This window comes from Bradyrhizobium sp. SZCCHNS1022, assembly GCF_032484835.1.
Classification (GTDB): Bacteria; Pseudomonadota; Alphaproteobacteria; order Rhizobiales; family Xanthobacteraceae; genus Bradyrhizobium.
Window position 1 is genome coordinate 341556 of record NZ_JAUETT010000005.1, and the last position, 56978, is coordinate 398533.

The 56978-nt window shown below is 62.8% G+C and carries 52 protein-coding genes and 3 tRNA genes; 21 read left to right on the forward strand and 34 right to left on the reverse strand.

The genetic code is table 11. From position 1 onward, the window contains the following. Positions 1–336 precede the first annotated feature (336 nt). From QX071_RS26985 to QX071_RS26995, 3 genes are all read left to right on the forward strand, one after another. Positions 337–762 carry a DUF2267 domain-containing protein gene (locus QX071_RS26985; protein WP_315705178.1) on the forward strand — a complete coding sequence of 142 codons (426 nt, stop codon included), beginning with the start codon at positions 337–339 and terminating at the stop codon, positions 760–762. Between the two features lie 18 nt (positions 763–780). After that, positions 781–1446: a dienelactone hydrolase family protein gene (locus QX071_RS26990; RefSeq protein WP_315705177.1), complete on the forward strand. Its 666-nt coding sequence runs from the start codon at positions 781–783 to the stop codon at positions 1444–1446. Positions 1447–1761: 315 nt separating this feature from the next. Further along, positions 1762–2100, forward strand: coding sequence for a hypothetical protein (locus QX071_RS26995; protein WP_315705176.1), 339 nt, complete (start codon positions 1762–1764; stop codon positions 2098–2100). A gap of 375 nt (positions 2101–2475) precedes the next feature. Here QX071_RS26995 and QX071_RS27000 read toward each other — a convergent pair whose 3' ends face one another. From QX071_RS27000 to QX071_RS27010, 3 genes are all read right to left on the reverse strand, one after another. Then, on the reverse strand, positions 2476–3429 hold the full coding sequence (locus QX071_RS27000; protein WP_315705175.1) for an alpha/beta fold hydrolase: 954 nt from the start codon (positions 3427–3429) through the stop codon (positions 2476–2478). A gap of 248 nt (positions 3430–3677) precedes the next feature. Next, the gene (locus QX071_RS27005) at positions 3678–5054 is read right to left on the reverse strand and encodes a nicotinate phosphoribosyltransferase (RefSeq protein ID WP_315747826.1); all 1377 of its coding nucleotides are present in this window, start codon (positions 5052–5054) and stop codon (positions 3678–3680) included. Beyond that, positions 5051–5722, reverse strand: a complete 672-nt coding sequence (locus QX071_RS27010; protein WP_315705173.1) for a phosphoribosyltransferase — start codon at positions 5720–5722, stop codon at positions 5051–5053. The genes QX071_RS27005 and QX071_RS27010 overlap by 4 nt, the downstream gene beginning before the upstream one ends. A gap of 185 nt (positions 5723–5907) precedes the next feature. On the opposite strand from QX071_RS27010, the gene QX071_RS27015 reads away from it, so the two are divergent. Then, positions 5908–6921: a hypothetical protein gene (locus tag QX071_RS27015; RefSeq protein WP_315728629.1), complete on the forward strand. Its 1014-nt coding sequence runs from the start codon at positions 5908–5910 to the stop codon at positions 6919–6921. On the opposite strand, the gene QX071_RS27020 is transcribed toward QX071_RS27015, so the two are convergent. Then, the gene (locus tag QX071_RS27020) at positions 6922–7950 is read right to left on the reverse strand and encodes a ribose-phosphate diphosphokinase (protein WP_315705171.1); all 1029 of its coding nucleotides are present in this window, start codon (positions 7948–7950) and stop codon (positions 6922–6924) included. Positions 7951–7965: 15 nt separating this feature from the next. After that, a complete protein-coding gene (locus QX071_RS27025; protein WP_315705170.1) occupies positions 7966–8529 on the reverse strand; it encodes an HPF/RaiA family ribosome-associated protein in 564 nt (187 codons plus the stop codon). A gap of 124 nt (positions 8530–8653) precedes the next feature. On the opposite strand from QX071_RS27025, the gene QX071_RS27030 reads away from it, so the two are divergent. Further along, entirely contained in the window at positions 8654–9094 is a 441-nt protein-coding gene (locus QX071_RS27030) for a universal stress protein (protein ID WP_315705169.1), read from the forward strand. Positions 9095–9224: 130 nt separating this feature from the next. Here the strand turns inward: QX071_RS27030 and QX071_RS27035 are convergent, their stop codons facing one another. Both QX071_RS27035 and polX read right to left on the reverse strand, forming a co-directional pair. After that, a complete protein-coding gene (locus QX071_RS27035; protein WP_315705168.1) occupies positions 9225–9713 on the reverse strand; it encodes a host attachment protein in 489 nt (162 codons plus the stop codon). An 8-nt stretch (positions 9714–9721) separates the two neighbouring features. Then, positions 9722–11443, reverse strand: coding sequence for a DNA polymerase/3'-5' exonuclease PolX (gene polX / locus QX071_RS27040; protein ID WP_315705167.1), 1722 nt, complete (start codon positions 11441–11443; stop codon positions 9722–9724). A gap of 175 nt (positions 11444–11618) precedes the next feature. Between polX and QX071_RS27045 the strand changes: the two genes are divergently transcribed. After that, a complete protein-coding gene (locus QX071_RS27045) occupies positions 11619–14450 on the forward strand; it encodes an AMP-binding protein (protein WP_315705166.1) in 2832 nt (943 codons plus the stop codon). A gap of 12 nt (positions 14451–14462) precedes the next feature. Next, positions 14463–14912 carry a YbhB/YbcL family Raf kinase inhibitor-like protein gene (locus QX071_RS27050; RefSeq protein WP_315705165.1) on the forward strand — a complete coding sequence of 150 codons (450 nt, stop codon included), beginning with the start codon at positions 14463–14465 and terminating at the stop codon, positions 14910–14912. A 65-nt stretch (positions 14913–14977) separates the two neighbouring features. Here the strand turns inward: QX071_RS27050 and QX071_RS27055 are convergent, their stop codons facing one another. The 10 genes from QX071_RS27055 to QX071_RS27100 all read right to left on the reverse strand — a co-directional run bounded on the left by QX071_RS27055 (position 14978) and on the right by QX071_RS27100 (position 25128). Then, entirely contained in the window at positions 14978–15739 is a 762-nt protein-coding gene (locus QX071_RS27055; protein ID WP_315705164.1) for an SDR family NAD(P)-dependent oxidoreductase, read from the reverse strand. A gap of 39 nt (positions 15740–15778) precedes the next feature. Further along, positions 15779–17518, reverse strand: coding sequence for a nitrilase-related carbon-nitrogen hydrolase (locus QX071_RS27060; RefSeq protein WP_315705163.1), 1740 nt, complete (start codon positions 17516–17518; stop codon positions 15779–15781). 13 nt (positions 17519–17531) lie between these two features. Further along, positions 17532–18521: an acetamidase/formamidase family protein gene (locus tag QX071_RS27065; RefSeq protein ID WP_315705162.1), complete on the reverse strand. Its 990-nt coding sequence runs from the start codon at positions 18519–18521 to the stop codon at positions 17532–17534. A gap of 37 nt (positions 18522–18558) precedes the next feature. Then, on the reverse strand, positions 18559–19284 hold the full coding sequence (locus QX071_RS27070) for an ABC transporter ATP-binding protein (protein ID WP_315705161.1): 726 nt from the start codon (positions 19282–19284) through the stop codon (positions 18559–18561). Beyond that, entirely contained in the window at positions 19277–19993 is a 717-nt protein-coding gene (locus QX071_RS27075) for an ABC transporter ATP-binding protein (protein ID WP_315705160.1), read from the reverse strand. The genes QX071_RS27070 and QX071_RS27075 overlap by 8 nt, the downstream gene beginning before the upstream one ends. Beyond that, a complete protein-coding gene (locus QX071_RS27080; protein WP_315705159.1) occupies positions 19993–21057 on the reverse strand; it encodes a branched-chain amino acid ABC transporter permease in 1065 nt (354 codons plus the stop codon). The genes QX071_RS27075 and QX071_RS27080 overlap by 1 nt, the downstream gene beginning before the upstream one ends. A gap of 12 nt (positions 21058–21069) precedes the next feature. Continuing rightward, entirely contained in the window at positions 21070–21942 is an 873-nt protein-coding gene (locus QX071_RS27085) for an ABC transporter permease subunit (protein WP_315705158.1), read from the reverse strand. Positions 21943–22053: 111 nt separating this feature from the next. After that, on the reverse strand, positions 22054–23295 hold the full coding sequence (locus QX071_RS27090) for an urea ABC transporter substrate-binding protein (protein WP_315705157.1): 1242 nt from the start codon (positions 23293–23295) through the stop codon (positions 22054–22056). Positions 23296–23305: 10 nt separating this feature from the next. After that, the gene (locus QX071_RS27095) at positions 23306–23971 is read right to left on the reverse strand and encodes an ANTAR domain-containing response regulator (RefSeq protein ID WP_315705156.1); all 666 of its coding nucleotides are present in this window, start codon (positions 23969–23971) and stop codon (positions 23306–23308) included. After that, the gene (locus QX071_RS27100) at positions 23968–25128 is read right to left on the reverse strand and encodes a transporter substrate-binding domain-containing protein (RefSeq protein ID WP_315705155.1); all 1161 of its coding nucleotides are present in this window, start codon (positions 25126–25128) and stop codon (positions 23968–23970) included. Before QX071_RS27100 ends, QX071_RS27095 begins: the two co-directional genes overlap by 4 nt. Before the next feature lie 446 nt (positions 25129–25574). Here QX071_RS27100 and QX071_RS27105 point away from each other — a divergent pair, with 446 nt between their 5' ends. Then, positions 25575–26105 (forward strand): nucleoside deaminase, encoded by a 531-nt coding sequence (locus QX071_RS27105; protein WP_315705154.1) that lies wholly within the window; start codon positions 25575–25577, stop codon positions 26103–26105. 73 nt (positions 26106–26178) lie between these two features. Here QX071_RS27105 and QX071_RS27110 read toward each other — a convergent pair whose 3' ends face one another. After that, positions 26179–27285 carry a hypothetical protein gene (locus QX071_RS27110; protein ID WP_315705153.1) on the reverse strand — a complete coding sequence of 369 codons (1107 nt, stop codon included), beginning with the start codon at positions 27283–27285 and terminating at the stop codon, positions 26179–26181. A gap of 561 nt (positions 27286–27846) precedes the next feature. Between QX071_RS27110 and QX071_RS27115 the strand changes: the two genes are divergently transcribed. The 4 genes from QX071_RS27115 (at position 27847) to QX071_RS27130 (ending at position 32553) form a co-directional block, all read left to right on the forward strand. Then, on the forward strand, positions 27847–29418 hold the full coding sequence (locus tag QX071_RS27115) for an ABC transporter ATP-binding protein (protein ID WP_315705152.1): 1572 nt from the start codon (positions 27847–27849) through the stop codon (positions 29416–29418). Then, positions 29402–30493, forward strand: a complete 1092-nt coding sequence (locus QX071_RS27120) for an ABC transporter permease (protein WP_315705151.1) — start codon at positions 29402–29404, stop codon at positions 30491–30493. Before QX071_RS27115 ends, QX071_RS27120 begins: the two co-directional genes overlap by 17 nt. Further along, the gene (locus QX071_RS27125) at positions 30480–31397 is read left to right on the forward strand and encodes an ABC transporter permease (protein ID WP_315705150.1); all 918 of its coding nucleotides are present in this window, start codon (positions 30480–30482) and stop codon (positions 31395–31397) included. The genes QX071_RS27120 and QX071_RS27125 overlap by 14 nt, the downstream gene beginning before the upstream one ends. Before the next feature lie 76 nt (positions 31398–31473). Further along, positions 31474–32553 carry a BMP family ABC transporter substrate-binding protein gene (locus QX071_RS27130; protein ID WP_315705149.1) on the forward strand — a complete coding sequence of 360 codons (1080 nt, stop codon included), beginning with the start codon at positions 31474–31476 and terminating at the stop codon, positions 32551–32553. 90 nt (positions 32554–32643) lie between these two features. Here QX071_RS27130 and QX071_RS27135 read toward each other — a convergent pair whose 3' ends face one another. Then, on the reverse strand, positions 32644–33993 hold the full coding sequence (locus QX071_RS27135) for an 8-oxoguanine deaminase (protein ID WP_315705148.1): 1350 nt from the start codon (positions 33991–33993) through the stop codon (positions 32644–32646). A 163-nt stretch (positions 33994–34156) separates the two neighbouring features. On the opposite strand from QX071_RS27135, the gene QX071_RS27140 reads away from it, so the two are divergent. Both QX071_RS27140 and QX071_RS27145 read left to right on the forward strand, forming a co-directional pair. Continuing rightward, the gene (locus QX071_RS27140; protein WP_315705147.1) at positions 34157–34984 is read left to right on the forward strand and encodes an FAD binding domain-containing protein; all 828 of its coding nucleotides are present in this window, start codon (positions 34157–34159) and stop codon (positions 34982–34984) included. Then, a complete protein-coding gene (locus tag QX071_RS27145; protein ID WP_315705146.1) occupies positions 34981–37704 on the forward strand; it encodes a molybdopterin-dependent oxidoreductase in 2724 nt (907 codons plus the stop codon). Before QX071_RS27140 ends, QX071_RS27145 begins: the two co-directional genes overlap by 4 nt. Positions 37705–37739: 35 nt before the next feature. Here the strand turns inward: QX071_RS27145 and QX071_RS27150 are convergent, their stop codons facing one another. Next, the gene (locus tag QX071_RS27150; protein ID WP_315705145.1) at positions 37740–38012 is read right to left on the reverse strand and encodes a hypothetical protein; all 273 of its coding nucleotides are present in this window, start codon (positions 38010–38012) and stop codon (positions 37740–37742) included. An 89-nt stretch (positions 38013–38101) separates the two neighbouring features. On the opposite strand from QX071_RS27150, the gene QX071_RS27155 reads away from it, so the two are divergent. After that, positions 38102–39295, forward strand: coding sequence for a urate hydroxylase PuuD (locus tag QX071_RS27155; protein WP_315705144.1), 1194 nt, complete (start codon positions 38102–38104; stop codon positions 39293–39295). 177 nt (positions 39296–39472) lie between these two features. Here QX071_RS27155 and QX071_RS27160 read toward each other — a convergent pair whose 3' ends face one another. From QX071_RS27160 to QX071_RS27180, 5 genes are all read right to left on the reverse strand, one after another. After that, on the reverse strand, positions 39473–39913 hold the full coding sequence (locus tag QX071_RS27160; RefSeq protein ID WP_315705143.1) for a hypothetical protein: 441 nt from the start codon (positions 39911–39913) through the stop codon (positions 39473–39475). 123 nt (positions 39914–40036) lie between these two features. Beyond that, positions 40037–42019 carry an autotransporter domain-containing protein gene (locus tag QX071_RS27165; protein ID WP_315705142.1) on the reverse strand — a complete coding sequence of 661 codons (1983 nt, stop codon included), beginning with the start codon at positions 42017–42019 and terminating at the stop codon, positions 40037–40039. A gap of 307 nt (positions 42020–42326) precedes the next feature. Beyond that, positions 42327–42400 (reverse strand) — tRNA-Gly (locus tag QX071_RS27170). 354 nt (positions 42401–42754) lie between these two features. Then, a complete protein-coding gene (locus tag QX071_RS27175; RefSeq protein ID WP_315705141.1) occupies positions 42755–43357 on the reverse strand; it encodes a TMEM175 family protein in 603 nt (200 codons plus the stop codon). 184 nt (positions 43358–43541) lie between these two features. Continuing rightward, positions 43542–44333: a hypothetical protein gene (locus tag QX071_RS27180; protein WP_315705140.1), complete on the reverse strand. Its 792-nt coding sequence runs from the start codon at positions 44331–44333 to the stop codon at positions 43542–43544. A gap of 234 nt (positions 44334–44567) precedes the next feature. Here QX071_RS27180 and QX071_RS27185 point away from each other — a divergent pair, with 234 nt between their 5' ends. Continuing rightward, the gene (locus QX071_RS27185; RefSeq protein ID WP_315705139.1) at positions 44568–46463 is read left to right on the forward strand and encodes an acyltransferase family protein; all 1896 of its coding nucleotides are present in this window, start codon (positions 44568–44570) and stop codon (positions 46461–46463) included. Between the two features lie 2 nt (positions 46464–46465). Here QX071_RS27185 and QX071_RS27190 read toward each other — a convergent pair whose 3' ends face one another. Together QX071_RS27190 and QX071_RS27195 are read right to left on the reverse strand one after the other, a co-directional pair. Next, positions 46466–48364 carry an acyltransferase family protein gene (locus QX071_RS27190; RefSeq protein WP_315705138.1) on the reverse strand — a complete coding sequence of 633 codons (1899 nt, stop codon included), beginning with the start codon at positions 48362–48364 and terminating at the stop codon, positions 46466–46468. A 196-nt stretch (positions 48365–48560) separates the two neighbouring features. Next, positions 48561–48646: transfer RNA gene (locus QX071_RS27195), tRNA-Tyr, on the reverse strand. Positions 48647–48859: 213 nt separating this feature from the next. Between QX071_RS27195 and rlmB the strand changes: the two genes are divergently transcribed. Then, positions 48860–49699: a 23S rRNA (guanosine(2251)-2'-O)-methyltransferase RlmB gene (rlmB, locus tag QX071_RS27200; RefSeq protein WP_315705137.1), complete on the forward strand. Its 840-nt coding sequence runs from the start codon at positions 48860–48862 to the stop codon at positions 49697–49699. A 46-nt stretch (positions 49700–49745) separates the two neighbouring features. Here rlmB and QX071_RS27205 read toward each other — a convergent pair whose 3' ends face one another. Continuing rightward, entirely contained in the window at positions 49746–50207 is a 462-nt protein-coding gene (locus tag QX071_RS27205; RefSeq protein ID WP_315705136.1) for a hypothetical protein, read from the reverse strand. A gap of 61 nt (positions 50208–50268) precedes the next feature. After that, on the reverse strand, positions 50269–50727 hold the full coding sequence (locus QX071_RS27210; RefSeq protein ID WP_315705469.1) for a hypothetical protein: 459 nt from the start codon (positions 50725–50727) through the stop codon (positions 50269–50271). Positions 50728–51116: 389 nt separating this feature from the next. Here QX071_RS27210 and QX071_RS27215 point away from each other — a divergent pair, with 389 nt between their 5' ends. Both QX071_RS27215 and QX071_RS27220 read left to right on the forward strand, forming a co-directional pair. Beyond that, positions 51117–51566, forward strand: coding sequence for a hypothetical protein (locus tag QX071_RS27215; RefSeq protein ID WP_315705135.1), 450 nt, complete (start codon positions 51117–51119; stop codon positions 51564–51566). Positions 51567–51757: 191 nt separating this feature from the next. Beyond that, positions 51758–51832 (forward strand) — tRNA-Thr (locus QX071_RS27220). A gap of 491 nt (positions 51833–52323) precedes the next feature. On the opposite strand, the gene QX071_RS27225 is transcribed toward QX071_RS27220, so the two are convergent. Beyond that, positions 52324–52653 (reverse strand): hypothetical protein, encoded by a 330-nt coding sequence (locus QX071_RS27225; protein ID WP_315705134.1) that lies wholly within the window; start codon positions 52651–52653, stop codon positions 52324–52326. Positions 52654–52774: 121 nt separating this feature from the next. On the opposite strand from QX071_RS27225, the gene QX071_RS27230 reads away from it, so the two are divergent. Next, on the forward strand, positions 52775–52993 hold the full coding sequence (locus tag QX071_RS27230; RefSeq protein ID WP_315705468.1) for a helix-turn-helix transcriptional regulator: 219 nt from the start codon (positions 52775–52777) through the stop codon (positions 52991–52993). A 477-nt stretch (positions 52994–53470) separates the two neighbouring features. Here QX071_RS27230 and QX071_RS27235 read toward each other — a convergent pair whose 3' ends face one another. From QX071_RS27235 to QX071_RS27250, 4 genes are all read right to left on the reverse strand, one after another. Then, a complete protein-coding gene (locus QX071_RS27235; RefSeq protein WP_315705133.1) occupies positions 53471–53734 on the reverse strand; it encodes a hypothetical protein in 264 nt (87 codons plus the stop codon). A gap of 109 nt (positions 53735–53843) precedes the next feature. Then, the gene (locus QX071_RS27240; protein ID WP_315705467.1) at positions 53844–54419 is read right to left on the reverse strand and encodes a DUF2147 domain-containing protein; all 576 of its coding nucleotides are present in this window, start codon (positions 54417–54419) and stop codon (positions 53844–53846) included. A gap of 61 nt (positions 54420–54480) precedes the next feature. Then, the gene (locus tag QX071_RS27245) at positions 54481–55143 is read right to left on the reverse strand and encodes a DUF3313 domain-containing protein (protein WP_315705132.1); all 663 of its coding nucleotides are present in this window, start codon (positions 55141–55143) and stop codon (positions 54481–54483) included. A gap of 168 nt (positions 55144–55311) precedes the next feature. Continuing rightward, complete coding sequence (locus tag QX071_RS27250; RefSeq protein WP_315705131.1) at positions 55312–55890, reverse strand: TetR/AcrR family transcriptional regulator; 579 nt, start codon at positions 55888–55890, stop codon at positions 55312–55314. Positions 55891–56196: 306 nt separating this feature from the next. Here QX071_RS27250 and QX071_RS27255 point away from each other — a divergent pair, with 306 nt between their 5' ends. After that, entirely contained in the window at positions 56197–56778 is a 582-nt protein-coding gene (locus QX071_RS27255; protein ID WP_315705130.1) for a hypothetical protein, read from the forward strand. The last annotated feature ends 200 nt before the right edge of the window (positions 56779–56978 follow it).

The following is a 56978-nucleotide window of genomic DNA, read 5'->3' on the forward strand; positions in this document are numbered from 1 at the left end:
CGATGATGGGGATAGACCCAGTGCGGACCCCAGCACGACCGATACCAGTGGTAGCCGGTCTCGCCCAGCCGATAGCAGCCGGCCTGGGCGCTACTGGGCGCCACAGCCGCGACCGAGAGGACCATCGCAGCGGCAGTAAGCAACGCGAACTTGCGCATCTCATCCTCCAACGAAGGCAGATATCGCACGCAATATTGCCGACGAGAGGACAGCCATCCTTGCGCGAGATCAACCTCTGCTGCACCGACGTCGCATGAATTCGGTTTGATGCAGCTCAAGCTGGACTCGACGGATGCATGCAAGACGTGAGCTTCCTTCACCTCAAAGGAGCTCGTCATGAGTGTCACAGGGGTCACCGCTCTGGACCATACGATTCAAGAGGCGAACGTTTGGCTCAAAGGTCTGGAGGAAGAGCTCAGGCTCGACAATCGCCAGCAAGCGTATAGTGCGTTGCGAGCGGTGCTGCATATCCTGCGCGACCGCTTGCCTCCGGAGGTCGCAATCAAGCTGGGAGCTCAGCTGCCGATCCTGGTACGCGGCATCTACTACGAAAACTGGCACGTCGCGGGCACGCCCACCAAGGAGCGTCATGTCGATGATTTCGTCGAACACGTGGCTGCGCAACTGCCGCAGCAATTTCCCGCCCATCCACTGATGGTCGCGCGCGGCGTGTTCGAACTGCTCTGGCAGAAGCTCGATCCGGGCGAATTCGAAAAAGCAATGCACCATCTGCCCGAACAGATCAGGGCTCTCAAGGCCTAGCCCCGGCACTTGCTTACGATGACCGGGTCGATCAGATCATCCGATCTCACCATCCTGCCGTTGGGCCTGGCTGGTACCCTGAACGTACCGAAGAGCCCCGCGGGACTGATCGTCTTCGTCCATGGCAGCGGGTCAAGCCACCTCTCGCCGCGTAACGTCGCGGTTGCCAAAGCCCTGAACTCACGCGGCTTCGCCACCCTGCTGTTCGACCTGCTCACCCCGGAGGAGGAGGCCAACCGCGCCAACACATTCGACATCGCTCTGCTCGCCGAGCGGCTGATCGAGGTTCTGCATTGGCTTGACGAGCAGCCTCTCCCGGTTACCGGCCTCATGACCGGCCTATTCGGCGCCAGCACCGGCGCCGCAGCCGCGCTCGTTGCTGCGGCGCGTGATCCGGAACGGGTCAAGGCGGTGGTCTCTCGCGGTGGACGGCCGGACCTCGCTGGCGATGCACTGTCCCAGGTACTTGCGCCGACCCTCCTCATCGTCGGTGGCGCCGACGTCGGGGTCATCGAGTTGAACGAAGATGTACTCCAACGTCTGCGCGCGCCGAAGGCGCTGGAGATCGTTCCGGGCGCAACGCATCTCTTTCCTGAACCCGGAGCCATGGACACCGTGATCGAATACGCCGCGCACTGGTTCGAGCGATATCTCGCCATGCCGTCCCACACTCACGCAGGCTAAACCTCATGAGTGGACGGCAGCGGCGCCCTTAACCTTTCGGCTCGGCCCGCGCAGGCCCCCAGTGAACGTCATGTTTTGTGCATCGCGGCACATTTAACCATGCCTGCTGCCACATCGGCGTGTGTCACGCTTACGTGGCTATGTCCATATTGCAAGATCGGCCGCCCTGCAATATAGATTCAAGCATAGGTTGTTTTTCGGCCTTCGCTGTTGGGTTTCGTCGCTATAGACCGTTCAAGAGAGGCTACTGTTCTCTGCTCTTCTTAGGTGATCCAAACGGTACTTCTTGCCCACTCCAGGGTATCGGAGGGCGTCATGAGTGATTTCGTGGTCAAAGCCAATATCGATCACTACCTTGACTTACTCGATAACCACAATATTGCGCACGAGACGAGAAGCATTGTCACCAAGCTGTTGATCTTCGAAGAGGACAAGCTCAGCTACGATCTGGAGCAGCTCGAATTCGCGGAAAGCCGAGCGGCCAGCGGACGCGAAAGGGTGAGCCATGTCCGTCGGATACGAGACGCCCTTGCCGTCGGTACGGCCGAACACGGCCAGGCGGACGCGCTGCTGATAAACTTCGAGAATCGGCAAACCCTGCTGGAGGATCTTTGTCATCGCTTACGCAACAGCGCAAAGCAGCGGAGCATCTAAAGCTGCGCTTGCGGGCCGCGACAATCGGCGCCAGCACCATTGATTTCCGTCAATGTGTGACCTTGCCGTCCCTTTTCTAATGCACCGTCTCGCAAAGGGGGTGAACATGGCGGACTTCGCAATTACTCTTGTCCAGGCGCGCAGACGCAATATTGAGCGCTATAGCAGGTTGCTCCAGACATCCTTGACGGATGTCGAGCGCGCCTACATCGAGAGGCGACTATTGGAAGAGAGAGCCGCTCTCCGATCCGTCGATCTGCCATACACGAATGCGGCAACATCATCGCAGCGTTCCGAATGCTGATTGCGCACGGGCGACGCATCGTGGCTGCCTAGACAGCCAATTCAGCGTGCTGCAGATCACGCGGATACCGCCTACAACGACCTCCCGTCCATGCTCCGAAGCCAATCGGCGATGCGCGCCCAGAACACGCCAATCGTTTCGCGGCCCATGAAAAGGCCGAGATGACTGGATGGCGCGACGGCGGTCTCGATCTCTGCGTCGGGCGTCCCCAGCAACGACGCGGTCGCCAGAGCCTGCTCGGCCGGCACGACCTCGTCATTGGCGCCAGCGAGCAGGAAGACCGGCACACTCACCCGGTTCAGTTGGACCGCGTGCCCGAGTGCAACGAACTCTCCGGCCGCAAGCCGGTTCTCCCTGAAGATCCAGTTCACTGTTTGGAGAAAGAACGTACCGGGTAAATCGAGCGTCTGCCTTTGCCAACGATCGAACCGCTCGACGAATTGACGGTCACTGAGAATGTCCGGTGACAACGTTCTCTGCAAAGCGGTCGTCGGATCCGGAGAGGCCCCCCAGAACCGCCGCATCTGTTCGCCTCTTACCAAGCCGCTCGTACTGTCCACCAAGACTTTGAAGGCATCCGACGACATGGACGCCACTGCACGAGACAGCGCCGAGCCGACCGACATATCGACCGGAACGCCCGCGAGCACCAAGCAGCGTACCTTACTCGGAAAACGTGCCGCATAGATCAGCGAGAGCCACCCGCCCTGGCACAATCCGACGAGATCGACCGGATGGCCGATGTCATCCACTGCGACATTCAGATCAGAGAGGTAGCTGTCGATGGACCGCGAGCTCATGTCGGGAGATGCCGAGCGCCACTCCGCAAGGTAAAGACGAGCAACGCCGCCGTTCCGAAGCGCCTCGACGATACTATGCCCGGCAGCAAAATCCGCAATCGAAGCCCCATGAAGCGCGTAAGGAGCACAAATCAAAACAGGCGCGCCCGTGCGGGCGAGTGAAAAGTCCCGCAGCCGCAAATCGGCAATTTCAAGCGCGATCGTATTGGGCGTGGTCCACTGCAAGTCAGGCTCCGGCCTGCCCTCTCCAAGCTCACCACCTTGGAGCCACCACTGCCAGGCATCGATTGCGATCTTTGCCGCAAGAAAGGACCAGGAGAAGGGGTCATGCGGCCCCCCTCCTCCAGTCTCGCCCACCCGGCTCCCGTATCTCCCCTCTACCACGCCATCCTCACTGATCCGTGCAAACCGGCTTCGTCCTGGAAACTATCTCCCCCGCTGAGCTCGCCTCCGACCCGAACAGCGCTCGGCGGTCATGCCAGGAATTCCGCGAGCTTGATTCTTTCATCCGCGGCAACGGCAAGATGCTGAAGGCGTTCCGATATACACACCGGATAATTCGCGGCCAGCGCCGGCGTTCTCAGTTCCTGAGGCAATTGTCTCAGTTGCTGTTCGGCGCGGGCACGGCTCTCCTGGAGCGAGACGAGCGGACCGACACGACGTCCAGCCTGCATGACCTGCTGCACGAGGGTCTCGCCTTCTATGCAATCGTCTTCCGTCGACACCACGTCACCACACATGAAGCCGTCGCCATCGAAACATCGCCAGACCTGCTTGCGCCCGGGCCATGTCGCCTTCCCCATCGAGCGCTTACGGCGCGGCAGGCCGGCATATTCCTGGAGCTTGTAGGCGCAATCGAGCCCAGGAACGTCCGATGAGGTCGTCAGGTTGGTGCCGATGCCGATACCGTCAACCGGTGCTTGCTGGCGCGAGAAGCCCAGCAGGACCTCCTCGTCGATCCCGCCGCTTACAAAAATGCCGGTGTCCTTCAATCCGCCCGCGTCCAGAATGTGACGGACACTTCTTGCAAGTGCAGCCAGATCGCCGCTGTCGATTCGAACCGCGCGAATGGGAATTCCGAGCGCCGTGAGCCGGGGCGCCAACGCGACCACCTTGTGCGCAGCTGCTTCGGTATCATACGTATCTATCAGGAGCACCAAGTCGCGCGGCCGGGCGCGCGCAAACACCTCGAAGGCCTTCGCTTCGTCGTCGAACGATTGAATGAACGAATGCGCCATCGTGCCATAGGCGGGAACACCGAATGTCTTCTCAGCCAAAAGTGTAGCGGTGCCGGAAAATCCGGCGAGATAGCTCGCTCGCGCCGCCAGCAGCCCGGCCTCGGCACCATGGGCACGGCGGAGGCCGAAATCGACCAGCAGCTTGTCCGGAGCCAACAGCTTCAATCGGGCGGCCTTGGAGGCGATCAAGCTCTGAAAGTGCAGGATATTGACGAGACGCGTTTCAACAAGCTGGGCTTCCGGCAAAGGTGCGGTAACCCGGAGAATGGGCTCGTTCTCGAAGAACGCTGTTCCTTCCGGCATCGCATGAACATCGCCGCTGAAGCGAAACGTGGCGAGATAGTCCAGGAGCTGCTGATTGAACTTCCGGGACTGGGCGAGCCAGTTCAGCTCCTCGTCTGAGAATCTCAGATTTTCCAGGAACTGAAGTGCCTGTTCCAAACCCGCAGCAAGCAGAAAATGTCGCTCTCTCGGCAATTTACGTACGAAGAACTCGAAGACAGCCGTATCCGTCTGACCCGAGACCAAATAGGCCTCGATCATGCTCAACTGATAGAGATCCGTCAGCAATGCACTCGGCAGCACTTCGATCGCCCTGTCATTGCAAATCACGGGTTTGCCGATCGCTTTACGGGCTCTTTAGACCCGTACTGCTCTAGCAGGGCGATGACCTCCTCATCGCTGACCTGGTGAAAGTCGCGATAGAAATAGCCGATTGCCCCAAGCTCCACCGGCGTATCCAGACAGACGATGACATCGACCTCCGGTCGGAGCTTTTCAAGTGTCTCCAACGGAGCTACCGGAACCGCCAGAACGATCTCTTCCGGCCCCTGCTTCCGGACTGCCTTGATAGCCGCGTGGATGGTCGCGCCGGTGGCGATACCGTCGTCGATGACGATCGCCAACCTGCCCTTGATTTGCGCCCGATGCCGGCCCTTCAGATAGCGTTTGCTGCGGCGTTCGATCTCGGCCTGTTCGTCGCGGCAGACGGAATCGAACTCCGCCGCAGAAACCTGGCAAAGCTCGATCACATCGGCGTTGCGGACGACCGTTGCCTCCGCTCCCTCCGCGACAGCTCCCATGGCCAGTTCGGGCTGGGTCGGTACGCCGATCTTCCGCACGATCAGCAAATCGAGGGGAGCGTCGAGCAGCGCCGCCACCTCGGCAGCAACCGGAACGCCGCCCCTCGGCAATGCAAGGATCACCGGATCTCTATCCTTGTAATTGAGCAGCCTCCCGGCGAGTTGCCGGCCGGCATCCGTTCGGTTCTCAAACGACATGGCGCAATCTCCAGCTTTCAAAATCCTACCGACGCCCATTGCGCACATGGTTGATCCGCGTCAAGTTCACGACGGATCGCAATCGATCAAGGGCCACGGCATGCCGGGCGACAGCACGGACTATGACTAGCGACATAGACCAGAACGATATCGACCAAGACGATCCGGCCTCGCTCAGGCGCAAAGTGAGCTTTCTCAGCCGTCCCGAGGCCTATGTGCCGGCTCCGGAGAGCGTCGTTGTCCGCGAAACTCATATGTCGTGGGTCTTCATGGCTGGCCACCGCGTCTACAAACTCAAGAAGCCGGTCCGCTTTCCTTATCTCGACTTCTCTACGCTCGAACGCCGCGCCGCGGCAGCGAATGCTGAAGTGACCCTCAATCGCAGGCTGGCACCGGATGTCTACCTCGGGGTCGCGCCCCTCACGATCACCCCGCAAGGCTACACGATCGGCGCTAGCGGAACCGTGGTCGACTGGCTCGTTGTCATGCGCCGCCTGGACGAAAGCCAGACCCTCGAGGCTGCGCTTGGCCGCCGAGAAATCCCGCGAGCCCGGATTCGTCAGCTCGGGGAGATACTGACGTGCTTTTACTCGCGCGCACCACGCCTCCTGCTCGGCGCCGATAGCTATCTGTCCGGACTGAATAAGGCGATCCTGGCCGACCGCCGCCTTCTCCTGGGCGGCACGTTTGACCTGCGACCGGGCCAAATCCAACGGATCGTCAATATTCAGCACCGTTTCCTGCAGCAGCGCCGGCCGGTCCTGGCATCCCGAATCCATCGCCGGCTCATTCTTGACGGGCACGGCGATTTGAGACCTGAGCACATATGGCTCGGCGGCTCCTATCCCATCATCGACTGCCTGGAATTCAATGCGGCGCTGCGTGCCGGAGACGCCCTCGACGAATTCGCCTTCCTTCATCTTGAATGCGAACGGCTCGGAGGGGTCGCGGTCGGCGACACCCTACGGCGACAGTTGGCAGTCGTTCTGAACGACGATCCGGCTTCCGGACTGTTCCTATTCTATCGGATCGGACGTGCCATGTTGCGAGCTCGCCTGTCCATTGCGCATCTTGCCGACACCCATGTACGAACGCCGGACAAATGGCCAAGACTTGCGCAGACCTATCTGAAGCTCGTCGGCACCGATGTTATGGCGCTCGAACGATTATTGGATCGCGACGGAGACCCGTTCCGCTGATCAGGCCTGGTAAGGCAGCAGATCATCCAGTCGCTCGTCCAGATGCAGCCGACCAATGACGGCCGCGAACAATGGCGCCGCCGAGACAACATCGAGCTTGGCTTGAACGGGTCCTGATGGCAACCTGAAGGGCGGAACCGAGTTCGTGATCACGATGCGATCGATCGCACCGTCCGAAAGCTTAGTCTCGGCCCCAGGCATGAATAGACCGTGGGCGACGCAGGCCACCACCTCGGCGGCACCGCGAGCCCGTGCCGCCTTGGCGGCGCGAACCAACGTTCCTCCCGTGCTGATCAGATCGTCAAAAACCACGCAGAACGCGTCTGCGACGTCGCCGGCGAACAGATCGCCAGCGACCTTTCCGGAGCTCCGATGCTTCTCGACGAAGGCCTTGCCGATCGGCTGCCCCAATGACCTCTCGAGGGTCTCGCGGAGCAGATCGGCCCGCTTGCCGCCGCCTAGATCGGGCGAGACCACGCAGATCGGCCGCACCCCGGCCATGTCCCTAACCTTCTCGGTGAGCAAGGGCACCGCACTCAACGCGACCGTGGGGCAGCGAAAGGCATTTTCGAACGCTGCTTGGTTATGAACCTCAAGCGTAACGACACGACCGACGCCAACCGCCTCGAACAGACTGGCAAGATACCGGATCGTCACGGGATCGTTGGTCTTGGTCCGGCGGTCCTTACGGGCGTAACACAGATAGGGAATAACTGCCGTCACGCGCGCCGCGCCCGCATCCCTGAGTGCACCGATGAAGAACAACAACCGGCACAGCTTGTCATTTGGGCTCTCTTGCGGTCCCCCATGCAAACTATGCACGACGTACACGTCGCAACCCGCGACATTGTCCAGTGGACGGATCTTGTGTTCACCGTCTTCGAAGCTGCGCTCCTCGGCCGTGGCAAGTCGGCAACCCAGCGCGTCGGCGATATCCTGACCGATTTCGACCGAGCCCCTCAGCGCGAACAGACGTAACCGGTCGCTGCCATTCAATGGCCGTCGGGACAAAGACGTGCCGTTGGCCACGTTGGGCTCCACCGGTCAGATCTTAAGGGCGTGCTTGCCGAGCACCCTGACCGAGCTCGCCTGCGGCCCCTTTTGGCCCTGCTCCTCGACATAGGTCACGCGCATCCCGACGGAAACCTCGGCGGTGCCGAGAACGCTATTGCGATGAAAGTACACTTCGTGCCCGTCGGCAGCTGCGAGGAAACCAAAACCGCCGTCCTTGTCGAAGCGTACCACCGTTCCGATCGGCTGCGCTTCGTGCTCCTTGACATCGCCACGCATGACGCGCGCCTGGTCCTGCAATTGGCGGCGGGCGCGATTGAATCCGTCGTCGACTGCAAATGTGAGGTCGGCGTAGCGCTCGTCCTGACTCGGCGTGCGTCCGACATTGACCTCGCGTCCATCCGGCAGCGCAAGCCGAATGTTGACGTGATATTGACCGCCGGTGCGGTGGTGCTCACCCGGCCCTTTTACCACGACGCGCCCCGAGGTCACGCGGCCGTAACGGCTTTCGAGTTCCGCGAGATGCTTTTCGATAGCCGCTTGCAGTTCGTTCGAAGCCTCAAATCCCTCGAACTCGATCCGAGCTGACGTTTGCATCGCAATTCTCCACCTCAGTTATGAGACATTTGAGCACGCCAACATCTGTTGACTTTGAGCGAAATCAACCTGCCGCTCGTGTCATCAAACAGACTGGACCGCCAATTGTTGCGCGGAGAGCATCATGCCTATCCGGATCAAGACCTTTATAGCGACAGTGGACGGGTCCGAGTCTGCCACGCGCGCGCTGGATGTTGCCATCGCCATGACGAAGGCTGCGTCCGGAACATTGTCCCTGCTGGCGGTCGCCGTTCCCCTGACGCAGGCAGAGCAGACCGCGTTCGAACGAGCCGAGGGCAACGTTGCGGATGCGTCCGACATGATGGCCCAACAGATTCTCAAGGCAGCCGAACACCGCCTGGATCTGGCCGGCCTTACAGCCGCAAGAACGCTGCTCAAATGGGGTGACCCGGCCGAGGCCATCCTGGATGCGATCGCAGATCTAGGACCGGACGCCATTGTCGTCGGGCGCAGAGGCCGCGGACGCCTTACCGGGCTACTGCTCGGCAGCGTATCTCAGAAGCTTGTCAGCCTCGCCCCCTGCGTTGTGGTCGTCGTGCCTTAGGACGGCGAACTTGACGCTTCCGATCAAGTTCTTCGTGCGCTCTATCGTTGGGAACGTCAAGCTAACGTCGCGCCAATTCATTCGCTTGCCAGCGCTCCTAGAATTCCGATCCGCGCTCCACGTCGGTCGTTCACTCCCCGAGAAGATGTTTCTCGATTTCGCCGACCGAATGCTTCGTTAGATCCTTGTGCAATTCAGCAATGATGCGCGCCTTGACGTCGTCGTGGAACGCGTCACGCAGATCGGCGAGCGCTCGTGGAGGCGCCACAACGATCAGTGCTTTCGCCTTTTGCGATCGGACCATCTGCTCCATCGCAGCCGCAACGTTGTGCACGAACCGATGCTCTTCAAGTTCATGCCAGTCCACCGCATCCACGGCGCTCCGATGCCCCGACTGATGCGCCTTGCTGACCCGTCCAGGCCGTTCGCTGCCCTGCTCGTGAGTCGGCCGGTTTTCATCCTCGAAGACCTTCTCAGCCTTCAAATTTGGGAATTTCTCGTCTCCCTCGTTGCGGAGGAATAATGCCTTTCGGCCGTCGCCAACAAAGATCAGCGCATCATGTGGGATCTTGAGTTTACTCACCTCTTCCTCCGTCTTGCTGCCGGTCCATCGTGGCAAGAAACCGGCTAGTGCCGTCGCTTCAGCAGCATGCGTAACTCGGCGATTGGACGCGTATTGATCACCTCCCCAGCCTCAAGCCACCCGCGGCGAGCCTGATCCACGCCAAAGCGCATATTGCCGAGGCCGCCAATGGCATGGGCGTCGGACGAAATCGCCAGCCTGACACCGTTCAGCTTCGCCGCATGGGCATGAATATCGTCAAGATCTAGGCGATCCGGATCTCCATTCAACTCCAGACAACAGCCATGTTCAGCCGCCGCGGCAATGATCTCTTCCATGTCTACCTCGTACGGCACTCGCTCATTGATCAGTCTGCCGGTCGGATGCGCGATCACAGATACGTAGGGATTGGTTATCGCCCGAATGATGCGCTCGGTCTGGGCCTTGCGGGAGAGATCGAATTTGTAGTGCACCGCAGCAACAATGAGGTCGAGACGCACGAGCACCTTATCCGGCAGATCCAGCTTCCCATCAGCCAGGATATCGACCTCCGCTCCCTTGAGCACGGTGAAGCCTGAGAGCTTTTCATTCACGCGATCGATCTCGTCGAGCTGCCGGGCAAGATGCGCGGAATCGAGACCGTGAGCAATCGTGACGTGCTTGCTGTGATCGGTGATCGCGATATAGGCGTAGCCGCGCGCCTTCGCAGCAATGGCCATCTCCTCGATCGACGCGGTTCCATCGCTCCAGCGCGAATGAACATGAAGATCGCCGCGAATATCACCAAGCGTGATCAATTTCGGCAGATCTCCTGTGGCCGCCAACGCAACCTCTCCGCGGTCCTCGCGCATTTCGGGTGGAACCATGGCCAGACCGAGCTTGCGATAGATTTCATTCTCCGTGGCACCTGCAATCCGACGCCTATCGTCGAACAGCCCATATTCGTTGAGCTTCCAGCCATGGTCGTTGGCGAGGCCGCGCAACGCAATATTGTGCGCCTTCGATCCGGTAAAGTACATCAATGCCGCGCCATAGCTTGCTTTTGGGACCACCCTGAGATCGACCTGCAGGCCGGACCGGAGGATGATAGTCGTCCGCGTCGGACCGTGCGCGACCACATGAGCCACATTTTCATAGCGGACAAGTCGGTTGCCGACCGCCGCACCATTGCGCGCGATGGCGAGAACATCGAGGTCGCCCACCGTGTCGCGCCTGCGACGAAAGCTCCCGGCGACCACGGCCTCGGCGAGCCCCTTTGTTTTGCGGAGATAGGCGAGCAGCGCCTCCGCTTCGGCCTCAGCCTCCACCAGCTTGAAGCGCCTTTCGGCCGGGGGCTTCGCCAGCGCAGCGACCAGCTTCTGCTCGCTCTTGAGGCCAAATCCCTTCAGATCACGCAAGCGTCCCGATTGGATCACTCGCCGCAGATCGTCGAGCGTCCGCACTCCCAGGCTATCGTAGAGCAACTTGACGCGCTTGGGACCGAGACCCGGCAAAGCGGCAATCTCGCCGAGATCACCGGGCAACTCGCGCTTGAGTCGCTCGAGCACGTCGAATTTGTGCGTGGTCACAATAGCGGCGATCTTGCCGGCCAGGTCCTTGCCGATGCCGGGGAGTTCCGAGAGGTCTTCGCCCGCCTTCAGCAGGCCCGTGATGCTCTTCGGCAACCGCTCGATCACCCGCGCGGCATTACGATAGGCACGCGATCTGAATGGATTATCGCCCTTGATCTCGAGCAGCTCGGCGGTGTGGTCGAACATCTCGGCGATCTCGGCATTTTGGACCGGCATCGTCGTGTCTCCGTCCCTCGCCCAAGCCTAGCGACAAGCCGGAGCCAGACTTTGACGTAGATCAGGCCTGCCAGAGCCACCTTCGATGTCGCATCCACCGGGAGCCAGAGGAGCCGACATCCTCCGGATTGATACGGGTCAACGCCAGGCCGCCTCGGCGGCTTAGAGAGACACCATGGATGACGCACTGGGACCATCTCAGCGGGAACATCTGATTTCGCTCGTGCGCGAGTTCGTCCGCGAGCTGCATCCGCAGCGCAGCCGATTTATCCAGATTACTCCCTCCAGCCGCATCGAGCGCGATCTCGGGATCGATAGTCTGGCGCGCATCGAGCTGGTGCTCCGCATCGAACGCGCGCTTCATCTGCATCTGCCGGCGCAAGCGGTCGGCGAAGCGGAAACGGTCGAGGATGTCATTCGCTGCGTCCAACGCGGCGGGCCGGCGGGTGATGTCGCCGCTCTCAAGGTCCTCACCACGACCGCGCTTCCGAGCGTCCCTGCACCGGATGAAGCCGTCACCTTGACGGCCGTTCTGGACTGGCATGCGGCCCGACATGCGGACCGGTTACATCTGACCGTCCTGCAGGACGAAACGGTCTCGCTGGGAACGCTGACCTACGGCGAGCTTGCAGCCCGCGCGCGTAGCGTCGCTTACGGACTGCTCGAGCGGGATATCTCTCCCGGAGACCGCGTGGCGCTGATGCTTCCGACCAGCGTCGATTTCTTCGTGGCGTTCTTCGGCATTCTCTATGCGGGTGCTATCCCGGTGCCGCTCTACCCGCCAATGCGTCTATCCCAGGTCGAAGACCATCTTCGTCGACAGACGACCATATTGCAGAATGCAGGAGCACGCGTGCTGATAGCCGTGCCGGAAGCCCTGCGTGTGGGGAATCTGCTTCGGGCCATGGCAGGCGATCTCGATCACGTTGTCAGCGTCGCCGATATCGAGTCTACTGTATCGGCGGCGCTCCCGCATGTGGACGATCCGGCTGCGGTCGCGCTGATTCAGTACACCTCGGGCAGCACCGGCGATCCAAAAGGCGTGGTCCTGTCACACGCCAATCTCCTGGCCAACATCCGCGCAATGGGAACCGTCATCGGCGCGAACTCATCCGACATCTTCGTCAGTTGGCTGCCGCTCTATCACGACATGGGCCTGATCGGCGCCTGGCTCGGATGCCTGCATTACGCCGCCCGGCTCTATGTCATGTCGCCGCTCAGCTTTTTGATCCGGCCACAAAGCTGGCTATGGGCGATGCATCGCTTTCGCGCGACGTTCTCGGCATCGCCCAATTTCGGCTTCGAGCTCTGCCTTACCAAGATCGCCGACCAGGAGCTTGAGGGCCTGGACCTGGGTTCGCTGCGAATGGTCGCCAACGGCGCCGAGCCGGTCAGCGTCCAAACGCTACGCAAGTTCACCGAACGGTTTGCCAAGTACGGCTTTCCCGCGAACGCGATGGCGCCAGTCTATGGATTGGCGGAATGTTCGGTCGGACTGGCTTTCCGGCCTGCGCGACGCCTTCCGCCGGTCGACCGCATCGACCGGGATCAGCTCAGCCTCCATGGTGTTGCGGTCCCGGCCAAGCCAGAAGATCCGCGACCGTTCGAACTCGTCGGCTGCGGCCAGCCGCTCCCTGGCCACGAAATCCGGATCGTCGATCAGGCCGGGCGAGAACTCGGCGACCGGCGGGAAGGACGCATCGAATTTCGCGGTCCGTCCGCAACCAGCGGCTACTTCCACAATGAGGCAAAGACGCGTGAATTGGTCCGCGGCGACTGGCGCGACACGGGAGACCGCGGCTACGTGGCCGATGGAGACATCTTCATCACCGGCCGCATCAAGGACATCATCATTCGGGCCGGCCGCCATCTCTATCCGCAGGAGATCGAGGAGGCCGTCGCAGCCTTGCCAGGTGTGCACAAAGGCGGGGTTGCAGTGTTTGGCGTTGCCGATCGCGCAACCGGGACCGAACGCGTAGTGATTCTGCTCGAAACGCGAGAGTCCGATCCAGGCATGCGGGCCGCTTTGCAGGCCCGCGCACATGAGATTGTCACCGATGTCGCGGGAACGCCGCCGGACGAGATCGTGCTTGCGCCTCCCCGCACGGTACCGAAGACCTCCAGCGGGAAAATCCGGCGAAGCGCCGCCAAGGAACTCTATCAGAGCGGCCATATCGGCCCAATCCAGCGGGTCCTCTGGTGGCAATTGCTCCGGCTCACGTTCGCCGGCATCGGCCCGCAACTCCGGCGCGTGGCGCGTCGCATCTCCGAAACATCTTATGCGGCGTGGTGGTGGAGCGTACTAGGCTGTTCGGCCCTGGCCGGATGCCTGGCCGTCCTGGTGCTGCCGAGCGTATCCGCCCGTTGGTCGGCGCTTCGATGCATCGGCCGCGGCGCGCTCCGCACCATGGGCGTGCCACTCACGACTCTGGGCTTCGAAAAGATCCCCCGCCATGCAGCCGCGCTCGTGTTCAATCATTCGAGCTACATGGATGCCTTTGTGCTGGCCGCGACGCTACCGTCGGAACCCGCTATCGTCGCCAAGCGCGAATTGGCTCAACAAGTCATCGCCGGACTGATGTTACGACGGCTCGCCATCCCGTTCGTGGAGCGCTACGATGTTGCAGGCAGCCTGACGGACACGGCGACGTTGACCGCTCTCGCACAACAAGGACGCATTCTGGTGTTCTTCCCCGAAGGCACCTTCACCCGACGCGCGGGGCTTTCGGGCTTTTTCCTGGGCGCATTCAAGATCGCAGCCGAGCTCAACGTTCCGGTTCTGCCGGGCATCATCAAGGGCACGCGAACCATGCTGCGCAGCGATCAGTGGTTTCCGCGTCACAGCGCAATCAGCGTTGCGATCTGCGATCCGATAATGCCATCCGGCTCCGACTTTCAGGCCGTCATTCGTTTGAGGGACCAAGTGCGCCGCGTGATGCTCGCCCATGTCGGCGAGCCGGATCTGGACGAATTGGTGAAGCCGGAGGCGACTTCACTCGCAAGCTGATGGAGAGGCCGCATGAAACTCGCATCCAGCGCCTTCGCGGACGGATCGTCCTTGCCGCAACGCTTCACCTGCGACGGCGAAAATATCTCACCGCCTCTGCAATGGTCAGGCGTGCCGAGCACCGCACGCAGCTTGGTCCTGCTTTGCAGTGATCCGGATGCGCCGGCTGGTACGTGGCATCATTGGGCCGTCTACGATCTTCTGCCCGATCAGGCCGGGCTTGCCGAGGGGGCGGCCCAAGCCGGCAACCTGAAACAGGCGCTCAACGATTTCAAAACGATCGGGTATGGAGGTCCATGCCCTCCTCGAGGCCATGGAGTTCACCACTATCATTTCCAGCTCCTGGCTCTTTCGACCGACCACCTCAAGGTCCATCCAGGGACGTCTTGCCGGGAGGTCGCGCACAAGGCTCGCCAGTTCACGCTCGCCGAAACGACCCTCATCGGCACTTATCGTCGGTGATGGGGACCGCCTGCCGACGCCCGATCAACATCACCGCGTTGCTGCCTCTCGCCCAGTGTCCACGCTCAGAACTGAACACCTCTCGTCAGAGCTCCGTCGACGACCAGGTTCGTGCCGGAAATGAAGCTCGCGACGGGGCTCGCCAAGAACACGACCGCATTGGCCATCTCATGAGGTGTCCCCATCCGTCCGGTCGGGTTGAGCGCAAGCGCCGCCTTATAGAGATCAGGATTGCCATCCTTGATCGTGTTCCATACGCCGCCCTCGAAATAGGTGTTGCCCGGTGAAACCGTATTGGCACGGATGCCCTTGGCCGCCAGCTGATAAGCGAGCCCCTGAGTGTAGTGGATGATCGCGGCCTTGAATGTGCCGTAGGGACCCGCGGCGAAATCGATTTCCCGCCCCGACACGCTGGCAATCGTCACGATGGCCGCTTGCTTGCTCTTCTCGAGATACGGCATGGCGGCATCGACGAGCCGAACCGTCCCCATCATGTCCGTAGAAAATTCCTTGCTCCAGCTCTCGTCATCCTGACCGATGGCGAGCGCGCTCACATTGGCGACCACGATATCGATCCCGCCGAGCGCATCGGCCATTTCGTTGACCCAGGCTTTCAGCGCGGGCCCATCGGCGACGTCGACCGCCTTTCCGGCCGCCGTGACACCTGTTGCTTTCAGCGCGGCCACCGTCGCCTCGACATCTCCGGTGTTGCGAGCGCAGATACCAACATCGGCGCCTTCTGCCGCCAGCGTCTCAGCGATTGCCCGGCCGATCCCCTTGGTAGCACCCGTGATCAGAGCTTTCGCTCCTTTGAGCCCCATATCCATTGTCAGCTCCTCTGCTTCGTCATCAACCTCCGCTGGAGGTCATCGATTGCCGGCCTGTGTGCGGACGAGCCCACGATAGCTGTGGGGCATGCGCATCGCGACCAGATCCTTGCGCCTTACAACGTTGGTTGGATAGGCAGTGTCGAGGTTGCTGGTATCGATCTGCGCGGTCGCAATCGCCGCCCCATCCGATACGATTGCCTCACGGCGCGGGAATTCGAAGGTGTCGGGGCCGAAGATGCCGCTCAGTCCGGAGTAGCCGTGGGCCGGATCATGCACGTTTGCGAACGCAAAGAAGGTGTTGTTCTCTCCCGCCCTCACCCGAAAATGATGCCAATGCTGGGGGTCGGCTCCAGTTGGAATCGGTGCGGGCTGCGCGACCGTGGTGCCCGCGTGCGACGATGTGAACGCCCCCTGCACCGCCGCCGGACAAGCGATCAGATCGCAGCCGCGCAAAGCGAGCACCCGCCCTGCTTCAGGAAACAGCGCATCGTGGCCGATCAACAGGCCGATGCGCCCAATCGGGGTGTCAACGACGGTCCAACTGTCGCCCGCGGTAGCCCAGCTTCGATCGCCGCTCGCAAGGTGCGTCTTTCGATAGACCGAGACGGCTCCGTCGGGAGCGACGAGACAGGCGCTGTTGTAGCTCTCTTCGCCCACGCGCTCGGCCAGCCCGCAGACCAGACAGATGTCGAGTTCGCCAGCAAGCGCAACAAGCCGCTCCGTCACCGGCCCCGGGATCGGTTGCGCCGACCCGGCCGGGTCGGTGAGGCCCGTCGCCGCAAGTTCGGGGAATACCACGAGCTCGGCGCCGTCCACCTTCGCCTTGCGCGCGAGATCGGCAATGATGGACAAGTTCGTCGCGACCTCTGGTGTGGGCGCAAATTGCCCGACACTGACCCGCGAGCGCTTTCCAGCCGGCCATGGCTGATGACCGTAGAGCCCGAAGAAATCGCGGGGGTTCCAGCTGTAAGTATTGGTCAGCAGCTCCGGATAGAGCTCCGGCCGACGCTGCGCCAACACCGACTCTCCGAGCACGCGTCTTGTCCGCGCAACTGCAAGATCGACCTCGGCAAAGGCGATTCCGTCCCCTTTGTCGATTACGGCTGCGACGGCGCCATCGGGCGCAATGACGCAGCTTCCGCCGGAGAATTGCACCGTGCGCTCCAGCCCCCAGCGATTGCTCTCGATCACGTAGCAACTGTTCTCGAACGCGCGGCTGATCCAATACGGCGCCGGAGTGCGTTCGGCGAGCCAGTTCGAGACGTGACAGATGATGTCCGCCCCGCCGAGCGCCATCAGCCGCGCAGTCTCGACAAAATGGATGTCCATGCAGATCAGGAGCGCGATGCGCCCGATCTCCGTCTCGAACACCTGATTGTGCAGGTCCCCGGCCGCCGCCCATTTCGGCTCGGAAATATAGGGATGCGTCTTGCGGTGCCGGCCGATGATGCCGTCGGGGCCGATCAGCACCGCGCTGTTGTAATAGATGTCGTCGTCATCGACCTCGGGCATGCCGATCACCACATAGCAGCCGTGGCGGCGCGCCAAAGCGGCAAACCGGTGCGTGGTCGAGCCCGGGATCTTCTCCACGAACGCGGCGACCTCAGCGCGGTCGTACCAGCAATAGCCGGTCGTCCCCATCTCGGGCGTCACGATGAGCTTGGCGCCCGCAGCCGCCGCCTGTTCGCAAAGCTCGAGCAGGCGCGCGATGTTGCGCTCCTTCTCGCACAATGTCGGCTCGAACTGAACGGTGGCGACCTTGTATGTCGACGACATCCTGCAGTTCCCCTCAGACCAGGAACGACTTCTTGATCGAAGCACCGAGCGTATATTTCGGGTCGACCATGTTGCCGAGGCGGACGCGGCCGGCCTGGGTCAGCAACATATAAGCCTCGATCTCTTCGAAGCCGTAGTCGGCGGCCATCCAGCGGCACAGCTCGCGATAGGCGATGCGTGCGGCATCCTCCATCGGCCGCGCCGAGCCGATCGTCATGATGAAATCCTTGGTCTCGAGCCGCGGCCAAGCGATAGTCCAGTTCTTGATCAGGTCGACTTGGACCGTCGTCACCGTCGGATGCTCGATCGCGACACCGCAGAGCTCGCCGTCGCCCTGCGCGGCATGGCAATCGCCCAGATAGAGCAGCGCGCCCTTGGCGTTCACAGGCAGATAGATGATGGCGCCGACGCCAACGTCAGGCAGATCCATGTTGCCGCCATAATAGTCCGGGACCAGCGAGGAAATCGCCTCGATTTCCGGCGAGGTGCCGATGGTGCCGATGAACGGCTCATAGGGTAGCGTGATCTTGTCGTTCCACTTGGTGCCGTTCTCCAGCGTGATCTCGAGCTTCTTGACGCGCTCGGGCAGTGCCGGGTTGAGCAAGGCCGTATTTCCGGTCGAGACCAGGCCGCCGAAATCAGGCATGACCACGGTGGTGCCGCGCGGCTGCGGCCCGCGCGGCACGATGCTCTCGATATAGACCGCGAGCGTGTCGCCCTTCTCGGCGCCGTTGACGTAGATCGGCCCATTCTGCGGATTGAGGAACGGGAAATTCAGGATCTTCGACGGGCTGTCGGTCTCGTGCTTGATCTGGCCCTCGAAGGCGTCATGGGTCTCCGCGGAGACCACCGCACCCGGATCGACGCTCAGGATCGGGTTCACATAGGGCCCGTAGACATAGTGGTACTTGCCCTGATCTTTCTCCGTGATCACGTGCTCGCTGCCGCGCTTGCCCTTGGCGATGCCCTTGCGGGCCATGATCGATTCCGACTGCCAGGCCATTCTCATTCTCCTTGTTCTGGTTGTGACGTTTCTTGCATCAGACTGCGAGGTGGCGGCGCATCTCGGCCTCGTCGTCGAGCGCCGCGCGCGCGAGGCTCGCGGTGATGCGTCCTTTGTCCATGACGTAGCAGCGCTGCGCCATCGCTCGGATCATGTCGAGATTCTGCTCGACCAGGATGATCGTGACACCGGTCTGGCGGTTGAGCTCGACCATGTTGCGCGCGATGTCCTGGACGATGTTCGGCTGGATGCCTTCGGAGGGCTCGTCGAGCAGAATCAGATTGGGATCGGCGATCAAGACGCGGCCAATCGCAAGCTGCTGCTGCTGCCCGCCGGACATGGTGCCCGCGCGCTGCGTCCAACGCTCCTGCAGGATCGGAAACGCATCGAGCACGCGCCGCTTGCCGTCTTCGGGAATGCCGCCTTTGATCGCGGCGCCCACGGCGATGTTCTCGCCGACCGTCAGGCGCGGAAATACATCCCGGCCCTGCGGCACATAGCCCATGCCGAGCCGCGCACGCCTGTGCGCGGGCAGATGCTCGACGGCTTCGCCGCGATAGACGATCGAACCTGACATCGCCGGCACCAGCCCGATCAGGCTCTTCATCAGCGTCGACTTGCCGACGCCGTTGCGGCCGATCACCGCGACGATCTCGCCCTCGCGCACCTCGATCTCGAGCCCCTGCAGCACCGGCTTGCCGCCGTAGCCGGCGCGCAGGCCGAGCGTCGTGAGGATGACTTCCTTGCGCGTTTCCTCAAGCATGAGCCTGTCCCAGATAGATCGCCGCGACGCGCTCGTCGGCGACGATCTCCTCGATCGAGCCTTGCGCAAAGACCTGGCCGAGATGCAGCACCGTGACCCGCTGCGCCACTTGACGGACGAAGGCCATGTCGTGCTCGATCGCAAGCACAGTCACGCCCTCCGCATTGAGCCGCCGCACCATCTCGCCGGTCATATGTGTCTCTTCCGGCGACATCCCGGCTGTCGGCTCATCCAACAACAACAGCCGCGGCTTGAGCGCGATCGCCATGCCGATCTCCAGCCATTGCTTCTGGCCGTGGCTGAGATTGCCCGCGCTCTGCGCCTGCTCGGCTTCGAGGGCGAGAAAAGCGAGCAGCCGATCGATCTCCTGCGCGAGTACGGCGCCGCGATGCCGGCTCTGCAGCGCGATCTCCAGGTTCTGCCGGACCGAGAGCCCCTTGAACACACCGGGCACCTGGAACTTCACCGACAGGCCGCGGCGGATACGTGCGAAGGATTTCAGTGTCGTGATCTCTTCGCCGCTGAAATAGATGTGGCCGCTGCCGACGCTATATTCGCCCAGGATCAGACGGAACAGCGTGCTCTTGCCGGCGCCGTTCGGCCCGATCAGGCAATGGATTTCGCCGGGCTGCAGCGCCAGATCGACCGAATTCGTCACATGCAGGCCGCCGAAATGCTTGTTCAGCCCGCGCAGTTCGAGCAGCGTCATCAGGCTGCCTCCCGCTTACGACGGGTGGCGAGCCGGCCGACCCAGCTGATGATGCCGAGCACCAGCCCGTTCGGTGCGATCAGGACGGTCGCCACTAGCAGAACGCCCATGAATACCAGCGCATATTGGCTGCCGTAGATCGTCAGCGCCTGGAAGCCCGCGAGCACGACGAGCGTGCCGATCAGGGTCGCGGTGATGTCGCTGCGGCCGCCAACGGCGACCCAGATCAAGGGCAGCGACGCAGCGGTCATGCCCATGCTGGACGGCGTGATGTATTGGCCCCACACCGTGTAGAGCACGCCGGAGAGGCCGGCGAGCGCCGCCCCGATCACGAACGTGATCAGCTGATATTTCCGGATGTCGTAGCCGAGCATCTCGGCCCGTTCCGGATTCTCCCTGATCGCGACAATCACGTTCCCGAACGAGGAATTCATCAGGATGCGCAGTGCGAGATAGACCACGACAAGCATCGCGAGCACGACGTAGTAAAGACCGACGTCGGCGAATAGTACGATCGGCTCGTCGAACCAGGGGATGGTCAGCGGCGGCATTGCGCTCATGCCGTTGAACCCGTTCAGGCGTGCGCTTCCGATGTGCCATTCAGGCCCCGCCGTCTGCGCCATGAAGCGCTCGAGCATCAGGGTCACGGCCAGCGTGACGATGCCGAGAAAGACGCCCGCGATACGCCCGAAGAACATGAAATAGCCGAGCAGTGCCGCAAACAGCGAGGCAATCAAGACCGCGAGCACGAGCGCGATCCAGGTGAAACCATAGGCCGAGCCGAAATTGATGGTGAGGATTCCGTACCCGTACCCGGCGATGCCGAAGAAAGCCGTCTGGCCAAACGATAGCGAGCCGCCATAGCCCCAGATCAGGCTGAGACTGAGCGCGATGAACACCCAGACGAAGAAGTACACCGTGTTGCCGACGGTGTAGCCGTCGCTGAACAGCGGATAGGCCACGGCTCCCGCCAGCACCAGCGCGAACAACGACCAAAAGCCCCGGCCCCGACCGAGCGTCTGAGGACCTTCAAGACGGCGAAGCAGCGAAACGAGTCCGGTCACGATCGCTCTCCTTCAGGTCCGCTCGCGCAGCACGAAGCCGGAAATGCCCTTCGGCAGGACCCGGACCACGATGATGACCGCGATCAGCAGCCCGATCTGGCCGAACAATTGCCCCTGCCAGGAGGTCATCGCGGATTTCACGATCGCGAGCACGCCGGCGGCGGGAGCGGTGCCGAGGAAGACATCGGCGCCGCCGATCACCACCGTGACGAACGCCTCCATGATGAAGGTCGCGCCCATGGTCGGCACCAGCGTCATGGTCGGCGCGTAGAGCCCGCCAGCGAGGCCGGCGAGCCCTGCCCCGCATGCGAAGGTCAGACTGTAGATCAGGCGGGTGTCGACCCCCAGCGCTGCCGCCATGTGCGGCACCTGGATAGTCGCGCGCGCGAGCACACCGAAACGGGTCCAATTGAACAACGCATAGAGCAAGCCCAGCACCGCGAGCGCCGCCAGGAACAGCACGATGCGGTAGACCGAGTAGGAATAGGCGCCGACCTGAAAGCTTCCGAACGGCGTGCCGACGCCGGCCATAGTGGAGCCGACCAGGATCAAGGTGCCTTGTGTGGCGATCAGGCTCAGTCCCCAGGTCGCGACAATCGTATCGAGCGGACGCTCATAAAGATGCCGGACCACCAGCAGTTCGACCAGCACGCCGACCAGAGCCGCGACCAGGGTGCCGGCGAGGATGCCGAGCGGCAGCGGCAGGCCGGCATGCACCGTCGCCGCGGTCACGTAAGCACCGCACATGATGAACTCGCCATGAGCGAGATTGATCACCCCCATCATGCCGAATATGACGGCCAGGCCACAGGCCGACAGCACCAGGAACGCGAATGCGTCGCCGAATTGGTAGAGTGCGGAGAATGTCAGTGTCGCGATGTCCATGACTTCGGTCGAGGTTTGCGCAAGGTCAGATATGCGTGGGCGCAGATTTGCGGGGGGGGGGGTGCAAGAGCCGCCCCGGCGTGAGGGACGCCGGGGCGACTCTTCCGCCGATCAGGGCTTCGGCGGGGGCGGATTCGACGGCGTGTATTGCGCCATCGGATCCTTCTTGGTCAGGTCGCAGCCGGCTTCGCCGAGCCAGTACGGCTTGATGTCCTCCCAGACTTTCGGGAAGGAGATCGAGTGATCGGCGCCGACCTTCGCCAGATAGATCGTGTGCGACATGTGCTGGCTCTTCGGGTCGATGCAGACCTTGCCCTCGGGCGCATCCATGCAGACGTCGCCCTGCGCGATCACCTTGCGAATGTCGTCGCGCTTGGTCGACTTCGCCCGCTCCGCCATCTGCTTGTAGAGATAGACCGCGAGATAGGAATTCTCCGCTTCCTGGTTCACATAAGGCTCGCTCGGGAACTTGGCCTTGAACTTGGCGTAGAACTCCTTGCTCTTCGGCGAATCGATTTCCTCGATATAGTTGGTCGTAACGTACATGTCCTTCAGGCTCGGCGGCTTGAAGCGCTTGTGCTCATAGCCCTGACCGACATTGACCGAGGATGCCATCGGCAGGTTGACGTTGGCGGATGCCGCCTGCTCGTAATAGGAGGCCTGCGCGGTACCGACCAGGAGCGTGACCACGAAGTCCGGCTTCGCCTTCTGGATGTTCTGGATGCTTTGCGAGAATTGGGAAACACCGAGCGGGATGAACTCCTCACCGGCCATCTCGCCGCCGTTTTCCTTGACGATCTTGCGGACCCACTCGGCCGAGATTTGGCCGAAATTGTAGTCGGCGGCCAGGGTGTAGACCTTCTTGCCGTAGGTCTTCATCATGTAGGGAATGAGCGTCGAGAATTGTTGCTCGGGTACCGCGCCGGTCACGATCATATGGCCGTCGCAGACGCCGCCTTCGTATTGGTTGTTGTAGAAGGCAAAGCCGTTGAACTGGTCGACGATCGGCCGGTACGCCTCGCGCGAGGCCGAGGAGAAGCCGGCGAACACGACGTCGACCTTGTCCCGCTGCAGTACGCGCCGCATGAACTCTTGGTAGCGCGTGTTGTCCGACTGTGTGTCGTAGGTCACGAGCTCCAGCGGCCTGCCCATGATGCCGCCGGCCTTGTTGATCTCGTCGGCGGCGAGTTGGATCGCGTGCACCTTGCCGATGGTGGCAGCCGCAAAGTCGCCGGACTGATCCTCCAGCACGCCGAGTTTGATCGGATTCTCCGCCGCGAGCACGCCTGACGCAAGGACAAGCGTTCCCGTGAGGGCCGCGGCGCGCAGCCCTCTCACTACAGATCTGGTCATCGTGATGCTCCTACATCGCTTGCTTTTTTTCGCCTTCCAGCGCGACGCTGATCGCGCGGGCGGGCGTATCGGGCGGTCTCGCCCGTCGTTTCAGAAACTCCTCGCAATAGAGTTCCAGCTTCTGTCGCACGCGCATGCTGTCGCGGCGAAGTTCCGAATAGGCATCGTCCTCATTCGATCCGGTTTCCTGCATGCGCAGGACGACCGCTCGAACCACCGCGCGCCGGCCCCGCTGGCGGCTCTCCAGCTCCTGCAACTGCTCGAACATCTCCGCGCGCAACAGGAACTGATTGATGCCCATGAACAGTGACGTATAGACGGCTCCGCCGTGCACGGGCTTGCGCAGAAACGAGGTCGCGCCCAGGTTGACGAGCGCTTTCAGCCGGCTCGGGGCTTCGACGCCGACCAGCCCGATGACCGGTACCGGCGGCAGCTTCGATACGGGATTGACCTCGAACGTCACGGCGCCATCGAGATCTCCGTCGACGAAGAGAATATCGCGCTCGGGGTGCAAACTGCCGACATCGATTTGGGCGCGGCCGTCGACAATGTCGGGATATTCGCAAGCGACACCGAGCTTGGCCAGCGTCGTCTCCAGCGTGGATTCCCATCCTGCGCGGCGGATGACCACGAGCGCACGGCCACCCTTGAAGTTCTGCAGCAATCGGAATGTCATGATTTCACCATTCGCAGCAGCGGAGGACGCATGGCCGTCGCAAAGCGCGGCGACGACTGTACGAGATAGGGATCTGGCTCGATCGGCTGACGCGCTTCCAGGAGCAGCTCGAATTGTCCGTGGAGGGACGAGCGGCCGATCCGCGGCGTTAGCCAGGCATGATAGGTTTGTGGATCGATCCGCACCTCGCCTTGCGGCGCGCGCAGGCGCTGATTGGCGACCGCGCCGCGCACGAGGCGCGATTCGTCGCTCCCGGCCTGCGCAAGTGTCGCGCCCAACAGCTTCACCGCGATATAGGAGGCCTCCGCATCGGCCGAGGCGACGGGTCCACCAGGAAAGGCGCTCGTATATGTCCGCATGAACGCCGCGTTCTCCACCGTGTTCAGTGAAGAGAAATACACGCTGGAGGACAGGTGTCCGTCGACAGCTTCGGCGCCGATTTCCTGCAGTTCGGGTTCGGAGAGCGTGCAGCTCGCCACCGGTATTCGCGCCGCTTGGTCGATGCCGCGAGAGCGGCAGGCGGCGCGGAAGTCGCGAAGGAATGCGTAAGCGCTCGTGCCGATCAGGTTGTTGAACACGAAGTCCGGGCGCTGGTCGAGGATCGCCGAGATAACCTGGTCGAATTCGATGTCGCCGACCGAGAGATAGCGTTCCGCCACGACCGTACCGCCGCGCGCCGTCAGCGCTTCGCGGAAGATGCGATTGTTCTCCCACGCCCAGATATAGTTGGACCCGACGCAGAAGGCACGCTTTCCGACCCGGGATGCGAGATAGTCGACCAACGGCAATACATGCTGGTTCGGCGCCGCCCCCGTGTAGATGACGTTATCGGAACTCTCGAATCCCTCATAATGAGAGGGATACCAGAGCAGGCCGTCGAATTTCTCGAAACAGGGGATAACCTCCTTGCGACTCGACGAAGTGTAGCAGCCGATCACCTGGCGAATGCCGGACTTCAAGAGGTCGAGGCTGAGCTCACGGTATTTCGCAAGATCGCCGGACGGATTGACCACGACCGGTTCGAGCGTGACGCCATCCTGCGTCTGATTGATCTCGCTCAGCGCCAAGAGCGCACCGTTCAGCATCGAGCGCGCGACGACGCTGTACGGCCCCGTCGTCGAGAACATCACGCCGATCCGAAACTGCTTCCGTGCCATTCCTCGACCCAAAACAAAAAAAGCGCCCGCCGGCTGTGAAGCCGAGGGCGCCCTCGCCACCAACCAAACGCACCCTTTCGGGACGGTGTTGGAAATGATTGAACTCGTTGCGTTGACGGGCCACGCTGCCCAACGCGCATGGCAACGGTCGTCTAGAACCCGGACTCTGTCAAGAGCGTTATCAGAGCGATGACTGCATCAAATCGCACCAGCATGCGTCAAAACTATGCACGGTGAGACGCTCCGGTTGTTCAAGGTCTTACTCTTGACGCTGTAGTCGTTCTGTCATCGGTTCTGCGCACCACGCACTTCGATGCGTCCGCCCGCTCATACATACTGCGAAACGGAGCGCACGCACAGCACGATCCCACGCGGCACCTAGGAAGACTTGCTGCGCGAGCCTGAGAAGCTCAGTATTGGGGACATCGCTCCGCAGCGGAGGATCAATGGTCAAGCAGCATATCAATGGCAGCGCACCCGCCGGCACCGGCGTTCCCGGATCGCGCGCGGGCGATGAAGATTTCCTACGGCGTTCTTACGCCGTCGCGCTCCGATCGCTCGCGCACGGCAACCACCCTTTCGCGGCCATTCTGGCCGATGAGCACGGAAACGTCCTGATCGAGATGGAGAATGGCTACATGCCCACGCGCGACGGCACGGCTCATGCCGAACGACTCGTCGCCACCGAAGCCTGTACCACGCTAAGCGAAAACGTCAGAGCGAAAGCGACGCTGTATTCGTCCGCCGAGCCCTGCGCGATGTGCGCAGGCGCGCTCTACTGGGCTGGCATCGGGCGTGTGGTCTACGGTTTGAGCGAACACCGTTTGCGCGCAATCACCGGCAACCATCCGGAGAACCCGACACTCGACCTGCCCTGCCGCGATGTGTTCGCCAGTGGGCAGCGGCCGACGGAGGTCATCGGACCGCTGCTCGAGGACGAGGCCGAAGCGGTTCACGCCGGCGTGTGGGGGACCTGACGGCGGGTCCCTAGGAAGACGGTCGATGGCGCCGGATGCGATCGCGGCGCCATCGGCTCATCAGATGCGATGATCAGAACTTGACGGTGATGCCGCCATACACCGTCTCCTCGGTGCAGGAGTTGTTGCTGACACCCGCCCGGACGTTGCAGACCGTGCTGACCTTATGGTCGATGCCGAACTTGTTCTGCCAGTAGCGGTAGGCGACCCAGAGATCGACGAAGTGCGAATACTTCTCGCCCAGCACCGCCTTGCTGGCGTCGAAGGTCAGACGAATCGGCTCCGAGTTCAACTCGATCGCGGTCTTGATGCCCGGCAGCGGATTGTTCTCACTCCCCTTCTCGCCATACCATCCGGCGCGGCCGCTGATCGACCAGAATTGCATGTTGGGCGGCAGGAAGCCCAGATCCATGTAGTAATTGACCTCGACAGCCCAGGTCGGGTTGAAGCTGCGGTTGCCGTCATTAAGGCAGTTCACGCCGGGTACGGCAGGCGCCGGCAGTTGCCAGCCAGCTCCGCACTGCGTAAAGGCATTGCGGTTGTAGAACTCCCAATAGACCAGAGGCGCAACGTCGATATAGCCCTTATACGGCAGATCGAACGCGAACTGCAGACCCGCGACCACGTCGCGCTTGGCCGGCGAGAGATAATTGTTCTCGGTATTGGCATCCATGCCCACTTCGAACGAGACGTTGTGCAGCGGCCCCATCGTAAAGGCCTTGGTGTTGAAGATCTCGTTCCAGCCGAAGGTCGAGCGGAACAGGCCATAGATCTCGGTTGCACCTTCGCACGACGCCGGCGTGGCAATTCCGGTCGACGGCGTGAAGATCACACCGGCATTGGTGCAAGGATTGGCCGGATCGTTATGGTCCGACTTGAACATCGAGATCGTGAAGAAGTTGGTGCCGTATTGCCAGAGATCGAAATGGGTAAAGGAGTAGACCTGCTTGGCGGTGGTGCCGTTGATGCTTCCGTCCGGCCGCACCGAAAATACACCGGGATCGGTGCCCTTCGGCATCCATGAGAAGCTTACGCGGTTATCGATCAGCAGGAAGAATGGCAGATCGGCTGCCTTCTTCGCGGCTTTGACCGGCAGATCGGCCGCCGCAGCAGAGCCGATCGTCCCCAGCACTCCGGCCGCCAGCGTCACTGCCGCAATGATTGTCCGACGAAACGTCATGAGCACCCCCAGTTGAAAAGCAATCACATTTGTTGGAGCGGAGAGTTGCGCCGATCTGCCGAGGGGAGAAGCCTCATCTTTTTTCAACGCCTGCCGCGCCTTTCATCAGGGTGGCGCCTCGACGTCATCGGCTTGTATGCACGAGACGGAGCTGCAAGCGCGGTCAGGCCGGCGCCGAAAGCGATCGGCGCGCGAAGCTTATTAGTTCACATTACTGAGATTTTTGTCCGCGGCTCGAACGCCTGAGCCATGCCAAGTCGGAGACTGCCGATGTGCCGAATTGTCGAACCTGCGCGTGGAATGATGCTGCTCATCCAACAAGCAGCGCTAGCTGCATCGGATTGATTTACAAAGACTGTCGTAAATTTACAACAATCCAGCCACGATCCAGGCGAGGCGGTGTGGTCGATCGACGCGGCGGCCTCCGCTCATCGCAGGCTGACGCTGAGCAGGAGTTAAGCACAGGGTGACGCTTTTCGCCTCTTACGTGCAGCGACAAATTAGCCCACAATTCGGGCAAGCCTCCTATCAGCAAGCCTCCCTATCAAGCTGTGGCAGAGAATGTCCGATTTGCCGCCCGCCGCCTCACCTGCACCCGGAATCCCACTCCTGCAGACTGTCGGTTTGACCAAACGCTATGGCGACTTCGTCGCCAACGACGCGATTGATTTCGAAATCTGGCCAGGCCAGATCCACGCGCTGCTCGGCGAGAACGGCGCCGGCAAATCGACCTTGGTCAAGAGCATCTACGGACTGATCCAGCCGAGCGAGGGCGAACTGCGTTGGCAGGGCCAGCGAATCGTGCTGTCCGGCCCGGCGCAGGCACGTGCTCTGGGTATCGGGATGGTGTTCCAGCACTTCTCCCTGTTCGACAACCTCACTGTCGCCGAGAACGTCGCGCTCGGCCTCGACGGCGAGGAGTCGTTCAAGGCGATTGCCGCGCGGCTCGCACATGTCGCGCGCGACTACGGGCTGCCGCTCGATCCCAAACGCGAGGTCTGGCAGCTCTCGGTCGGCGAGCGCCAACGCATCGAGATCGTACGCGCCTTGATGCAGAGACCGAAATTCCTGATCCTGGACGAGCCGACCGCGGTGCTGACGCCGCAGGAGGCAGACCAACTGTTCGTAGTCCTGGAACGGCTGAAGGCGGAAGGCCGCGCGATCCTCTACATCAGCCACAAGCTCGAGGAGGTGAAGCGGCTCTGCGATACCGCCACGATCTTGCGCGGTGGCAGGAAAATCACGACCTGCAATCCCAGGCTCGAAACCGCCGCCTCGCTGGCGCGCATGATGGTGGGCTCGGAGGTCAAGACGGTGAAGCCCAGGGGCGAACGCCGGGTGACCGTGCCGCGGCTCGTCGTCAACGACCTCGCTCTTCCGCCCGATAACCCGCATGGCGTGAACCTGCGGCACATCTCGCTGGAACTGCGAGGCGGCGAGATCCTCGGCATCGCAGGGGTCGCCGGCAACGGCCAGGATGAACTATTCGCGGCTCTGTCGGGTGAGCGGCGGGTGAAAGAACCCGGCACCATCATCATCGACGGCATCGCCTGCGGGCACCTCTCGATCACCGAACGCCGGAAGCTGGGTGCTGCGTTCGTGCCGGAAGAGCGGCTGGGGCATGGCACGGCGCCGCGGATGAGGCTTTCTGAAAATGCTCTGCTGACCGGCCATGCGGCCGGCGAAATGGTTCAGCATGGCTTTGTCAATACCGCAGCCACGCTGCGAACGGTCGACCGCGCCACCGAGGCGTTCGACGTCCGCAAGGCCGAGCGCGATCCGGAGGCTGCGAGCCTGTCAGGCGGCAATCTGCAAAAATTCGTGGTCGGCAGGGAAATCTTGCGCAACCCCGCCGTGCTCGTCGTCAACCAGCCGACCTGGGGTGTTGATGCGGGCGCCGCGGCTGTGATTCGCCAAGCCCTGCTCGATCTGGCGGATCAAGGTGCCGCAGTTCTCGTCACGAGCCAGGATCTTGATGAGTTGATCGAGATCGCCGACCGGATTGCAGTGATGTTCCACGGCCAATTGTCGGTCGCCTTGCCGCGGTCGGAGGCGACGCGCGAAAAGCTCGGCCTGTTGATGGGCGGCAGCAGCCTCGATCAGAAGGATACGGCGCATGCAACTCGTGCTTGAAAAACGCGCCGAACAGTCGCGCACGATAGCACTGGTTTCACCACTGATCGCGATCGGGCTCACCCTCGTAACGATGACGATCCTGTTCGCCCTGCTCGGCAAGAATCCGCTCGCCGCCCTGGCGGCCTATTTCATCGCACCGCTCACCGACAGCTATTCGTTGCAGGAGATCGCGGTCAAGGCGACGCCGCTGGTGATGATCGCGATCGGGCTATCGCTATGTTATCTCGCCAGCGCCTGGAATATCGGCGCCGAAGGGCAGTTCCTGATCGGCGCGGTCGCCGGCAGCTGGATCGCGGTGAAGACCCAAGGCACCGACGCCGGCCATTGGGTCCTGCCCGCCATGCTGCTGGCAGGCGCTGCCGCCGGTGCGCTGTACGCGCTGATCCCGGCGCTATGCCGGGTGAAGTTCGGCGCAAGCGAGATCCTCACCAGCCTGATGCTGGTCTATGTCGCAGATCTGCTGCTTGATTACCTGGTCCGCGGTCCCTGGCGCGACCCGGCCGGCTTCAATTTCCCGACCACCGCCGAGTTCGATCCCGTCGCGACGGTGCCTGTGCTGATCGAGGGCGGACGCCTGCATCTCGGCGCCATCATTGCCCTCCTGGTCGTGGCTGGCGCCTTCATCGTGCTACGGCGAACCATCAAGGGATTCGAGATCCGTGTGGTCGGCGCAGCCCCGCGCGCCGCACGTTTCGGCGGCTTCAATGCCGATCAACTGATCGTCTTGACCTTCGCCGTCTCGGGTGCGCTCGCCGGGCTGGCCGGCATCATCGAAGTTGCCGGACCGGTCGGGCACCTGCAACCAGGAATTTCGCCAGGTTATGGCTTCACGGCGATCATCGTGGCGTTCCTGGGCCGGCTCAACCCGATTGGAATATTAATTGCAGGGCTGTTTCTCGCGCTGACTTTCATCGGGGGCGAGCAGGCTCAGATCACCATGAAGATTCCGCTGGATGTGACCAAGGTCTTCCAAGGCATCCTGCTGTTCTACGTGCTCGCCTGCGATTCCCTGATCCTCTACCGTTTTCGGCTGATCCTCGCGTCACGGGGGGTGCAACGTGGAGTTGGTTGAGGCCATCATCCTCTCGGTGCTGGCGGCTTCGACGCCGCTCTTGATCGCGGCCACCGGCGAGTTGGTGACCGAGCGCTCCGGCGTCCTCAACCTCGGCGTCGAAGGCCTGATGATCGTCGGCGCCGCCTGCGGATTCGGCGGTGCCTGGCTGTCCGGCTCCATCGTCGTGGGCGCGCTCTGCGGGATACTCGCGGGAGCGGCATTGTCGCTGATCTTTGCCTTGATGACACTTGGGCTCGCGGTCAACCAGGTCGCAACAGGTCTTGCGCTCACGATTTTCGGCATCGGATTATCGGGCCTGATCGGCGCGCGCTTCGTGGGCGAGCGCATCTCGACCGCACCGCATTTGCATATTCCCGGGCTAAGCGAGGTCCCGCTGGTCGGCCGGATCCTGTTCGGCGAGGATGCCTTCGTCTACTTGTCGATTGCGCTCATCGTCGGAGTCTGGTGGTTCCTGTACCGAACGCGTGCCGGGCTCGTATTGCGAGCCTGCGGGGACAATCATGTCTCGGCGCATGCGCTCGGCTATCCCGTGCTGCGCATTCGAATGTACGCTGTCCTGTTCGGCGGCGCCTGCGCCGGGCTTGCCGGCGCCTATCTGCCGCTTGCCTATACACCTTTCTTCATTCCGGGCATGACCGCCGGCCGCGGCTGGATCGCGCTCGCGCTCGTCGTGTTCTCGTCCTGGCGCCCAGTTCGCCTGGTGATAGGCGCCTATCTGTTCGGGGCGGTGACGATCCTGCAATTGCACGCGCAAGGCGCCGGCGTCGGCATCCCATCGCAATTCATGTCGGCCCTGCCCTATCTCGCAACCATCATCGTGCTGGTGCTGCTGGCGCGGACCCGGACCGGCGGTTCAACCGCGCCGGCGGCGCTCGGGACGGTGTTCGTGCCGGATCGATGAAGATCACTCGGGGCACATGCGAGGGGGCCGCATGTTGTTCTGCAAGTTCACCCCCGACCGTTTTGGGAGATTGATGATGGCGAACAGATTTTTGGCGGCAGCTGCCGCGCTCATCCTTACCGCTGCCGTCAGCGGCGCGGCGCTCGCCGCCGATAAGCTGAAGGTTGGCTTCATCTATCTGGGCCCGATCGGCGATCTCGGCTGGACCTATCAGCACGAATTGGCGCGACAGGCGCTGGTCAAGGAGTTCGGTGACGAGATCGAGACGACCTATCTCGAGAATGTTCCGGAGGGTCCCGACGCCGAACGCGCGATCGAGCAGCTGGTCCGCGCCGGCAACAAGCTGATCTTCACGACCTCGTTCGGCTACATGGACCCGACACTGAAAGTCGCGAAGAAATACCCCAATGTGCATTTCGAGCACGCCACCGGCTACAAGCGCGACAAGAACATGTCGACCTATTCGGCGCGCTGGTATCAGGGCCGCTACATCCAGGGGCAGATCGCAGCGAAGATGTCCAAGACCGGCGTGCTCGGCTATATCGGCTCGTTCCCGATCCCCGAGGTGATCTCGGGGATCAACGCCACCATGATCGGAGCCCAGTCGATCAATCCGAACATCAAGGTCAAGATCATCTGGGCGAACACCTGGTTCGATCCCGGCAAGGAAGCCGATGCGGCCAAGGCTCTGCTCGATCAGGGCGCCGATATCATCATGCAACACACCGACAGCCCGGCGGCCATGCAGGTCGCGGCGGAGCGCGGCAAGTTCGCCTTTGGCCAGGATTCGGAGATGATCAAGTTCGGTCCCAAGGCGCAGCTGACCTCGATCCTCGACACCTGGGCGCCCTATTACGTCGCACGCGTCAAGGCCGAGCTCGACGGTGCCTGGAAGCCGGAGAACACCTGGGGCGGGCTCGAATCCAAGATGTTCGAAATGGCGCCCTACACCAACATGCCTGATGATGTGAAGAAGATGGCCGAGGACACCCAGGGCGCGATCACTGCCGGCAAGCTGCATCCGTTCAAGTGCCCGGTGTTCGCCCAAGACGGCAAGGAGGTGGAGTGCAAGGGCGGCGATCACCTCGACGACAGCCAGATCCTCAGCATGAACTTCTACGTCAAGGGCGTCGATGACAAGGTGCCGGGGAAGTGACGCGTCGGTGAAGCTTTCGTTTCTCTCTCCCCTGCTTGCGGGGGAGAGAGCCCACCGCTGCAGCAGAACCATCTTTGCCCAGCTGAGAAACTAACCGATCTGCATCCTGCGTGCCGCCGCGCTGTGGCGCCGGATGAGATCGGCCAGATCTAGCCCGGGAACGACGCCGTCCACGACCGCCCATTTTCCGGCGACCATGACGCGGTCCGCGCGATGCGCGCCACATAACACCAGCGCGGCAAGCGGATCACCCGCGCCGGAAAACCGCAGTTCGTCGAGCTTGAACAGCGCGAGGTCCGCGGCCTTGCCGACCGCGATCTCGCCGAGCTCGGGACGGCCGATACAGGCAGCCGAGCCTTTGGTGGCCCAGCTCAGCGCATCCTTGTGGCTGACCTTGCCGACTCCATAGCGCGCCCGTTGCAACAGGAACGCCGCGCGCACCTCCTGCATCAGGTTGGATCCATCGTTGGAGGCAGAGCCGTCCACCCCAAGACCGATCGCGACGCCCGCCTCTTCCATCTCGCATACCGGACAGCAGCCGGACGCCAATATCTGGTTGCTGCAGGCGCAATGGGTGATGCTGGTCTTTGCCTTGCCGAGGCGCGTCATCTCCTCCTTATTGAAGAAGATGCCATGTGCAAGCCAGGTGCGCGAGCCGAGCCAGCCGCATTGTTCCAGATAATCGAGGGGCCGGCAGGCGTGGATCTCCTGACAGAAGGCGTTCTCGTCTTCGGTTTCCGCCAGATGCGTGTGCAGGCGCACGTCGAGCTTCTCGGCCAGTTCGGCGGTCGCGCGCATCAGCGAGGTTGTGACCGAGAATGGCGAGCACGGCGCGAGCGCGATCTGCACCATCGCGTCCGGTCCACGCTGATGATGCTTGGCGACCACGCGGGCGCTGTCGGCGAGAATCGTGTCCTCGTCCTGCACCACGCTGTCCGGCGGCAGGCCACCGTCGCGCTGCGAGCGGTTCATGGAGCCACGTGTCAGCGACACCCGCAGCCCCAGCCGCCTCGCCGCGGCCACCTCGATGTCGACGGCGTCCTCGAGCCCTGCGGGGAACACATAATGATGATCGGTGGTCGTGGTGCAGCCGGACAGCATCAGCTCCGCCATCGCCACTGTCACGCCGAGATCGAGCGCCTCCGGCGTCAGTTTCGCCCAGACCGGATAAAGCGCCTGCAACCAGGGAAACAGCTCCCGATCCATCGCTGCCGGCAACGCCCGCGTCAGCGTCTGGTAGAAATGATGGTGGGTGTTGATCAACCCGGGGATCACGACATGCGCCTTCGCATCGAAAACCGCGGCATTTGGGGTCGCGGGCTCGCACCCCGCCCCGACCAGCTCAACGATGCGGCCTCCGCTGGTGACCACACCGCGCGCGGCACCATCGGCGAGAATGGCGAGAGGGTCCCTGATCCAGATCGGCTGCGACTCGCTCATGTTCATCTTCCGCCTGCGCTCTGTGCCGGCCATATCGGCGCTCACCCCTCGGTTATCCAAGACTACGCCTGCAATCGAAAGGCCAACAGCACGCTATTGCCAGTTGGCGCCGGTCTTGCAAGGATTTCAATGGCGATGGTCGCCTCACGAGCGTCGACAGGTCATGGATTTGAACACCATCACCGAAGTGGTTCGTCCGCGCAGCCGGGCGGAGCTGCCGGTCTGGAAGGCAGGCGACGCCTGGCTCGCCGGCGGCACCTGGCTGTTCTCGGAACCGCAGGCGCATCTGTCGCGACTGATCGACCTCAGCGACCTTCACTGGCCGGCGCTCGAGGTCGACGAAACCAGCCTGGCCATCGCTGCAACCTGTACGGTTGCACAGCTCGACGCTTTCCCCTGCCCCGCCGACTGGCTCGCCGCGCCGCTGATCAATCAGTGCTGCCGCGCTTTCCTGGCCTCATTCAAGATCTGGAAGACGGCAACCGTCGGCGGCAATCTCTGCATGTCGCTGCCGGCCGGGCCGATGATTTCCTTGCTCGCATCCCTCGATGGCGTCTGCACGATCTGGAAAGCCGACGGCAACGAGCAGAGGATTGCAGTCGCTGACTTCGTGACGGGCAATCAGCGCAACGTGCTTGGCCCAGGCGACCTGTTACGACAGATCGATGTGCCGCTCGTGGCGTTGCGGCGACGCGCCGCCTTTCGCCAGATCTCGCTGACGCCGGTCGGGCGTTCGGCCGCCCTGGTGATCGGTACGACCGATCATGGTGGCGATCTGCTGCTGACCGTGACCGCCTCGACCGTGAAGCCGGTCCAGCTTCGCTTCGCCACCAAGCCCACCGCAGAGGTGATGCGAGAGTCGATCCTGCACGATGTTCCCGACGACCTCTATCATCGCGACCTGCATGGCAAGCCGGTCTGGCGCCAGGCGATGACGTTGCGGCTCGCCGAGCAAGTCCGCCGCGAACTGACGGACGACGTGCGAGCATGAGCTATCTCGTCAACGGCAAAGAACTGTCCGCCGCGCCGCGCCCAGGTCAGTGCCTGCGCACCTTCCTGCGCGAGACCGGTCATTTCGGCGTGAAGAAAGGCTGCGATGCCGGCGATTGCGGCGCCTGCACCGTACTGCTCGACGGCGAGCCGGTGCATAGCTGCTTGATCCCGGCGCTTCGCGCCGAAGGACATGCCATCACCACCATCGAAGGGCTGGCATCCGACGACGGGCTGCATCCGATGCAACAGGCCTTCGTCGATGCCCAAGGCTTTCAGTGCGGATTCTGCACGGCCGGCATGATCCTGACCTGTGCTTCGCTGAACCAGGCGCAGCGGCAGGAACTCGGTGTCGCGCTCAAGGGCAATCTCTGCCGCTGTACCGGCTATCGCGCGATCGAGGATGCGCTTCATGGCATCTGCAATATCGAGAATGTGCCTGCCGGCGAGGCTTTCGGCCGCAGCCTGCCGGCACCTGCCGGACCGCAGATCGTGCGCGGCGAGGCCCGCTACACGTTCGATACCGCTATCGACGGGCTCTGCCATATTAAGCTCGCGCGCTCGCCTCATGCGCATGCGAAGATTGTCGGGATCAACAAGGCTGCGGCACTCGCCGTGCCGGGCGTCGTGGCCGTGCTGACGCATGAGGATGCACCAGCCACGCTGTTCTCGACGGCGCGACACGAGAAGGCGTGGATGGATCCGGATGACACGCGCGTGCTCGACGATGTCGTTCGCTTCATCGGGCAGAAGGTCGCGGCCGTGGTCGCAGAGAGCGAGGCGGCGGCCGAGGAAGGCTGCCGGCGGCTTGCAATCAGTTACAAACTCCTCCCCGCGGTGGCCGATCCCGTTGAGGCGATATCACCGGGCGCACCGATCATTCATCCTGGCCGCACGCCGCAAGATCGCGTCGCCAATGCCGCGCGGAACATCGTTGCAGAGAGTCATGGCGAATATGGCGACGTCGCAGCGGCGCTCACGACTTCCGCCGTGACCTATGAGGGAACGTTCACGACGCAGCGGGTCCAGCACGCCGCGCTGGAAACTCACGGCGGTCTGGCCTGGCTCGAGCCCTCCGGTGTTCTCAACATCCGCTCGAGCACGCAGGTGCCGTTCCTGACCCGGCGCGCGCTGTCCGACATCTTCGGCTTGCCGGCGGAGAAGATTCGCGTGTTCTGCGAACGCGTCGGCGGCGGCTTCGGCGGCAAGCAGGAGATGTTCGTCGAGGACGTCCTGGCGCTGGCCGCGCTGAAGACCGGCCGGCCGGTGAAGCTTGAATTCACCCGCGAGGAGCAGTTCATCGCGACCTCGACACGGCATCCAATGCGCGTCACCGTGAGAGCCGGAGCCGACAAGGACGGCAAGCTCACGGGGCTGCAGCTCGACGTGCTCTCCAACACCGGTGCTTACGGCAACCACGCCGGCCCCGTGCTGTTTCACGCCTGTGGCGAATCGCTCGGCGTCTACAATTGCCCGAACAAGAAGGTCGACGCCGTCGTCGCTTATACCAATACGGTGCCATCAGGCGCATTCCGAGGCTATGGCCTGCCGCAGAGCCTGTTCGCGGTCGAAGCCGCGATCGACGAGCTGGCACATCAGCTCAAGATCGATCCGTTCGAGATGCGACGACGTAACGTCGTCAAGTCCGGCGACCCCATGCTGTATCCGCCGGACAACGGCTACCGTGACGTCTTCTATGGCTCCTATGGGCTGGATCAATGCCTCGATTTGGTCGAGCGAGCGATGGCCGCCGATATCAGCAAACCTGACCTCTCCGCGGAATGGCTCACCGGCGACGGCATCGCGCTGACCATGATCGACACGGTGCCACCGGACGGCCACATCGCCGATGTGGCGATCGCACTGCGCGAAGATGGCGGCTTCGATCTCACCGTCGGCACCGCCGAGTTCGGCAACGGCACCAGCACCGTGCATCGTCAGATCGCTGCGACGATCCTCGCCACCGCTGTGGATCATATCAGCCTGAGACAATCCGACACCGCGCATGGCGGACACGACACCGGTGCCTATGGCTCGGCCGGCACCTTCGTCGCGGGACGCGCAACACAGGATGCGGCGGAGCAATTGGCCGATCGGCTCAGGACCTTCGCGGCGCGGCTTTGGGCTGTCGATCCTGACGCGTGCACGCTGGCCGATGGCGGCGTGACGCGTGGACGGCAACGCTTCTCCTTCGCGGAGCTTGCGAAGCAGGCCAAGACCGACGGAACGGCCCTTGCGGCGAACGGCAACTCGCGCGGCACGCCGCGCTCCGTCGCATTCAACGTGCAGGGCTTTCGTGTCGCCGTGAACAAGCATACCGGCGAGATCAAGATCCTCAAGAGCGTGCAGGCCGCTGACGCCGGCCGCGTCGCCAACCCGATGCAGTGCCGCGGCCAGGTCGAAGGCGGCGTAGCGCAGTCGCTCGGCGCGGCACTCTATGAGGAGGTGGTGATCGATGCCAACGGCCGCGTCGTCAACCCCAAATTCCGCGACTACCATCTGCCGTCATTCGCCGACGTGCCGCGCACCGAGGTGCTGTTCGCCGAGACTACCGATGCGCTGGGTCCGCTGGGCGCGAAATCGATGAGCGAAAGCCCTTACAACCCGGTGGCGGCGGCACTCGGCAACGCGCTGCGCAAGGCGACCGGCATCCGCTTCACCGCGGTGCCGTTCAAGCCGGACCGGCTATTTCCACTGCTACAGGAGAAGTTCGGCGGTTGATCGCGAACGAGACGATGAGGTCCGAGACGATGGCGCTATTGCTTCGGCCGCCGGTCGTAGGAGAGGCCGAACAGGCCGCTGCGTTCGGTCTCGGGCTCCGGCTCAGAAGCCGGCTTCGCTTCGGCCTGAGGGGGCACTGCCGGCTTCGGCAAAGTCTCGCACTTCATCGAATAGACCAGCTTGCCATCCTCTGTCCGCCCGATCGGCGCGCAGGGGTCGGCGCGTCCGGCGGCGTCCTTCGCCACCGGCTTCATCTGCGCCCAGGCGGGCTGCGCCAGCAACAGCATGACCAGAACCAGCTTCTTCATCGAACCGCCTCGCTTCATCCTGGCTTATTGAACTTGATCAGGCGCAGGAAGTCCACCGCAACGCCAACCACGCGAATCATGAGAAAGATATGTGGGGATCGATCATATCGGAGTGGCTGAGCCTGATCTTCCGCTGGCTGCATGTTGTGGCAGCAATCGCCTGGATCGGCAGTTCGTTCTACTTCATCCATCTCGATCTCAGCCTCAAACCGCGCCAGGGCCTGCCTTCCGGCGTCATGGGCGAGGCGTGGCAGGTGCATGGCGGCGGCTTCTACCACATGGTCAAATACCTGATCGCGCCGGCGCAGATGCCGAGCGAGCTGACCTGGTTCAAATGGGAGGCCTACACCACCTGGCTGTCCGGCTTCGCGCTGATGATCGTGGTGTACTATCTCAATGCCGACTTGTTCCTGATCGACAAGTCGATCCTCGACCTGACGCCGTTGCAGGCCGGCCTGTTCAGCTTCGGCTCGCTCGCCTTGGCGTGGCTGCTTTACGAGACCGCCTGCCGCAGCGGACTGGCGCGGCATGAGCTGCCGTTTGCGCTCGGCGGCTATGTCTTCCTGGTCGCGCTCACCTATGCGTTCACGCACGTCCTAAGCGGACGCGGCGCCTTCAACCAGATCGGCGCGATCATCGGCACCATCATGGTCGCCAATGTCTTCGCGGTGATCATCCCGAACCAGAAGAAGATCGTCGCGGCACTGCTCGCGGGCGAAGCGCCGGATCCCAAGCTCGGCAAGGCCGGCAAGGAACGCTCGGTCCACAACAACTATCTCACGCTGCCCGTCGTCGTGCTGATGATCAGCAATCACTATCCGCTGCTGTTCGCCACCCGCTACAACTGGCTGATCGTCGCGATCGTGCTGGCGCTCGGTCCCGTGATCCGACATTTCTTCAACGAACGGCACAAGGGCAGACCCTCGCCGTGGTGGGTGTGGGGTGTCGCCGTGGCCGGGATGATCGCGATTGCGCTGTTGTCCGCCGCCGGACCGCGCGATGCCAAGGCCGCATCAGCGCCAAGCGCGCCGACCTATGCGCAAGTCGAGGAGATCGTGCTGTCCCGCTGCAGCATGTGCCACGCCGCCGAGCCGGTGTGGGACGGGATCGTCACCGCGCCGAAAGCGGTGCTGCTCGACAGCCGCGAACACATCCAGCGCAATGCGCGGCTGATTGCGCGCAACGCTGCCTGGTCGGGTGCCATGCCGCCCGGCAACATCACCGAGATCACGCCCGAGGAGCGCGCCGTGCTTGCCGCTTGGGCGGCGAGCCGAGACCGATAGCGCCGCAAGGCCAATCCCATTGCGGCATCTCCGCCGCATTGCGCGCTGCCGATCCAGCACCAGAAAAATGATCGGCAAGGCAACGACCAAGCCACCGCAAGGTCAGAAGCCACGATCCGTTTTCGACGGGTCCGTGTCCGAACGACACGAACCCGTCAGCGGGCTCGCCGTTGCAGATCAGTCCGAGATCCCGTCGTCTTCGTCCGCCTCGTCGATCTCGCCCGTCTCTCCGCCGCTGTACTCGATGCCTTCGGCGTCGAAGACGCGGCCGTTTTCAACGATCCACTCGACGTCCGAGTAGACGTGATCGACCGGCTCGCCCTTCTCTGCTTCGTCGGCATCGTGCTCTTCCATGGCCGAGAAATCCTCCGGATCGGCATGCTTGCGAACGAATTCATGCAAGACCTTCTCGTCGTGCACTACGAAGTGCAGCGTGTGATAGATTTTCTTCATCGGATCCTCGGGAGGTTTTGGGGGGCGGCTCATCCGCCGCGCCGAAGGGTGAAATAGAGCTTCGTGTCTGGAATTCCAACTCGGACCATTCTCTTGGGCCGGTTGTGTGTCCGTTGCGCCACGATCCGCCGTTCGCGCGGCGCGCTCCCGGAAGAACGCTGACATATTCGACCGGACTCGGTCCGAAGCGGTCGGGTTCGATTTGAACACGACGATCCGGTCCTGGCTGCCGGACTCATTTGCTTCACCGCACGAGATCGCGGCCAGCTGTTCCCAAACCGTGACGTGTCAGAACCGCCACTTCAACGTGCCCTTTACCGAATTATCCTGAACGCGGTCGGCGAGTTGTCCGAAATAGACCAGCTGCAGCACGACCTGAGGCGTAACAGTCAGATCCAATCCGGCGTTGACTAGCGCTGCGTCGCGCGCGAGCGGCACGCCGGCGGCAAGGAAGGACGCACCATTGGTAGCGAAGGCAAGCGCAGCCCCAGGGTTCACGCTGCCGAAGGCGTGCTGCCATGCGACCGAGACATGCGGCGTAAGTACCAGACCACTTTGGAGGACATAATTGTCGGCCGCGCGCGCTCCCAGCGTGGAATAGCCGACGTCTTCCCTGCTGCCGAAACCGCTCAGCGCCGCAGCACCTCCCTGTTCCGCGAAGCTGTCGGTGTCGAGATGGACCCACGCAAGCCCGGCAAACGGCTCGGTCGCGATTTGCCCGAATGACGTGCCGTACCCCACTTCGCCAAAGACCTGAGTCGTGGTCGCATGATAACGGGCACCGTCGGCGTCGAAGAATCCGGGAAAGATGACTATTCGATTGGTATCGACCGTATTAAAGCTGCCCGAAGCCGCGCCGCGCAGGTTCCAGGGGCCGAAGTGGCCTCCGACGTAGCCGGCGACATGCGCGGTATCGATGCCGGCCGAGCTTCTCGGGTCGGCGATACTCGGGGAAGAGCTGGTATAGCCGACGGCAAAGCCGGCGAGCCAATCGGGCGCGAAGCGGCGGTCGACGCCGGCAAAGAATCCACCGAGATCGCGGTTCACGCTCGACGCATCTCCCTTGCCACCAAACCTGCCCCAGGCACCAACGCCCTGAGCCCAGAATACATTCTCAGGGTTGGGTGGCTGTGGCACTGCTGCTTTCACCGGAAACGGAGGCCTGGACCGGTCGGCATAGGCGAGCGCAGAGTCCCGCTCCTGACTGAGAGAATATGAGCCGGCCCCGTCCGCATGGGCCAACATGGGGCCTCCGAGACCGAGAGCGGCCATCGGGCCGAGCTCGCCGGCGAACGAGGCTTGGCGCATGCGTCCGAGCACCGCCTCGCGCAAATAGACACTGTCGCCGAACATCACCGTGCGAGCGCTGGCATGGACCTCTCCATCGAGCTGGACGAGCGCGGAGCGCAACGGTCGGGGATCATCTCCGAAATTGAGCACGTCGAGAGCGTTGTACATGCTGTCCATGGCGGTAAAGAGCGCCGGATAAGGTCCCCGGTCGAGCGCTCCGGCAACGGCTCCCGCGTTGCCGCCGCCGGCCCGCGGCGTATAGAGCAGAGCCTGGGCACCGATCAGCTGCGCGTTGATGTAGTCGGCAGTCGAAATGAACAGAGGAGGTTGCGCCGTAGAGCTGCATCCCGCTCCGTTTTGTTGCTGCCCGATGATGTATTCCTGCACCGCGCCGCCGTGGCCCCATACCCCGAGCGGCGGAGCCTGCGAATTGAGGATCGCACCGGCCGTGCCGAACAGAAGGCACGTCCCTGCGGGCACCTGCACCAGCGTCTGCATCGTCGGGACTGCGGGCAGCGCCAGGAGGTCGCGAATCTGTTCCGGCGTCAGACCGCGCACCGCGTTGGTACCAACGATGAAGTTGCCGATCTGGCCGATCCCTGCGTTCGGGGCATAGAAGCGAACGAACTGCGTCGGCACCGCCGTCAATACGACAGCCGCTTGCGAGCCTGTCGTATTGACGAATGACAGCGTGGACGGAGTTATGAGACCATCCAGGAAATTGTTGGCTTCATAGCCATTGATGATTTCCGGGACCGCCGTACCCTGCAGGCCCAACCTGAAAAAGCTCTGCCCGCGCACCACGGGACCAAAAACGATCTGGCCGGGGGGCAGAGTCCCGATCTGGGAAGCCGCGGGACGAATGCCAGCGACGGTCTGAATGACCACGAGGCAAAGGAACATCAAACAAAGCTGCAGCCGCCTGCGCACTGTCCTGTCGACGATCGGCCCGGCGGGCCACTGCAAACAGGCGCCCCTCATGATGGTCCTCCCAGACATCAACGACTTGAAGTTGTATCATGAGAGGGGCAAGATCATTGTTGCACGCAGGAGACAGTTCGAATGAGAATGCTGGTTATCGACGGCAGAACGGCGGCGGTGAGCTACCTACACCGCGACGACGAGGCCAGGCAGCAGACTCAGCTGAAGCGCATCAATAAGCGTAGCAAGTGGGCGTAATCGCTCCGGCGCACTTTTCGAACAGACCGGGAAGGCTTGTCGGAAGTGTCCAGCCTGGCTTGTCGGAAGTCCGAATCGTTCGCAGCCCAGCCCAAGCCATTGAAACCATTGGAGCGGGTGAAGGGAATCGAACCCTCGTATTCAGCTTGGAAGGCTGCTGCTCTACCATTGAGCTACACCCGCGTTGGGCGCTCTCCCTAACATGGCGGAACGCCCGTCTCAACCTCTCCTGACGCGCGGGGCAATCTGTCCTGTGGGCGCAGGAACCCGGGCGACCCCTTCTGTCTGGCCTCGGGCGTCGCCGCCCTTTCGGCGCATGGCACCGCACGCTATATTGAGGGGCCCATCAACAACGAAAGGAGGTGATCCAGTGTCTTATACCAAGCGCTGTCACCTCGCTGGGATCGCCCGCTGAGCATGTTTTGACCGCATGATTCGTCTGGATCATGCGCCGGCTCGGCACTCGGGGCGATCTCGGCCCTGGACCAGCGAGTTCAAGAACCGAGCGCGGCGGGCGCAAGCCCGCCGCGTTTTGCATCAGCCACCGCGGACAGCCTGTTCGCCACCGGGCCGAGCGCGCACGAAACGCCGGGCCAAAAGCCCCCCGAACCCAAGCAGCCAGAAATACTGGACATAGCCAGGCAGGAACGCGGCGATCACCGTGCCTGGAACGAACACCAGGACCGGGAAGATGGCGCCGGCGATCTCAGCCGGACGGTCGCGGCCGGCCGTCCACCAGAGCACGGCGTTGAGGGCGGCGATGGTCGTCAAATGCGCGCCGTAGAGCACGGCGACGGCACTGCTCAGCCGGTAATTGCCATAGAGCCCGTTCGTCACCGGCAGCAGGACAATCGACAGCAGGAAGAACAGATTGAGGATGACGGTCCCTCGCCCGCCATACGGCTGCTGGGCGAGACGGCGGTGATGGCTGACCCAGAACAGCCCCGCAATAATGAAGCTTAGAATCAGAGCCGAGAGCCGGCCGGAATAGACATGGACCAGATCGTCCCAATTCGGCAGCTTGTCGAAATTGGCCTTCGGCAGATCGTAGGCCAGCAGGGTCATCGCCACACCGAAAATGGTGTTGGATAGCGATTCCAGCCGGCGCATCTCGAACAGTTCGGACTCGGCTTTGCTCATGATCGAACAGCGCGGCAGCACGCAGCAAGGGCTCGGCCCCGCTGGAACAGCGAGGACTCTCGTTCCTTATAGCAGCATGCTCCCGACTTTCCGAAACTCGCGAGTTGTCGCGCCGCAGTTCTTGATGTGAGCGGCGCGGCAGCCCCGGCACCTTGCGCGGTACCGGCAGGCCCCCGCCCCGCTACTAGCGGCAGGCGTATGTATGGCCGTCGAAGCCGAGATAGCTCTTGGTCGTGGGATTGTAGCTACGATAGTGCGTGCAAGCTGGAACAGCCGCAGCGGTCTGGAGCTTGGCCTTGGCGTCGGCTGGCGGCTTTGCCGCCGCAGGCTGAGCCGGCTTGACCATCGCAAGCCGCTTGGCCAGCGCAGGGACCAACTTGGCCTCGCCCGCGCCGTGCTCGGTAGCAGCGGCGTGACCACCCGCCTTCTTCGATCCACCCGCCTGCGCTACGGCCTTCTTCTCGGACGACACGGCAGGCTTGGCAGCAGCCGGTTTTGCCGCCGCTGCCGCCGTCTCCCTCACGGGCTTGGCAGTCGCAGTCGCGGTTGTCTCCGCTGCCGCAGCCTTCGGCATTTCCTCCTTCGCCGCAGTTCCGGTTTCGATCGTTGCGGGCTTCGCTTCGGCCGTGGAGTTCTCGGGCGTCGCGGCCGACTTGTCCGCCGCCGCCGGCTTGGCGTCGGTCGTGACCGACTTATCGGCGGACGGAGCCTTCTCATCCGACGCGACCGGGGCGTCGGCCGGCTTCTTGATCGCCTTCTTGCACTCCAGCGGGAACACGAGTTCGCCGGATGCCGTCAGGCCGATCGGCTCGCAGCCGCCGAACGGACCACTGTCCTTGGCTGTTTCGCCGGGCGATGCCGGCGGAGCGCTTGGGGGATCTGCGGTCTCGGCCCACGCCGCCCCGCACGCAACTTTAAGTAGAATAGCGCCGCCAATTATTACGGCACGGCCGGCCTTCGGACTCGACTTACGCATGACACGACACTCTACAAACTGCCAGGGAGCAAAGGCCAACATGGCATTGGGGCAAGTCTGTGAACGCAAGCACCAAATCGTGAGCGGCAACGGCGATCGCGAGCCACTGTGCTGATTCTGCAATACTCGCGGTGCGCGTGTGCCAATGAGGGTGACGTATTCGTCCTGTTCAGGGTAACATGTTGCAGCATGTGTCCCGACCGCCAGGGGCAACATTTCGCTGTGGACCGTGATTTGAGCCCTCTCTCCTACCGACCGGATATCGATTGTCTTCGAGCGTTCGCGGTCATTTCCGTGATCGCCTACCACTACGACATCTCGCCGTTCCGAAGCGGCTATGTCGGCGTGGACGTCTTCTTCGTGATCTCCGGCTTCTTGATCACGCGGATCATACGGGCCGAGGTTCTCGCCGGCACCTTCTCCTTCGCGAACTTCTATAAGCGACGGGCGCGCCGCATCCTGCCAGCCTCGTTCGCGATGCTTTGTACGGTGCTGGCCTGCTCCAGCGTCCTACTGCTGCCGCAGGATACGGTCTCCGTTGCGAAACAGGCGCTCGCCGTCGTGACCTTCTCCTCCAACATCCTGTTCTGGTCGCAGCAGGGTTATTTCGACGCAGCGGCCATCACCAAGCCGCTGCTGCACACCTGGTCGCTTGCGGTCGAAGAGCAGTACTATCTGCTCTTCCCGGCCGCCGCGGTCGCGGCCTTCGCGCTGCGCCGCTCGCTGACGCTGTTCGGCTTCGTGATCGCAGCGCTTGCATCCTTTGCCATCTGTGTCCTGCAAACACGGCTACAGCCGGCAGGCGCATTCTATCTGTTGCCGGCGCGCATTTGGGAATTCGCGCTTGGCGCACTGCTGGCCATCGAGGCATTGCCTGAGCCTCCCACGCAACGGCTGAGGATCGTAGCGGCCGCGCTCGGGTGGATTGCGCTTGGCGCGGCCGTCAACGTGTTCTCGCCGCGAACGCCCTATCCTGGACAAGCCGCATTGCTGCCTTGTCTCGCTACTGCCGCGGTGATCTGGGCCAATCCGGCGCCGAGCAAAGCCGTGCTGATGGTCACGAAGCCGATGATCACCGTCGGGCTCTGGTCCTACTCGCTGTATCTCTGGCACTGGCCGCTGTTGTCTCTGGTCTATGCAGTCTGGGGACCGCCGACGTCCGGTTTCGACAAGTTCGCACTCGTCGTCTGTTGCACGGCGCTTTCGGTCGCAAGCTACTATCTCGTCGAACGGCCCGCACGTCGGGCCGAGTGGCGCATCACATGGCGGGCGCTCGGCGCGACGGGCATTGCAGCCATCGCCTTTGCGGCCGCGATGATCTGGTCCGCCGGCCTGCCGTTCCGCTTCTCGCCACAGGAGCTGGCGATGGCGAGTTTCCTCGATTACGACTATCGACCGGTCTACGAAGATCGCTCCTGCTTCCTGGATCCAATCCAGACAGTCGAGGAGCTCTCGCCCTCGTGCATCGCGGCCGGCCCCAGGCCCAACGTTTTCGTATGGGGCGACAGCCACGCCGCGCACCTCACCCACGGCCTGCGACAAGCCCTCCCGCCAGGCAGCGTCCTGAGGGCAACCATGGCCCAATGCCTTCCCGCCATCAGCTACGGCCAGACGGAGCGATGCGCTGCCTTCAACCGCAAGGTTCCGGCCTTGATCCGCGAGATCAGGCCGGACGTCGTGTTGATTTCGGGCGGTTGGGCGCGCTCGGTCGAAGCTGAGGAAACACGCCGAAGCCTGCTCGCGGCGATTGCCTCGATCACCGCCTCCGGAAGCCGCGTCGTGCTGGTCGGCCCGAGTCTGCAATATGACACGGCCCTGCCGCGCCTCGTCGTGTCCGCAATGCACTTCGGCGCGGCGCCGGACAGTCATCTGCTCCCCTTCGTCGAGAGATCGGATGATATCCTGCGCAACATGCTCAAGGACGTGCCGCTGACGGAGTATGTGTCACCGTTCCGCCTCCTGTGCCCGCCAAACGCACCTTGCCCGGTCGTCGCGGCAGGGGCGCCGATCGCCTGGGACCAAGGTCATCTGACCGCGGAGGGCTCGGTGTTGCTCGCCAGGCGGATTGTGGACACATCGACGGCATTGCAGTCGGTCTTGGAACGGGCGCCAACGGCCGAGTCCCAATGAGGCTATTCGCCCGAGAGAACCTTGGCGAAGATGGCGCTGGCCCGCGCTCCCATCCGTTGCGCGCCGGCGACCGTGAAATGGCCGGCGTCCTGGAAGAGCCAGACATCATCGCTCACGACGGGACAGTCCTCGTCGCAATAGATCTCGGACGGCCTCAACAGCGTCACGTTCGTGTCGCTCGCCAGAGCCTTGCCCAAGGCCTCGTCGATGGCGCCCCCGTCCGCGATCGCCGCTTGCTTCGGTAGCGGCTCGCATGGCTTCGGCAGCCTGTGCCAGATCGGCCCGGGCATCATGCGCAAGCGATCAAAGCTGCAATCAACGGGCCGGACCTGCGCCCCGATCACAAGGAAACGGCGTCCCGGGCGGTCGAGAAAGCGGATGGTGGCGGCGACATGATCGGCCAGATCGGCGGCTGACATCGGGACATGCGCTCCGCTCAACATCTCAAGATAGACCTGCCAAGCCTGCCCGATCACCACGACCTCGGCCGGCGATTGCTTGACGCGCGCGAGCTCTCGGTCGCGATGCTCCGCGCATGTCTGCGCGCGCGGCCCTGGCAGGGTGACGTCAAGCAAGACGGGGCAGCCACCGATGGTCGAGGTGTGGCCCGCCATCGCACGTGCCTTCAGCGGGCCATCCAACGCAGCGACATATTGCTGCACAAAGGAATCCCCAACCAGTTCGAGCGAACGCGATCCGCTGGGATCGCCGAACGCGCAACTCACATCGGTTCTTTGCCGACAAACGTTCAACCCAAAACTCTGCAGCTTCAATAATGCAAGCCGGTCGGCCGGCATCCGCGACATGATGCCATCGGCTCTGAAGCTTCCATAGGTGATCGCCACGCAGGCGGCGATCACGACGCCGAATCCGGTTGCCTGCTTCCATCTTGCCAGCTGCAGCCGCCGCAGCGGCTGCTCGACTGTGAAGAACAGCAGAGCCGTGAGCGCCGCCATGACCGCAAGCTGGGCCGCGATCCCGCCTGGCGTTTCCGCCGGATCCCCGAAGATGAAGCGCGCGAAGAAGATCACCGGCCAGTGAACGAGATACAGCGAATAGGAGGCGCGCCCAATGGCAAGCACCGCTGGGTTGGCGAGCAGGCGAATCGGCCGATTGGCCGCGATGATCATCATGGTCGCAATGCACGGCGGCAACGCAGCGATCCCCGCGGCCTCCTGAAAGCGGCCGATCAAGAACAGGCTGCCGATCAGCACAACGTAGCCGGCGGCCGCAACGACGGCGCGCCCCACGGACGATTTGGCGAGCGGCCGCTCCAGCTGAATGGCAAGTGCCCCGAGCACGAATTCGAACACACGGAAGGGCGTCAGGAAGAACACCGCCCCGGGATCGCGCGGCAACCAGATGATGGCGGCCAGCAGCGACATCAGCCCGGTCAGCCCAATCGCGGGAAACGCGTAAGCAGTCCGGCTGAACAGAACCAGAAGCAGCGGCGAGACGAGATAGAACTGCTCCTCGGCCGATAGCGACCACAGATGCAGCAAAGCCAACTGGTCCGCCGTCGGCGCAAAATATTGGTTCGCCTCGCGCCAATATTGGATGTTGGAGATCGACAGCAGGCCGTGCGTTGCCTCTTTGGCGAGCTGGCGCAGGAACTCCGGCGCCAGAAAGAGCCAGCCCGCGACAAAGGTCAGCATGATGGTGGCGATCAAGGCCGGCAGGATCCGGCGCGCCCGCCGCAGGTAGAACTCGGCGAACGAGAACCGCTTCGCGGCGATGTCGCGCAGGATATGGCCGGTGATCAGATAGCCGGAGATGACGAAGAAGATGTCGACGCCGGCAAAGCCTGCTTCGAACCCGCTGATGCGCAGATGGAACAGCACGACGATGCCAACCGCGATCGCCCGCAGACCATCAATATCTGCCCGATACCAGCGTCCCACCGCCCACCACTGCGCATTACCGAGCGGTCGGTAAGCACATCAGGACACAAATGGCAATATCTGGATACAGTTGGCTCCATCAAGCCCGGCGGCTTGGCGGCGCCATTGCCGAGCAAGTTCGGCCAAATTTACCCGAGCCTACCGACATTCGGAGAACGGATTGTCCGAAAGGCTTGACTTGAGCTACCGGCGGGGTTGGTGGGGGAGGCAGGACTCGAACCTGCGAAGCCATGAGGCGGCTGATTTACAGTCAGCTCCCTTTGCCACTCGGGACACTCCCCCGTTTCAATGGCATCGGCGGCCTTCCGCAAAGAGCGGCGTTCGACCATCAGCGCCATAAAGACGGTAAGGCCGCGGGGGCCCTCAAAGCGGGCGCGCGCGGCCGGGGCCGTTATGGTCGAAGGCGGACCGCAAAGTCAACCAAGGGAATGGCAAATTTCCGGGTCCCACACTGCCAAATTGCCAGAATCTGGTCCGCATGACACAAGCCCTTTCATGAAAGAACGCGATCGAAAGCCCCCCGCCCGGCGCCCCGGTGGTAAACCAGCCGGCAAATCCTTCGGTAAACCCGGTGGTTTCGGCCGGCCGCCGGCGTGGCGCGAGCGCGGATCCGATCATGACGGGCCGGTGATCCTCTATGGCTGGCATACGGTGAGTTTGGCGCTCGCCAATCCGCAGCGCCGGATCCGCAAATTGTATCTGACCGAGAATGCCGCACGCCGGCTCGCCGAGGAACAGATCCCGACCCGGGTGACACCGGAGATCGTCCGCCCCAGCGAGATCGATCGCCAGCTCGGGCCTGATGCGGTGCATCAGGGTCTGCTTGCCGAAGCCGATCCCCTGCCCTCGCCCGATGTCGAGACCCTGGAAGCGGCCGGCATGGTCCTGGTCCTGGACCAGATCACCGATCCGCACAATGTCGGCGCCATTCTGCGCTCGGCCGCGGCGTTTGGGGTGAAGGCGATCGTCACCACCGCGCGGCACAGCCCGGAAGCAACCGGTGTGCTCGCAAAGTCCGCCTCCGGCGCATTGGAGCTCGTGCCGATCGTCACCGTGCAGAACCTCGCCCGCGCGCTGAGCCGACTGAACGAGCGCGGCTTCCAGACCGTCGGCCTGGACAGCGCAGGATCCGAGAAGCTCGCCGCGATCGAATTGCGCCAGCCGCTCGCGCTGGTGCTCGGCGCCGAAGGCAAGGGCCTGCGGCAGCTGACCCGCGAGACCTGCAGCGTGGTGGTGCGGCTCGACCTGCCGGGCGACATCAAGAGCCTCAACGTCTCCAACGCCGCAGTGCTGGCGCTTTACATCGGCGCCAGCCAGCTTGGACTCATGTCCTGAACCGCAACACGCCCGCCCGCGGGCACCGAACCTCGCGCATCCGCGATCAGTCGTAGCGGCGCAGCACCGGGCGGCCTTGATAGTACCGCGAATAGCCCCAACGATACGCCCTGTGGTGGCGGTAGCCGTAAACGGCGGGGCCGGAGACGCCGGCGCCGTGATAGTAGTGCCGGTAGCCATAACCATAGGCCGGCAGCGCACTCTCCCTGTAGGCCGGATAGGGCGCGAAGGCGCCCGGGCCGCTGTAGGTCGGGCCCTGATTCACGTAGTAATATTGGGTGGTCGGCTCGACCAGGCGCTCATAGCGCGCGCCGCAGGCGCCGCAGCCGGAGTAAGTGTAGGTATAGGTCGGCTGATAAGTATAGGCGGGCTGATAGACGTAAGCCGGCGCACAGGGAGCGTAAGCAGTGCACGCCCCGCAGGTCGTAAATCCGCAGGCCGCCGCGGGCGCTGTGCCCACGACAGCAAGGCCAAGAACGGCAACAAGTCCTGAAATCGTTTGACGCATTACTCTCTCCTGTCGATCAGTTTTTTATTGATCTCGTTTTATTGGTCTCGAGCCCTCGCCGTTACCGGCGATAGTCCATCGGCGGGCCGCCGAAATCGCGATGGCCCTCAGGCGGCGCCAGGATCACCGCAGGTGGATACATCGGCACCTCCGGCTGCGGCGGCTGCATCATGGATTGGGCGCCCCATGATCGATGATAGCTCTCTGCCGGCTTCGGCAATTTGCGGTTGGCCGGCGGCTCGATCTCCATCCGTCCATAGCCCGGCTTGGAGCCGAGGCTCGGATAATAGTGGCCGACCTGCGGCTCGGAATCGACATAGCGGCCGCCATAGATGGTGGGCTGCATCTGATAACCGCGGCCAAGCCCGAATTGCCCTTCGACCACGGCGTAGGATGCATCGATGCCGTTGATGATGATCGGCACACCCGGGCGCATCGGCCTGATGATCTCGAACCCTTCGCTGGCGAAGGATGCGGAGGCCGTTCCGATCAGAATGGCCAAAGCCATGGTAAAACGCATAGAGTTCACGTCCCGGTTGTCCTGTTCAAATTACCTCAATGGCCGCCGATAAGGGTTAAGGGCGCACCTCGATCTTGCGGTAAGCCTAACGCGCGGGCATTCCTCCCGGGTTAATGCCGCCGACTATCGCTGCCGCCCCATTTTCCATGTTGGTGAGAAGCGGCTGTGACGCGTGCGCACGCCGAAATCGCAAACGGTGCGGCCATCGCCGCCAACAGCGCGACCATCCCGATCGTCGATCCCACACCGAGCACCCAGCAGCGCGCCGCGCGGATGAGAGACGGTGGCATTCGCAATCTCTCACGACGGTTTGAAGAAGCCGGAGAGATATCCAGGAACCCCAGTCCGATGTTGCGCTTAGCTGGCGGGGCACAACGACGGAGTATTCCATGAACAAGATCGCTACTGTCGGGGTGGCGGCAGCGCTTGCGACGGCATTGTCAGGTCCCGCGCTCGCCAAGCACGTCAAAGGACACCGCAACATCGTGCGCGAGCAGACCATGCCGCAGCAGGCCGATGCCGGCTGGAACAACAACGGTTGGGATCGCCGCAACAGCGGTTTCTGGCCGGTCGATGTCGCCGCCGGCGCAGTCGGCACGGCTGCCGGAGTCGCAGGCGCTGCGGTCGGAACTGCCGGCGCGATCGCCACCGCTCCATTCCGCGCGGCCGACGCTTACGCCTATGACCCGGGACCCTATCACTACAGCCAGCCAGCCTTTGACCGCGGCCCGACGGGCTATTATGGCAACTGGGACAGTTATGCCACCCGCAACGGGCTGGCCTGCCGTCCCGGCACGATGTTCAAGGGCAGTGATGGGGTGATGCACCTCTGCCAGTGACGAGGGGCCGGCACGAGCCATCAAGCGTCTCGGCCAGGGGCGACCTTAGGGTCGTCCCTTTGTTGCGGCCCACGCCCGATTGCGGACGGGAGTAGCCTCGCCAGGGCAACTCTGATAGGAACGGCGCCGCTGCCCGCCTCTGCCAGCGCAAGCTGGCTTCCGGAAGGCGGCGCGATCCTGACGATGCGTTCGCCGGCTTAGCTCAGCGGTAGAGCAGCGGTTTTGTAAACCGAAGGTCGGGGGTTCAATCCCCTCAGCCGGCACCATCCTGTTCATCCGCTGCCATCAACGAAAATCCACAGCCATCCGAAAGCAAAGCACAGTCAATGGCGTAGCTATCTGACGCCACCGAAATGCTACCAAATCCCTGCGATGGCATTTGATGACAAGCCTGGGTGACGGCCCAGATGACGGTACGAGACTGCCCGCGTTGACCGCGCTCCGACCGGGCGAGTTGCGTCAGTTGCGACGGAGCTGGGTTAGTGCACACGACAACGCCCCAGCCATTTCGCTGCCGGCCGAAATCATGAAGATGCGTCGGCCGCGCGTGTGCCCCTCAACAGCCAAGCGGTCGCCATCCCCGGCGAGTTGCGCGAGCTGACCGGCAGAAGCGAGTTCGTGTTTCCGTCCTCGCGGTCACACATGCGGCCGATGAGCAAAGGCACCCTTGGCGCGGCACGCCGCGGCTTGGGTATTGAGGGCTCCACTTTGCCACATTCGTTGGGCTTCGCCGCCCTGCAAGCCCGTCTCTGGGATGTCAAGCTTGCCGCACAGTCTCCACTTCATGGCGACGCATTATGCCATCCAAATTGGACAGGCGCTCATAGACAGCGCGCGCCGCATGTCGCGCACCTTCGTGTTTATAGGCATCAGCCAGTTCCAGCAGGCTCCCTTCCGCCTCCATCGCCTGGGCGGTCCCGTAATGGTCTTCCGACAACATCCAATACATCTCCATCGCCTGCCACAAACAACCTTCATGGCGGTACCGGTGCGCCATGGCCAAGAGATCATCGAGGCTGCGGTGGATCGTGTCCGATCGGCGTTCTTGCCAAAGAGCGATCTGCCGTGGCGATTGTTCAAGCTCCATAGCCTCCTCCTTCTGTCAGGACGTTGGTCGAACCGTCAAAAAGCAGGACAACCTTACATGATAGTCTTGCACCGTAGCAACCTTTCGTAAGGTCGCATTTTGTTGCACCTTGTTGCGCTCTGTGCGCAGGCGGGCTGGGCTTAATCTACAAAGGATAAGGCGCGACAAGGGGTTCTCGCAGGAGGAGCTTGCGCACTGGGCACGCGTCCACCAAACCTGTTTGTCAGGCGTAGAGGACGGCAAGCGCAATCCATCGATCGGCGTTTTGGAACGTGTCGTGGCTGCGTTGGGCGTCGGCACGGAAGAGCCATTTCGTCGGCCGCGCGCCGAACGACGATAGCTCCAGGCGTCCTCGAAGGTGCGTCCGCCCGAAAGAGAGGCGAGTAGACTGCTGCCCCTTTATCTGAGGGACTGAATCTGAGGGATCGAAGCCCCCTGCACTGATATGCTGAGGTGCGCGCTGATCAGCGCGAGCGCATTGACGACTATCTGGGGTGGACCAATGCCGCACGAGACCACCACCATCACCAAAGACGTATGGGCGGCCTTCTCTCCTTGACCCGCGGGGACATTCGATTGGCGTGATGGCGGCGGTCGAGCCCAACTCGCCGGCTCCTTTGCTAGCGCCGTCGATTGTCGCTCCGCCAACACTTCCGGGCTGGTGCTAGCGATCCCGGTCAGCGCGTTCGATGGCGCCAGGCTTGTCGACCTGCCGGCCCTTCGAGGCGCTTGCTACCGAGATGACGTCCGAACCTGACGCCGGACGTTTGGCCAAGGCGGGCTCGGGCGACCGCTAGCGGCACCAGCCAACCTCGCGCTATTTCTCCGCGAACCGGGTCGACGAGCCCTCTCCCGGCCAGCTTCGTTCATCAGCGGGCATCAGTCCCATCTGCACGGCATCTTTGCGGGAGATCATGGGCGCCATCGCCGTCTCGACGGCCTGGCATGGCGCAAAGAGTGCAGTGACCGAAGCCGCAGATGGGGACGGACACGAGTCGGCGATCTTGGTCGAATGGACCGCCCACCCGGCGCCAGCAGCAACCGCGGCGACGGCGATGGCTGCAACAATGCTCTGTCTCATGGCGACGCTCCTCATCGCCCCCACTCGGAGAACCCAATGCCCCGCTGCGAGTTCCATAGATGTCGCCGCGGCCGCACGGCAGGGCAACTCGAACGCCAAATCCGCGACACTACCGCGCTCGCATCTTCGTGGCCGTTGCAGTCGGCTGGTGCGGCGCGGCCCATTCGGGGTCGGCGACGGGGCCTGTGGGATCGCCGGTCGGCCCGAGCAATTGGCCAGGCGCCGCGTCTCGCGTCTGGGTCCAGCTTTGGGTGGCGCAAAATAGCCCGAGCAGACAGCCCTTCACGGCCAATCGGCCCGGGCTGTCGCGCCAGACCGAGACGCCGTAGGTTTTGCCGTCCTCGGCATTGTACACCTCGCCGGCGTAGCGGCCGTCGGCGGTTGGCTTGAGACCGAGCAGTATCTGATGGCCGAGCAGCGCCCGCGGCCGCTTGGCCGGATCAGGATTGAGCCGATCGCGGAATGGCTGACCTCTGCTGTCCACCAGCTCCTTCATCCAGACGATGTAGCCGCAGATGCGCTCGGGCGCGGCGCCGCAACGTTCCAACCGCACCCGGGCGCGGCCATCTTCAGTCAGCCAAGTGCCGCCGGGGTCGCTGACGGTCGCGGCCTGGCCTCGTCCTTCGGCCACCGAGAGCAGCATGCTCAGGGCAAGACGCAGGACCACACGCAGCAGGAATCTTATTTTCACCTCGATCGACCTCGTCCTTGTGTCCGCCTCGAGCCATGCGCTGCCTCGCATGCGCTCACCTGAGCTGGGCGAGGAGCGCATCGGCCCCCTTGTCGACGCCCGCCTCCGCAGCTGCGAGCGCACCGACACTGGCCTGGATGTCGTAGGGACTGGGGTATTGCTTGCTGACGAAGGCACTCAGGAGCCGCCCGCTCGGCGCGTCGAGAATCTCGACCACGTAGAACACCGATCCGGTCAGCAGCCCCTCGCCGTCGCGCGCGGTCTGCACGCCGTTATAGACCGCACCTGCCAGATCGAAGCGCGACATGGTCCCCAACACGGGCGTGTTGGTCACCGCACCGGTCAAGGTGAGCCGCACGCGCAACGTGTTCGGCTGGCGCTGGCTCACGGTCGCAAAGCGCGTACTCAGTCGCTCCAGAAAACGCGCCCGCATATAGGTGGCGAGCTTCACCTTGTCCTGCTCGGGCATATCGCCGAATTGGTGGTCGCGGCCGCGATAGATCACGACCGGATCCAGCATGACCTTGTCGTAACCGCGCCAATCGACCGGCGCAGCGTAGCGATACGGCACCCGTCCCGAGGTATCGGATGCGTTCGGTGCGAGGTAATGCGCCGATGCCACTTCAGAATAGGCCACCGGGGTGACGCTATTGCATCCTGCCACGGCGGCGGACCACAGCAGCGCCAGGACGCTGCGGGTCCGGATTGGACCTTTCATCTTCCCTCCAAAACGCGAGATGGCCCCTGCGGCAGCATCCTGATGCGCTGCATCATAAAACCGACTAGACGGTTTGTAAAGTGCCAGAGAAGATGCCGGTTGTGTTTGGCTGCAGCACACGGGGCTCCGATCAGGCGCCCCAGCTCGCAACCATTGAGCCAAGAGGCCTCAGGAGGCTGACGTCTGCTCCAGGGCGGTCCACTGGGTGTCGTCCGCCAGGCGGCCGAACAGCCGTTCCATCTCCTCGTCCGCAATGGGGGAGATCCGCAGCATCGCCATCAACGCCAGGCCGCGCGCCGCCGCCCAACGCAGGACTGCAAGGTCCGGATCGGATGCTTCCGCCCTGATCTCGGCGACTCGCTCAGCGTCTCCAGCGCGCGCGTCCGCCAGCAGCCCTGGATCCTGGGCCAAGGCGCCCAGCATCGCCTGGGCGACTGAGAATTGCTGCGCGATCAGCTCACGCGAGGTCGCGATCTGCGTCGCGAGCTCGGGCTGTTTCGTGGCGCCGGCCGTCTTGCGCCTGAACTCTTTGGAGAACTCGCCGAAATGAACGAACTGCTGCTCGAGCAGCGCCCTCAATACCGCTTCCTTGTTGCGGAACTGATGCATCAAGCCGCCCTTGCTCAAGCCGCTCTCGCGCGCGATGGCGTCCAGGGTCAGCCGCCCCGGCCCGTCGCGTGCGATGATGGTGAGAGCAGCCGATAAAGCCGCTTTGCGCGACCGTTCAGAACGGGAAGGATTATCCATGATCCGGCTTGGAGAAATGGCGGGGCATTCACGACCTCGCACTTGATGGAAGCGAGCTTGGCTCGTCAAGACACCAGAGAGCCGCCGTGCATTGTGCGTCCCAGCGCGGTTTGGAACTATTCCGACGCGAGCGTGTTCAGCTGGGCTGGTGATCGTTGGGGGCGCAATCGGGACGGGAATGCGGCAGTCATACTACCCCATTTCATCCGCAACATTCATTCATCCCCAGAACTCACTGGCCCGGCTACTTGATCTGGGCCGAAGACTTTGCTGCAATCACAGCGCGAGACTGAGGGGTAAAGCGCCATGGGGTGGAAAGAGGAACGCGACGCCTTGATTGCGCAGACGTTGGCTTTCGTCGAGCAGGTCACGGGCAAACCCGTCGATTTTGCCCAGTTGGCTCCCCCTTCGATACCTGTCAGCGCCCCCCATCAGCCATCGGCGGCACCGGTGTCGACCCCGCCGCAGTCCGGCGCAGGCGGGAGCGAGCCCGCTGGGTCCGAGTCCGCCTCTGCCCCGGCCGAACAGGACATCCTCGCTGTAGAGGGATCTGTTGAGCTAAGCGCAGCAAATGATGCGGGCGAAGCGGTGTCTTCATCATCGGCACCGGAGCCGGATAGCTCCAACCCATCCGAATTCGCTCCGGTCGCGGACGAAGGACCGGCTGCCGGCTCGTTCCGGGCCACGCCCTTCAAAAGCACGCCTTCCCCTGCCCTTACCGCACAACTCGGCATTCAGCGGAACATGCAGGACGAAATCCGTGCCCGCATCGCGAGCTTTCGCGCCCATCAGGAGCGCTTCAACCGAGAGCGCCAGGAATATTTCACAACGACCTTGGCGCGGCTGCGCGCGTCGATCGAGCAGACCTCGCGGAACGACAACAAATAGCGCGACGCTTTGCGCGAGACCGTCTCTGGCGTTCGGGAGACCGAATGGATGAAAGCGATCGCCCTAACGCGCAGATAGCCAAGCGCAAAGCAGCGCCACATTGGCCGCCAAAGCCACCAGCAGCCCGAAGGCGAGCGTCAGCTGTATTCGCCCGCAAAAGATGTGGAGGTCGGTCCCCATGGGGTTAACCATCCGGCGAT

Excerpts from the sequence above, each read along its gene's own strand:
- QX071_RS26985 (WP_315705178.1), top strand. The coding sequence starts at position 337 with ATGAGTGTCACAGGGGTCACCGCTCTGGACCATACGATTCAAGAGGCG.
- QX071_RS26990 (WP_315705177.1), top strand. The coding sequence starts at position 781 with ATGACCGGGTCGATCAGATCATCCGATCTCACCATCCTGCCGTTGGGC.
- QX071_RS26995 (WP_315705176.1), top strand. The coding sequence starts at position 1,762 with ATGAGTGATTTCGTGGTCAAAGCCAATATCGATCACTACCTTGACTTA.
- QX071_RS27010 (WP_315705173.1), bottom strand. The coding sequence starts at position 5,722 with ATGTCGTTTGAGAACCGAACGGATGCCGGCCGGCAACTCGCCGGGAGG.
- QX071_RS27025 (WP_315705170.1), bottom strand. The coding sequence starts at position 8,529 with ATGCAAACGTCAGCTCGGATCGAGTTCGAGGGATTTGAGGCTTCGAAC.
- QX071_RS27030 (WP_315705169.1), top strand. The coding sequence starts at position 8,654 with ATGCCTATCCGGATCAAGACCTTTATAGCGACAGTGGACGGGTCCGAG.
- polX (WP_315705167.1), bottom strand. The coding sequence starts at position 11,443 with ATGCCGGTCCAAAATGCCGAGATCGCCGAGATGTTCGACCACACCGCC.
- QX071_RS27045 (WP_315705166.1), top strand. The coding sequence starts at position 11,619 with ATGGATGACGCACTGGGACCATCTCAGCGGGAACATCTGATTTCGCTC.
- QX071_RS27050 (WP_315705165.1), top strand. The coding sequence starts at position 14,463 with ATGAAACTCGCATCCAGCGCCTTCGCGGACGGATCGTCCTTGCCGCAA.
- QX071_RS27055 (WP_315705164.1), bottom strand. The coding sequence starts at position 15,739 with ATGGATATGGGGCTCAAAGGAGCGAAAGCTCTGATCACGGGTGCTACC.
- QX071_RS27060 (WP_315705163.1), bottom strand. The coding sequence starts at position 17,518 with ATGTCGTCGACATACAAGGTCGCCACCGTTCAGTTCGAGCCGACATTG.
- QX071_RS27065 (WP_315705162.1), bottom strand. The coding sequence starts at position 18,521 with ATGGCCTGGCAGTCGGAATCGATCATGGCCCGCAAGGGCATCGCCAAG.
- QX071_RS27070 (WP_315705161.1), bottom strand. The coding sequence starts at position 19,284 with ATGCTTGAGGAAACGCGCAAGGAAGTCATCCTCACGACGCTCGGCCTG.
- QX071_RS27075 (WP_315705160.1), bottom strand. The coding sequence starts at position 19,993 with ATGACGCTGCTCGAACTGCGCGGGCTGAACAAGCATTTCGGCGGCCTG.
- QX071_RS27085 (WP_315705158.1), bottom strand. The coding sequence starts at position 21,942 with ATGGACATCGCGACACTGACATTCTCCGCACTCTACCAATTCGGCGAC.
- QX071_RS27090 (WP_315705157.1), bottom strand. The coding sequence starts at position 23,295 with ATGACCAGATCTGTAGTGAGAGGGCTGCGCGCCGCGGCCCTCACGGGA.
- QX071_RS27095 (WP_315705156.1), bottom strand. The coding sequence starts at position 23,971 with ATGACATTCCGATTGCTGCAGAACTTCAAGGGTGGCCGTGCGCTCGTG.
- QX071_RS27100 (WP_315705155.1), bottom strand. The coding sequence starts at position 25,128 with ATGGCACGGAAGCAGTTTCGGATCGGCGTGATGTTCTCGACGACGGGG.
- QX071_RS27105 (WP_315705154.1), top strand. The coding sequence starts at position 25,575 with ATGGTCAAGCAGCATATCAATGGCAGCGCACCCGCCGGCACCGGCGTT.
- QX071_RS27110 (WP_315705153.1), bottom strand. The coding sequence starts at position 27,285 with ATGACGTTTCGTCGGACAATCATTGCGGCAGTGACGCTGGCGGCCGGA.
- QX071_RS27115 (WP_315705152.1), top strand. The coding sequence starts at position 27,847 with ATGTCCGATTTGCCGCCCGCCGCCTCACCTGCACCCGGAATCCCACTC.
- QX071_RS27120 (WP_315705151.1), top strand. The coding sequence starts at position 29,402 with ATGCAACTCGTGCTTGAAAAACGCGCCGAACAGTCGCGCACGATAGCA.
- QX071_RS27130 (WP_315705149.1), top strand. The coding sequence starts at position 31,474 with ATGGCGAACAGATTTTTGGCGGCAGCTGCCGCGCTCATCCTTACCGCT.
- QX071_RS27135 (WP_315705148.1), bottom strand. The coding sequence starts at position 33,993 with ATGAGCGAGTCGCAGCCGATCTGGATCAGGGACCCTCTCGCCATTCTC.
- QX071_RS27140 (WP_315705147.1), top strand. The coding sequence starts at position 34,157 with ATGGATTTGAACACCATCACCGAAGTGGTTCGTCCGCGCAGCCGGGCG.
- QX071_RS27145 (WP_315705146.1), top strand. The coding sequence starts at position 34,981 with ATGAGCTATCTCGTCAACGGCAAAGAACTGTCCGCCGCGCCGCGCCCA.
- QX071_RS27150 (WP_315705145.1), bottom strand. The coding sequence starts at position 38,012 with ATGAAGAAGCTGGTTCTGGTCATGCTGTTGCTGGCGCAGCCCGCCTGG.
- QX071_RS27155 (WP_315705144.1), top strand. The coding sequence starts at position 38,102 with ATGTGGGGATCGATCATATCGGAGTGGCTGAGCCTGATCTTCCGCTGG.
- QX071_RS27160 (WP_315705143.1), bottom strand. The coding sequence starts at position 39,913 with ATGTCAGCGTTCTTCCGGGAGCGCGCCGCGCGAACGGCGGATCGTGGC.
- QX071_RS27165 (WP_315705142.1), bottom strand. The coding sequence starts at position 42,019 with ATGAGGGGCGCCTGTTTGCAGTGGCCCGCCGGGCCGATCGTCGACAGG.
- QX071_RS27175 (WP_315705141.1), bottom strand. The coding sequence starts at position 43,357 with ATGAGCAAAGCCGAGTCCGAACTGTTCGAGATGCGCCGGCTGGAATCG.
- QX071_RS27180 (WP_315705140.1), bottom strand. The coding sequence starts at position 44,333 with ATGCGTAAGTCGAGTCCGAAGGCCGGCCGTGCCGTAATAATTGGCGGC.
- rlmB (WP_315705137.1), top strand. The coding sequence starts at position 48,860 with ATGAAAGAACGCGATCGAAAGCCCCCCGCCCGGCGCCCCGGTGGTAAA.
- QX071_RS27205 (WP_315705136.1), bottom strand. The coding sequence starts at position 50,207 with ATGCGTCAAACGATTTCAGGACTTGTTGCCGTTCTTGGCCTTGCTGTC.
- QX071_RS27210 (WP_315705469.1), bottom strand. The coding sequence starts at position 50,727 with ATGCGTTTTACCATGGCTTTGGCCATTCTGATCGGAACGGCCTCCGCA.
- QX071_RS27215 (WP_315705135.1), top strand. The coding sequence starts at position 51,117 with ATGAACAAGATCGCTACTGTCGGGGTGGCGGCAGCGCTTGCGACGGCA.
- QX071_RS27225 (WP_315705134.1), bottom strand. The coding sequence starts at position 52,653 with ATGGAGCTTGAACAATCGCCACGGCAGATCGCTCTTTGGCAAGAACGC.
- QX071_RS27235 (WP_315705133.1), bottom strand. The coding sequence starts at position 53,734 with ATGAGACAGAGCATTGTTGCAGCCATCGCCGTCGCCGCGGTTGCTGCT.
- QX071_RS27245 (WP_315705132.1), bottom strand. The coding sequence starts at position 55,143 with ATGAAAGGTCCAATCCGGACCCGCAGCGTCCTGGCGCTGCTGTGGTCC.
- QX071_RS27250 (WP_315705131.1), bottom strand. The coding sequence starts at position 55,890 with ATGGATAATCCTTCCCGTTCTGAACGGTCGCGCAAAGCGGCTTTATCG.
- QX071_RS27255 (WP_315705130.1), top strand. The coding sequence starts at position 56,197 with ATGGGGTGGAAAGAGGAACGCGACGCCTTGATTGCGCAGACGTTGGCT.